Origin of the sequence: Pedobacter ginsengisoli, assembly GCF_030244015.1 — a bacterium.
GTDB classification, from domain to species: Bacteria; Bacteroidota; Bacteroidia; order Sphingobacteriales; family Sphingobacteriaceae; genus Pedobacter; species Pedobacter ginsengisoli.
The window spans coordinates 403,700-461,370 of sequence record NZ_JASSYX010000004.1 but is presented as its reverse complement, the minus strand read 5'-3'; the positions used below and the strand labels follow the sequence as shown (position 1 = coordinate 461,370).

48 protein-coding genes (2 of these 48 running past the window's edge) are annotated in these 57,671 nt (G+C 39.4%); 45 read left to right on the top strand and 3 right to left on the bottom strand.

Features of this window, described 5'->3' with window-relative positions; all coding sequences use genetic code 11:
* The 9 genes from QEP08_RS19265 to QEP08_RS19225 form a co-directional block, all read left to right on the top strand.
* Window positions 1-71 carry the 3' end of a hypothetical protein gene (locus QEP08_RS19265; protein ID WP_285060313.1) on the top strand. Its footprint begins 1,039 nt before the window's first position, so only the last 71 of its 1,110 coding nucleotides appear in the window; its start codon lies beyond the left edge, outside the window; it ends in the stop codon at window positions 69-71.
* A complete protein-coding gene (locus tag QEP08_RS19260; protein ID WP_285060312.1) occupies window positions 61-864 on the top strand; it encodes a glycosyltransferase family 2 protein in 804 nt (267 codons plus the stop codon). The genes QEP08_RS19265 and QEP08_RS19260 overlap by 11 nt, the downstream gene beginning before the upstream one ends.
* Before the next feature lie 4 nt (window positions 865-868).
* Window positions 869-1,459, top strand: a complete 591-nt coding sequence (locus QEP08_RS19255) for an LbetaH domain-containing protein (protein ID WP_285060311.1) — start codon at window positions 869-871, stop codon at window positions 1,457-1,459.
* 32 nt (window positions 1,460-1,491) lie between these two features.
* Window positions 1,492-2,310 (top strand): glycosyltransferase family 2 protein, encoded by an 819-nt coding sequence (locus tag QEP08_RS19250; protein WP_285060310.1) that lies wholly within the window; start codon window positions 1,492-1,494, stop codon window positions 2,308-2,310.
* 13 nt (window positions 2,311-2,323) lie between these two features.
* A complete protein-coding gene (locus QEP08_RS19245; RefSeq protein ID WP_285060309.1) occupies window positions 2,324-4,012 on the top strand; it encodes a DUF4091 domain-containing protein in 1,689 nt (562 codons plus the stop codon).
* 3 nt (window positions 4,013-4,015) lie between these two features.
* Window positions 4,016-4,906, top strand: coding sequence for a glycosyltransferase family 2 protein (locus QEP08_RS19240; RefSeq protein ID WP_285060308.1), 891 nt, complete (start codon window positions 4,016-4,018; stop codon window positions 4,904-4,906).
* A gap of 88 nt (window positions 4,907-4,994) precedes the next feature.
* Complete coding sequence (locus tag QEP08_RS19235; protein WP_285060307.1) at window positions 4,995-6,131, top strand: MraY family glycosyltransferase; 1,137 nt, start codon at window positions 4,995-4,997, stop codon at window positions 6,129-6,131.
* A 62-nt stretch (window positions 6,132-6,193) separates the two neighbouring features.
* Complete coding sequence (locus tag QEP08_RS19230; RefSeq protein WP_285060306.1) at window positions 6,194-7,762, top strand: hypothetical protein; 1,569 nt, start codon at window positions 6,194-6,196, stop codon at window positions 7,760-7,762.
* A 44-nt stretch (window positions 7,763-7,806) separates the two neighbouring features.
* On the top strand, window positions 7,807-9,477 hold the full coding sequence (locus QEP08_RS19225) for a capsule assembly Wzi family protein (protein WP_285060305.1): 1,671 nt from the start codon (window positions 7,807-7,809) through the stop codon (window positions 9,475-9,477).
* A gap of 7 nt (window positions 9,478-9,484) precedes the next feature.
* Here the strand turns inward: QEP08_RS19225 and QEP08_RS19220 are convergent, their stop codons facing one another.
* The gene (locus tag QEP08_RS19220; RefSeq protein WP_285060304.1) at window positions 9,485-10,213 is read right to left on the bottom strand and encodes a tyrosine-protein phosphatase; all 729 of its coding nucleotides are present in this window, start codon (window positions 10,211-10,213) and stop codon (window positions 9,485-9,487) included.
* Between the two features lie 201 nt (window positions 10,214-10,414).
* Between QEP08_RS19220 and QEP08_RS19215 the strand changes: the two genes are divergently transcribed.
* The 29 genes from QEP08_RS19215 to QEP08_RS19075 all read left to right on the top strand — a co-directional run bounded on the left by QEP08_RS19215 (window position 10,415) and on the right by QEP08_RS19075 (window position 44,918).
* Window positions 10,415-11,191, top strand: a complete 777-nt coding sequence (locus QEP08_RS19215) for a polysaccharide biosynthesis/export family protein (RefSeq protein ID WP_285060303.1) — start codon at window positions 10,415-10,417, stop codon at window positions 11,189-11,191.
* A 14-nt stretch (window positions 11,192-11,205) separates the two neighbouring features.
* Window positions 11,206-13,605: a GumC family protein gene (locus QEP08_RS19210; protein WP_285060302.1), complete on the top strand. Its 2,400-nt coding sequence runs from the start codon at window positions 11,206-11,208 to the stop codon at window positions 13,603-13,605.
* A gap of 10 nt (window positions 13,606-13,615) precedes the next feature.
* Window positions 13,616-14,593: an SDR family oxidoreductase gene (locus QEP08_RS19205; RefSeq protein WP_285060300.1), complete on the top strand. Its 978-nt coding sequence runs from the start codon at window positions 13,616-13,618 to the stop codon at window positions 14,591-14,593.
* A gap of 16 nt (window positions 14,594-14,609) precedes the next feature.
* Window positions 14,610-15,902 (top strand): nucleotide sugar dehydrogenase, encoded by a 1,293-nt coding sequence (locus QEP08_RS19200; protein ID WP_285060299.1) that lies wholly within the window; start codon window positions 14,610-14,612, stop codon window positions 15,900-15,902.
* Between the two features lie 183 nt (window positions 15,903-16,085).
* Complete coding sequence (locus QEP08_RS19195) at window positions 16,086-17,570, top strand: oligosaccharide flippase family protein (protein ID WP_285060297.1); 1,485 nt, start codon at window positions 16,086-16,088, stop codon at window positions 17,568-17,570.
* Window positions 17,560-18,087, top strand: a complete 528-nt coding sequence (locus QEP08_RS19190) for an acyltransferase (RefSeq protein WP_285060296.1) — start codon at window positions 17,560-17,562, stop codon at window positions 18,085-18,087. The genes QEP08_RS19195 and QEP08_RS19190 overlap by 11 nt, the downstream gene beginning before the upstream one ends.
* On the top strand, window positions 18,084-19,175 hold the full coding sequence (wecB, locus tag QEP08_RS19185) for a non-hydrolyzing UDP-N-acetylglucosamine 2-epimerase (RefSeq protein WP_285060295.1): 1,092 nt from the start codon (window positions 18,084-18,086) through the stop codon (window positions 19,173-19,175). The genes QEP08_RS19190 and wecB overlap by 4 nt, the downstream gene beginning before the upstream one ends.
* Entirely contained in the window at window positions 19,168-20,271 is a 1,104-nt protein-coding gene (locus QEP08_RS19180) for a glycosyltransferase (protein WP_285060294.1), read from the top strand. Before wecB ends, QEP08_RS19180 begins: the two co-directional genes overlap by 8 nt.
* Window positions 20,272-20,273: 2 nt before the next feature.
* The gene (locus QEP08_RS19175) at window positions 20,274-21,533 is read left to right on the top strand and encodes an EpsG family protein (protein WP_285060293.1); all 1,260 of its coding nucleotides are present in this window, start codon (window positions 20,274-20,276) and stop codon (window positions 21,531-21,533) included.
* Window positions 21,534-21,567: 34 nt separating this feature from the next.
* On the top strand, window positions 21,568-22,686 hold the full coding sequence (locus QEP08_RS19170) for a glycosyltransferase family 4 protein (protein WP_285060292.1): 1,119 nt from the start codon (window positions 21,568-21,570) through the stop codon (window positions 22,684-22,686).
* Between the two features lie 11 nt (window positions 22,687-22,697).
* Window positions 22,698-23,243, top strand: a complete 546-nt coding sequence (locus tag QEP08_RS19165) for an acyltransferase (RefSeq protein ID WP_285060291.1) — start codon at window positions 22,698-22,700, stop codon at window positions 23,241-23,243.
* Window positions 23,240-24,352: a glycosyltransferase gene (locus tag QEP08_RS19160; protein WP_285060290.1), complete on the top strand. Its 1,113-nt coding sequence runs from the start codon at window positions 23,240-23,242 to the stop codon at window positions 24,350-24,352. The genes QEP08_RS19165 and QEP08_RS19160 overlap by 4 nt, the downstream gene beginning before the upstream one ends.
* An 18-nt stretch (window positions 24,353-24,370) precedes the next feature.
* Entirely contained in the window at window positions 24,371-25,543 is a 1,173-nt protein-coding gene (locus QEP08_RS19155) for a right-handed parallel beta-helix repeat-containing protein (protein WP_285060289.1), read from the top strand.
* Window positions 25,544-25,558: 15 nt separating this feature from the next.
* On the top strand, window positions 25,559-26,725 hold the full coding sequence (locus QEP08_RS19150) for a glycosyltransferase family 4 protein (RefSeq protein ID WP_285060288.1): 1,167 nt from the start codon (window positions 25,559-25,561) through the stop codon (window positions 26,723-26,725).
* Window positions 26,715-27,317, top strand: a complete 603-nt coding sequence (locus QEP08_RS19145; RefSeq protein ID WP_285060287.1) for a sugar transferase — start codon at window positions 26,715-26,717, stop codon at window positions 27,315-27,317. Before QEP08_RS19150 ends, QEP08_RS19145 begins: the two co-directional genes overlap by 11 nt.
* A 4-nt stretch (window positions 27,318-27,321) precedes the next feature.
* Window positions 27,322-27,972: an acetyltransferase gene (locus QEP08_RS19140; protein ID WP_285060286.1), complete on the top strand. Its 651-nt coding sequence runs from the start codon at window positions 27,322-27,324 to the stop codon at window positions 27,970-27,972.
* An 18-nt stretch (window positions 27,973-27,990) separates the two neighbouring features.
* A complete protein-coding gene (locus QEP08_RS19135; RefSeq protein ID WP_285060285.1) occupies window positions 27,991-28,221 on the top strand; it encodes an acyl carrier protein in 231 nt (76 codons plus the stop codon).
* Between the two features lies 1 nt (window position 28,222).
* Complete coding sequence (locus tag QEP08_RS19130; RefSeq protein ID WP_285060284.1) at window positions 28,223-28,960, top strand: SDR family NAD(P)-dependent oxidoreductase; 738 nt, start codon at window positions 28,223-28,225, stop codon at window positions 28,958-28,960.
* Window positions 28,961-28,969: 9 nt separating this feature from the next.
* Window positions 28,970-29,971, top strand: a complete 1,002-nt coding sequence (locus QEP08_RS19125; protein ID WP_285060283.1) for a ketoacyl-ACP synthase III — start codon at window positions 28,970-28,972, stop codon at window positions 29,969-29,971.
* Window positions 29,972-31,099, top strand: a complete 1,128-nt coding sequence (locus QEP08_RS19120; RefSeq protein WP_285060282.1) for a DegT/DnrJ/EryC1/StrS family aminotransferase — start codon at window positions 29,972-29,974, stop codon at window positions 31,097-31,099.
* A gap of 117 nt (window positions 31,100-31,216) precedes the next feature.
* Window positions 31,217-33,154, top strand: a complete 1,938-nt coding sequence (locus QEP08_RS19115) for a polysaccharide biosynthesis protein (protein WP_285060281.1) — start codon at window positions 31,217-31,219, stop codon at window positions 33,152-33,154.
* A gap of 158 nt (window positions 33,155-33,312) precedes the next feature.
* Window positions 33,313-35,151 (top strand): glutamine--fructose-6-phosphate transaminase (isomerizing), encoded by a 1,839-nt coding sequence (glmS, locus tag QEP08_RS19110; protein WP_285060279.1) that lies wholly within the window; start codon window positions 33,313-33,315, stop codon window positions 35,149-35,151.
* Between the two features lie 90 nt (window positions 35,152-35,241).
* Window positions 35,242-36,234 carry an acyltransferase family protein gene (locus QEP08_RS19105; protein WP_285060278.1) on the top strand — a complete coding sequence of 331 codons (993 nt, stop codon included), beginning with the start codon at window positions 35,242-35,244 and terminating at the stop codon, window positions 36,232-36,234.
* Between the two features lie 115 nt (window positions 36,235-36,349).
* Window positions 36,350-37,762 (top strand): nucleotide sugar dehydrogenase, encoded by a 1,413-nt coding sequence (locus QEP08_RS19100; protein WP_285060277.1) that lies wholly within the window; start codon window positions 36,350-36,352, stop codon window positions 37,760-37,762.
* Between the two features lie 843 nt (window positions 37,763-38,605).
* Entirely contained in the window at window positions 38,606-38,953 is a 348-nt protein-coding gene (locus tag QEP08_RS19095; RefSeq protein ID WP_285060276.1) for a hypothetical protein, read from the top strand.
* Between the two features lie 260 nt (window positions 38,954-39,213).
* Window positions 39,214-40,065: a dTDP-4-dehydrorhamnose reductase gene (gene rfbD / locus QEP08_RS19090; RefSeq protein WP_285060275.1), complete on the top strand. Its 852-nt coding sequence runs from the start codon at window positions 39,214-39,216 to the stop codon at window positions 40,063-40,065.
* A 224-nt stretch (window positions 40,066-40,289) separates the two neighbouring features.
* Entirely contained in the window at window positions 40,290-40,979 is a 690-nt protein-coding gene (locus QEP08_RS19085) for a DUF4397 domain-containing protein (protein WP_285060274.1), read from the top strand.
* A 194-nt stretch (window positions 40,980-41,173) separates the two neighbouring features.
* Entirely contained in the window at window positions 41,174-43,123 is a 1,950-nt protein-coding gene (locus QEP08_RS19080; protein ID WP_285060273.1) for an Ig-like domain-containing protein, read from the top strand.
* A 337-nt stretch (window positions 43,124-43,460) separates the two neighbouring features.
* Complete coding sequence (locus QEP08_RS19075; RefSeq protein ID WP_285060272.1) at window positions 43,461-44,918, top strand: GntR family transcriptional regulator; 1,458 nt, start codon at window positions 43,461-43,463, stop codon at window positions 44,916-44,918.
* A gap of 40 nt (window positions 44,919-44,958) precedes the next feature.
* Here QEP08_RS19075 and QEP08_RS19070 read toward each other — a convergent pair whose 3' ends face one another.
* Entirely contained in the window at window positions 44,959-45,144 is a 186-nt protein-coding gene (locus QEP08_RS19070; protein WP_285060271.1) for a hypothetical protein, read from the bottom strand.
* Window positions 45,145-45,593: 449 nt separating this feature from the next.
* Here QEP08_RS19070 and QEP08_RS19065 point away from each other — a divergent pair, with 449 nt between their 5' ends.
* The 7 genes from QEP08_RS19065 (at window position 45,594) to QEP08_RS19035 (ending at window position 56,958) form a co-directional block, all read left to right on the top strand.
* Entirely contained in the window at window positions 45,594-46,238 is a 645-nt protein-coding gene (locus QEP08_RS19065; RefSeq protein WP_285060270.1) for a DUF6266 family protein, read from the top strand.
* Entirely contained in the window at window positions 46,235-47,437 is a 1,203-nt protein-coding gene (locus QEP08_RS19060) for a hypothetical protein (RefSeq protein WP_285060269.1), read from the top strand. The genes QEP08_RS19065 and QEP08_RS19060 overlap by 4 nt, the downstream gene beginning before the upstream one ends.
* 362 nt (window positions 47,438-47,799) lie before the next feature.
* Entirely contained in the window at window positions 47,800-48,774 is a 975-nt protein-coding gene (locus QEP08_RS19055) for a hypothetical protein (RefSeq protein WP_285060268.1), read from the top strand.
* Window position 48,775: 1 nt separating this feature from the next.
* Window positions 48,776-49,486: a hypothetical protein gene (locus QEP08_RS19050; RefSeq protein ID WP_285060267.1), complete on the top strand. Its 711-nt coding sequence runs from the start codon at window positions 48,776-48,778 to the stop codon at window positions 49,484-49,486.
* 10 nt (window positions 49,487-49,496) lie between these two features.
* Window positions 49,497-53,042, top strand: coding sequence for a hypothetical protein (locus tag QEP08_RS19045; RefSeq protein WP_285060266.1), 3,546 nt, complete (start codon window positions 49,497-49,499; stop codon window positions 53,040-53,042).
* 33 nt (window positions 53,043-53,075) lie between these two features.
* Window positions 53,076-56,624 carry a DUF6443 domain-containing protein gene (locus tag QEP08_RS19040; RefSeq protein ID WP_285060265.1) on the top strand — a complete coding sequence of 1,183 codons (3,549 nt, stop codon included), beginning with the start codon at window positions 53,076-53,078 and terminating at the stop codon, window positions 56,622-56,624.
* Window positions 56,614-56,958, top strand: a complete 345-nt coding sequence (locus QEP08_RS19035) for an immunity protein Imm33 domain-containing protein (protein ID WP_285060263.1) — start codon at window positions 56,614-56,616, stop codon at window positions 56,956-56,958. The genes QEP08_RS19040 and QEP08_RS19035 overlap by 11 nt, the downstream gene beginning before the upstream one ends.
* Before the next feature lie 386 nt (window positions 56,959-57,344).
* On the opposite strand, the gene QEP08_RS19030 is transcribed toward QEP08_RS19035, so the two are convergent.
* Window positions 57,345-57,671, bottom strand: the final stretch of a protein-coding gene (locus QEP08_RS19030) for a LytR/AlgR family response regulator transcription factor (protein ID WP_285060262.1). Its footprint extends 396 nt past the window's final position; the window shows 327 of its 723 coding nt (coding positions 397-723); its start codon lies off the right edge, out of view; its stop codon occupies window positions 57,345-57,347.

Sequence of the window (57,671 nt, the reverse complement as noted above, 5' to 3'; positions counted from 1 at the left end):
ACAACTTTACCATAGACTATGTCAAAGAAAAACTACATGAACAATTAATCCCATTTATTCATGCAAAATAACAGACCATTAGTAAGCGTGGTTATTCCGATGTACAATTCGGAAAAAACGATCCAAAATACATTGAGATCGGTATCCATTCAAACTTATACCCATCTGGAAGTAATTGTAGTCGATGATGGATCTACCGACGGTTCTGCGGGACTAGTTGAGCAATTTGCCGGGCAAAATCCGCAAATGAACATTCAGCTGATCAGGAAAGCAAATGGTGGGGTTTCTACTGCAAGAAATGCGGGGATGAAACAAAGCAAAGGCGACTATATCGCTTTGCTGGACTCGGATGATGAATGGCTGCCAAAAAAGCTTGAGATCCAGATTGAAATATTTAAAAATAACCCGCATATAGATTTTTTGGGCTCAACAAGAAACGGGGAGCATTTCAGCCGGTTTTTGTTCAAAAAGTTCTCCTATTTAACACATATATCGTCCAGATTGCTGTTATATAAAACATTTTTAATAACACCTACTACATTATTTAAGCGAACAATCCTGGATACTGTAGGGTATTTTGACGAGACCCAAAAATATGCAGAAGAGGGCAATTACTGGATCAGGGTCTGTAAAGACAATCATTGTGTCCTGCAAAATGAAAGTCTGGTCATCACAGGCGGGGGTAAGCCAGATTTCGGATTTTCAGGCTTGTCGTCAAATCTGAAACAAATGGAACTGGGGGAATTGAAAAACCTACGGGACGGCTTAAACTTAAAAATTATAGGCAGAATAGAATATGTTTTTCTAGTTTTGTATTCATTGGTCAAATATGTTCGCAGGATCCTTATAGTTAAATTGCGTTAGTAGTATGTTAAAGAAGTACGGAGTTTTTGGGGCGCTAAGGTTAATGTTTTCAGTTATTTATACCAGGATTTTCTTCCCCGGCGCCAGGCTGATCCGTCTTCCGTTTGACATCAGAAACCGACGTTTCATATCCATCGGGAAAGGCTTCACTAGCGGATTTGGCTGCAGAATAGAATCGTTTCCCGAAAACACGGACCGGAAAATTAATGTCCTGATCGGCGAAAATGTACAAATAAACGATTATGTACATATCGCGGCCGTTGATTACATAGAAATCGGTGACAATGTGTTAATCGCCAGTAAGGTATTCATATCCGATAACAATCACGGCAGCTATACACTATCAGACAGCGATCATCCATCGACCATTCCCGCAAGTAGAAAAGCGTCATTTGAACCGGTTTATATCAAAAAAAACGTTTGGATCGGTGAATCTGTCTGCATATTGCCGGGAGTCACAATAGGAGAGGGCTCGATTATTGGAGCGTTATCGGTTGTCACCAAAGACATTCCTCCCAATTCAATTGCCGTGGGTTCGCCTGCGCGGGTAGTGAAGCAATTTGATTTTAAAACAAACCGCTGGGTGAAAGTATAATTATCATTTAAGAACCTTTATAAAAATAAATAATGCTTCCTATATTGTCTATTTCAGTAGTTCTCTATCACAACGATCCGCAGGAATTAAAGGAGCTGGTAGCGAATATCTTAAATAGTTCCATTCGTATCAAACTGTACCTTGTTGACAATTCGTCAACTGATCAGCTGAACATGAAACACCAGGGCGGCGATGTAGAGTATATACATAATGGAAAGAACATAGGTTATGGCGCCGGTCACAACATCGCCATCAGGCTTTCCCTGGAATCAGGTTTTAAATATCATTTGGTAATGAATCCTGATATCAGTTTCGGGCCGCTTACGCTGGAAAAGATCTATGCTTTCATGGAAGAACATCCTGAAGTTGGCCAGCTGATGCCCAGGATCCTGTATGTCGACGGCACGATCCAACCGCTATGCAAGTTACTTCCCACACCTTTTGATCTTATTGGAAGGCGGTTCTTTAAAAATGCAGAATGGGCAAAAAGAAGAAATCAAAAATATGAATTAGAGGGCTTCAATTACGATAAAATCATCAATACACCTAGCTTATCCGGTTGTTTTATGTTTTTAAGAAACGATGTCCTGAAAAAATCCGGGCTATTTGATCAGAGATATTTCATGTATCTTGAGGATTATGACCTGACCCGCAGAATACACCAGCATTCGGAAACAATTTTTTATCCTGGGGCAGAGGTATTGCACGGCTACAAAAAAGAATCGTATGTCAATAAGACCTTGTTAAAATACCATATTGCATCAGCCATTAAATATTTTAATAAATGGGGGTGGATCTTGGATACAGAAAGAACGCATTTGAACCGGCGCACCTCAAAACAAATCCAATAATGAGACCTGTCTTATGAAAACCCAAATAACTTGTCTCTTTTTTATCGCATTGACTTTATCAACTACGATGGTGAACGCTCAGTCAATTGTCTCCGTTGACCCGTTAGTCAAAGTTTTAAGATACCAAAAGAATCTACCTGAAAGCACTCCGATAGCACATGTTGCATTAGGTGAATATGCCACTTTCCAGTATGTATTCACTTCGCCGGTTAATCTTAAAAGTTTAAAAGTCTCTTATGTCCCGGCTGTCAGTGGCCAGGCCAAACTTGCCAAATGTAATATAGGATACCCTGGCTATGTCAAACTTGACCACCTTGCAGGTAGAGCGCCTGCCCCAGACCGGATCCGCGCTGACGACAAGTATTATCCCGATCCAATTTTTGACGTTGCTCCCCAGCATATTGCCGCAAATAGAAATCAGCCTATTTGGATCAGCATTCCTGTAGATCTTGCACAAACCCCGGGCATCTATAAAGGGAAATTGATCTTTTCATGGATGAGCAGAGGCAGGCTCCTAAAAACCGAGCGGCCACTTAGTGTTAAAGTGTACCCGGTTAAAATTAAAAATACGAGACTGCTCAATTCCAACTGGCTTTTCTATGAAAACAGAATGAGCCCTCCTTTTGCCAAGCTGAAATATATGAATCGCGGCCAGGAAGTAATTCCTTATAGCCCTAAATATTGGGAGCTTATGGAGGTTGTCGCCAAAAATATGCAGGAATACCGGCAGAACGTTTTTTACATCTCTCCATTGCGGGAGATCATCTACGGGTTCAGCAATGGAAGATTTACATTTGATTTCAGCAATTTTGACAAACTGGTCTCTATATTCAAGCGCTATGGTGTGGCCCAATATATTGAAGGCGGACATATAGGAGGAAGGGACGGGGCATGGGATGCGCCCTTTGTCATCAACCATATGGAAAAGGATGCAAATGGCATATTTCAGATGAAAAACATCGCCATCAATGACCCGCGTGCCAGAACATTTCACGCTCAGTTTTTTCCCGCACTGGTCAGACATTTGAAAGCAAAAGGTTGGTACGACACTTATTTTCAACACCTGATTGATGAACCTACAGACGCCGATGCAGCTTCGTATCGAGCTGTAAGCGCATTGGTCAAGACTTACGCGCCCGACTTAAAAATTATAGACGCCCTGAGTACCACAAACATCGCAGGCTCAATTGACGTCTGGGTGCCTCAATTGGAATTTCTGGCCGGTCATGAGTCTTTCTTCAAGCAACGCGCAAGCAAAGGCGACATGGTCTGGTTGTACACTTGCTGGCTTCCTCAGGGCAATTTTGCCAACCGATTTATCGAACTTCCGGCGCTCAAAAACAGGCTTTTGCCCTGGATTTCCTACAAATACGGCATCAAAGGTAACCTGAACTGGGGCTACAACTATTGGGTAGATTCCCCGACAGAAAAGGCGGACAGAGTTGATGGCAACAGTATATTTCCCGGTGGCGACTCCTGGCTGGTTTACCCAAAATACAATGGCCTGTATGCCTCAATCAGACAGGACCTGATGAGAGCGGGTATGTATGACCATGAATTGTTGAGCATGCTTGGAGAAAGAAGCCCGTCTAAGGCCGCTGCGCTGGTCAGTAAGGTCATTTATAGCTTTGACCGGTACAATATGGACATCACCAGTTTCAGGTCTGTCCGCAGACAGATCCTTGAAGAATTGACAAAATAAGAAATGGACGTTTCCTTTATCATCGTAAACTACAATACAACAACCCTTACCAGGCAATGCATAGATTCCATTAAGCAATGCACGAGGAAGCAAACCTATGAAGTCATTGTTATCGATAACGCGTCCCGGGATCGGTCAATAACAAGTCTGAATGATGATTATCCGGAAGTTGAACTTATCTTAAATTCTGACAATGTAGGTTTTGGCAGGGCAAATAATCTTGGTATCGACAGAGCCAAAGGCAAATACGTTTTCCTCATCAATTCTGACACTTATTTGCTCAACGACGCGGTCGCTATTTTTTGGGATTATATGGAAAGGCCGGATCACGCAGGTGTAGGATGCTGCGGTGGCGCGTTATTCTATCCTGATGGTAAAAATCAGATGTGCTTCGGAAATTTCCCCTCAATGCTCGAGGCCATTTCCCTGCTCGGATTTTATGTATTCTTTAAAGATTACTTCAATAAGCACATTTGCAGTGGAGTCGTAAATTATTCCCCTGAAAATAAGACAGTCGACTATATTACAGGTGCGGACATGTTCATCAGGAAGTCCGCACTGGAGAAAACAGGCAACTTCGATCCGGAATTCTTTATGTATTTTGAAGAAACAGAATTGTCATTCAGACTGAAAAAGGCAGGATATAAATCTGTACTGATTCCAGGCGCCCAAATTGTACATCTCGAAGGAGCCTCACAAGAGAAAGGGTCATATTTTAATTTTAAAAAGATCAGCATGTACGAATACAGCCGGAATCTATTTTTTAAAAAATGCCATGGTAAATTTTATGCAATAACCGTAAAAGGCATATCGGTACTCAGAAACCTTATTTTATTTGTGTTAAAAGGTAAATCGGGATACCTCAAAAAGGCAAAAATTATTGCTTTTACGTAAAGACTCAAGTCCATATTACGTATTTTTGGCTCAATATTTGAAATACCCGCCAGAATCAACCATTGTACATATTGAAAAAAAGCTCTACATGTTATTAAGTTTAATCTTCCTTACCAGTTTATTGATGGCCGCTTTTTCTATACCATCGATTATTAATTTGGCATTTAAGAAACGTTTGTTTGACAACCCCAGTGAAATCAGAAAGGTCCATAAACGTATTGTGCCCAATTTCGGGGGCATTGCCATTTTTACAAGTTTCCTGTTTTCATGTTCTCTCTTTATTAAATCTGACCTCGTTCCCCAATCAAATGTTTTGATGGCTGGCGGACTTATTTTATTTATGACCGGTCTTAAAGACGACATCATCGGCTTAGGGCCTTTAGTTAAACTGGTGGCTCAAATCATTAGCGGAACCATCATTGCCGTGGTCGCAGACATCAGGATAGATGATCTGCATGGGTTTTTAGGCGTTGGAGCATTAGACTACTACAGCAGTGTTATACTCACCACAGCATTCATCGTCAGCATTGTCAATGCCTTTAATCTTATAGATGGCATCGATGGCCTGGCTGCATCTTTGGGTGTCACGCTGTCCCTGATCTATACCTACCTGTTCTGGAACGCAGGGGAAATTGGCTGGTCTTACCTTTCTATCGCTTTAACAGGGTCTTTAATAGGCTTTATGTTTTATAACGTGACGCCAGCAAGAATATTTATGGGAGACTGCGGATCCCTGTTGCTTGGCTTTATTGCCGTAGTGCTCAGCATCAAGTTTATCGATATCTCGTCCCATCATCATGTCGTTTTTGGGAGCGTAAAAATTGAATCGTCAATGGGACTCACCTTGTCCATCCTCATCATCCCTATATTTGATACCATCAGGGTATTTACCTTGCGCATCCTGAGAAATACTTCACCATTTAAGGCAGACAACAACCATCTTCATCACCGGCTGCTATTTCTTGGCCTGAGCCACATGCAATCGACACTGGTGCTGGTTGTTACGAATGTACTATTTATAGTCATGGCTTTATCGCTTCAAAATTTAGACAATACCCAGCTTATCAGCGTCCTGGTACTGACAGTCCTTGCGTTGAACGGTGGATTGTCTCTTTACATAGAGTCGTTCAAGAGATCATTGCTGGCCAAAGCACACGCACCTGAAAAGCCTGTTATGGTCAAAAGCTTTGGTGAGGAAATATTGGAGAAAATCACAGAAAACTAACGTTAATTAAATGCGCCCTCGGGATCTTAATGAGATGTACAAAATTTAGGTTAGTATTTTGTTTGCTATTTACTACAGCACTTCAAAGTGTTTATGGACAAGCCGAGTTGTTGCCGCTGGGGCATGATTTGAACAATAAACTGGGAAAAAAGATTTATTTTAGTGATTCTTCAAGAATTCATACCGGGCTGCGGTCTTATTTTATTGCTGACATTTCAGATCAGACTAAAGATTCCCTGCTCAAATCTCTATATACAACCAGGGACTGGCAAAGCAAAAATTGGGTATACAGAAAGTTGTTTTCAGAACATCTTATCGAAGTAAACAAGCCTGATTACAGCTTTTATGCGGATTTCTTGCCGGACATGCAGATTGGAACCCAGAACGGTAAAAGTTTGTATCTGAATACAAGAGGCATTGAGATCGGAGGCAAAATAGGAAAACGGTTCGCTTTCAGCAGTTATCTTTTTGAAAACCAGGGCAAGTTCGCAAACTATTACACAGACTACATCAATAGCTTAGGAGTAGTTCCCGGTCAGGGATTAGCCCGGAGGTTTGGAAAAGGCGGGTTTGACTACGGATATTCAGGCGGAACAATTTCTTATACCCCCTCCAAATATGTGAACTTTCAGCTCGGCTACGATAAAAACTTTATAGGCGACGGGTACAGATCATTGCTTTTGTCCGATAATTCTTTTAATTACCCTTTTGCCAAGGTCACGGCTACGCTGGGCAAGGTCCGTTACATGGCCATGTTTGCGCAATTTATCGACCTGCATGAGCATATTGATCTTGACCAGCTTAAAGATGATGTTCCATTCCCTAAAAAGTATGGAATTTTCCATTACCTGCACTGGAATGCTACAAAGCGGCTGAGTGTTGGATTGTTTGAAAACATCATGTGGCAGCCACGGGGATTTGAGTTCAGCTATTTAAACCCGGTTGTATTTGTGAGGCCTGTGGAAAATGCCAACGGGTCGCCGGATAAGGCCCTGCTTGGTCTTACAGCCAGTTATAAAATTGCAGATAGCTACGTAGCCTACGGCCAGTTGATGATCAATGAATTTCGCGCCAAAGATATCTTCTCCGGAAAAGGACATTGGGCAAATAAACAGGGGGGACAGTTGGGTATCAAAGCATTTGACCTGTTCCATGTAGACAATCTGTATGCCCAGGTAGAGATGAACAGAGTAAGGCCTTATTCTTATTCGGCTGTAAGCCATTTTAAGAATTATGGACATTACAACCAACCTCTTGCCCATCCTTTCGGAGCAAACTTTCAGGAATGGATTGGAATTGCCAGTTATCGTATAGATCGTTTCGACCTTCGTTTTGAACTCAATTATGCAAAATACGGGCTTGATGTTAATGGCTTGAACTACGGCAAGGACATTTATAAAAACTATGATACCAGGGTTGCTGATGAAGGCATTTTTATAGGAAACGGATTAAAGACCAGCCTCCTTTATTCCGAAACTACCTTCGCTTATATTCTAAATCCTAAAAATAATTTAAGAATAGAGCTTGGGCATGCATTTCGAAAAGAGACAAATGACCTGAGTAACAATAAACAGCAGATATTTAACATAGGAGTAAGGTCCTCATTTAGAAACCTATATAAAGACTTCTAAAATTCACTATATTAGTACTGATAAGAAAACCTCAAGATTTAAAGATGAAGAATAAAATATTATTAACCGGAATGTTGATCGTTTTTGCTTTTTCCGGTTCCCTGGTGGCGCAGACACTGCCTGTTGGCTCTTTAGATAACATTGAGGATGCTTATCGCCGTCAGCAATTGTTGGGCGAGGATGCTTCAAATGCTTCTTTCACAATCAGACCATTGTTTCTTACAGACAAGAACGAGGTATACCTATCACCGGACGGTGCGGGTCTTAAAACGATGGATTTAAACAAATTGCTGTGGAGTAAAGGCAAGTCTGCATTATATGCTTTGCCAATCGAGTGGCAACACCAGATTAATACTCACCATCCGTATGGTATGAATGACGGGGCAATGATCCCGGCTAAAGGATATCAGACGATGTTTTCTGCAGGTCTCTTTGCCAAAATAGGCTTCTTGAGCATACAGTTAAAGCCGGAGTATGTCTATGCACAAAATTCTAAATTTAGTGAGATCACTGAGGCGGGGAATGAAATTGCTCAAAACTATTATAGATTTTATAATGGTATTGATATGCCTGATAGATTTGGAGATAGAGCATACTCAAAACTAAAATGGGGGCAAAGCAGTATCCGCTTAAATTTCGGCCCTGTTTCGGCAGGACTTTCGAATGAAAACCTGTGGTGGGGACCAGGTATTCGCAGCTCACTGTTGATGAGCAACAATGCCCCTGGATTCAAACACATAACAATCAATACGACTGAACCTGTAAGTACCCCTGTAGGCGCATTTGAAGCCCAGATCATTGGCGGTAAATTGGAAGCCTCAGGAGTTCCTCTTCCCGAAGGGCCAAATTATAAAGCCAAGCCAGATGACTGGCGGTATCTATCAGGAATTGCCCTGAGTTATCAGCCCAAATGGGTACCTGGTCTTTATCTTGGTTTAAATAGATCTTTTATGATGTACCATGACCAGCTAAATGGAAAAATCGGTAATTATTTGCCACTGTTTAGTGCAATCGAAAAGTCGAATATTGAAGCTGATGAAAGTGGTGAAGAAAAAATTACCCGTGATCAGCTCATTGCTATTTCTGCCCGGTGGGTTATGCCAGAGTCAAAGGCAGAAATCTACTTTCAATACGGACGCGAGGATCATGCTTATAATTTACGCGATTTTGTTTCAGAGTCCGAACATACAAGAGCTTACATATTTGGCTTCAGAAAGCTGGTTGAACTCATAAGAGAGGATGAATACATTCAATTTGGAGTTGAGCTTACTCAATTGGAATCTTCAGGCACAAAGTCCGTAAGACCTGCTGGATATTGGTATCATCATTCTGGTGTCAGAGATGGATATACAAATATTGGACAGGTCTTGGGTGCAGGCATTGGTCCGGGCAGCAATTTGCAATCGCTTGATGTAAGCTGGGTGAAAGGACTGAAGAAGATTGGACTTCAAATGGAGCGACTTTCTCATAACAACGATTTGATGTATAATCTCAAGGCACTGGATATACGCAGGCATTGGACTGACTTAGGTCTGACTGGTAAATTTAGCTGGGATTATAAAAACTTTATTTTCAATTCAGCCTTGGCATACATACATTCATTCAACTATCAGTACATCCTCAATAATGGACAAACACCTGATTTCTGGAAATTTGAACATACGGACGTGAACAATGTCCATTTCAAATTAGGGGTGATGTACAGGTTTAATTAAATGATAGCTATATAAAACTCTGATTTTTTAGTAGCCCACTATCAACAAGCCGGGAAAAAGATTTGGTTTCAGGGACACGTTTTAAGCCTTCAATGTGGCGTACATGGTGAATATCTGTGCCAATAAAATCGATCATATCTTTTTCAATCAGTTTTTCAGCTATAGATTTGATATGCTTTCCATAATGATCGGTTAAGGACAAAGCATTTACCTGCAGTTCTACACCCATTTCTTTCAGCCGTGTATAGTAATCGAAATGCTTGTGAAAAAAAAGATAACGTTCCGGATGAGCAAGTATGACCTGATAGCCCTTTATTCCAAGATCAAAGAAGACTTCTTCCAAATCATGAGGTCGTGAAATCTGACTAAATTCAATGAGTAGCCTATTTCCAGGAAGCGGCATTACCGTTCCTTCTGAAACCTGAATTGCAAATTGCTCATCCATATAGTATTCAGATGAAAGATCAAGGGTGATGCCTTCTGGTAATTGTCCATCCAACAATCCATGTCCTTTTTTTAGACTTTCATGAGTATTGGGATGTATGTCCTGAAGTGTATGGGGAGTTGTATACAGTTTATAAAATCCAAGTTCTTTTAACCCTGAAATAATTTGTATGCTATCTGCTACATCTTTTGCGCCATCATCAACTCCAGGCACCAGGTGAGAATGCATGTCTATACCAACACTGGTGAAATCTTTATATTTGGATTTATTGGAACGATTGAAAAACATCATTTATTCTAACTTAAATTATTAAAAACATAAAGATAGCTAAATATTAAAATAGCTGGCATCTTTTTTGTTTATGGCGCAGTGCAGGTGCAAATTATGCGTAATGAATATAATCAGTTGATTTAATTAACTTTAATCTAATCTCAATACGTCTTTAAATACTATCTTTGCAATGAATAAAAATAAAAACGCATCTACGAGCCTATGAGATACTTTTTTTACTTAATAACTACTTTAATTTTTTTTAGTAGCTGTGGTGTTAAATATAAATCTGTCCCTTACTTTACTGATTTGCCAGTTGACAGTTCGATAGTTCAACAGATAAAAAATTACAATGTTTTAAAGTTGCAGAAAAATGATATTCTAGCTTTAACAGTGAGCAGTCTAAATCCTGAAGCTTCGGCGATATTTAATTTTGGGAACGTAAGCTCTAGTCAAGGATCAGCTGGTAGTACTGCAAATCCTATAAATAGTGCAAACGGTTTCATGATTGACGAAAAAGGTGAGATACAGCTGCCACTAGTGGGGGCAATTCATGTAGATGGATTAACGATTGCTGAAGCCCGAGCGGAAATCACTGGCAAACTCGTCAACTTTCTCAAAGAGCCAGTGGTTAATGTAAGATTAGCTAATTTCAAAGTTTCTATATTGGGTGATGTAGCAAGACCGGGAGTTTACCCAGTGCAGAATGAGAAAATTTCTGTAACTGAGGCGTTGAGTCTCGCTGGAGATTTAACGATAACGGCCGTAAGAAACAATGTTCTGTTAATCCGGGAGACTCAGGGTAAAAGACAATTTATCAGAATAGATTTACAGAAAAGTGCGCTTTTCAATTCACCAAACTATTTTCTTCAAAACAATGATATATTGTATATACAGCCAGGAACTGCGAAATATGCGAGTGTAGACTCCAGCTATAGGAATGTGAGTATAGTCCTGTCCGCTCTTTCGGTTATAGCTTTAATTATTAGCCGTTTTTAATTGTAATGAATAGTATGAATAGTGGAACAAATCAAGGGAATTTTGAGAAAGAAGATGTTGAGGGGACGTCCTTTAATATTGCAGAGATATTTTCAAAGTATTTATATCATTGGCCTGTTTTTTTTGTTGGAATATTGCTCTCTCTCAGTCTTGCTTATGTCTATTTGAGATATACGAAGCCAGTTTATCAGGTTTCAAGCACATTGTTGATTAAGGACGAAAAAAAGGGAACTTCGCCTGATGATATGTTAAGTCAGCTTGAGCTTTTCGGTGGATCAAAAGTTGTCGAAAACGAAGTGGAGATTTTGAAATCGAAAAGCTTAATGACAGTAGTTGTCAAGCGTTTGAGTTTAGATGTGCTTATAAGTGCTGAAGCTAGAGTTGTGAGTAAAGAAATTTATGAGCAAAGACCTATCGATTTTCTAACAACACAGATGGATGATAAATCCATTGGTAAGGAATTTGCATTGAGTTTTCCAGACGCAAGCCATTATAAACTGGAAGAAATTGAGACAGGGAAGTCTGTAAGCGGGGAGTTAAATCAATTTCAAAGAAACGACTTTGGAACCTATCGGATAATCAAAACCCCTTTCTTCATTAATCAACAAAAGCGTACTTATTCGGTTAAATTTATAGATCCAAAAAGCGCAGTTAATGACTGTCTCTCAAAATTGGATATTGCGGTTGCAAATAAGCAGTCGACCGTTTTGAAGCTGACATTTCAAACTACAGTTCCAAAGCGAGGGGTAGATCTTTTAAATACACTTGTCAACGTGTACAATGAGGCCGGGCTTGCTGACAAAAACAGGACTACTCAAAGTACAATAGATTTTATTGAAGAGAGATTGGCCTTAATTTCAGGGGAATTAACGGATGTTGAAAAAGATGTCGAAGGTTTTAAAAGCAGCCAGGGACTAACAGACATAAGTAGTGAAGCTAGCCTTTACCTTGAAAATGTAAAGGCTACTGATGCAAAATTAAATGAGGCTAATTTACAATTGGGAGTTATTGAAGAGGTACAACGCTATATCAATTCTGAAGGAAATGATGAGAAGCTTCCAAGCACTATGGGTATCAATGATCCGGCATTGCTGGCCCAAATTAACCAATTGGCAGATTTACAGTTGAGAAAGGCTAATTTACTAGCCACAACTCAACCTAATAATCCCATTTTCGAATCTCTTGATAAACAAATAGAAATCACAAGAAATTCCTTGAAATCTACTGTTGGGAGTATGGCAGGGTCATTGCGGAATACTATTGAAGGACTCAAATCCTACAACACTCAGTATGAAGGATCCATAAAAAAAATTCCCGGGCAAGAGCGTAAATTTATCAGCATAAAAAGGCAGCAAAGCATAAAAGAAAGTTTATACCTGTATCTCCTGCAAAAGAAAGAGGAAGCTGCGCTCTCCTATGCATCATCAGTAGCAGATAGCAGGGTTGTAGATGAAGCATTTTCGAGCGGAGGCCCTATCAAACCGAGAAAGGCTCTAACTTATCTTTTTGCACTTGTTTTGGGAATAGTATTACCTGTAGGCTATGTATATGGTAAAGATTTAATCAATAATAAGGTAATAGCGTCTTCCGATATCAGTAAATTAACTTCAGCACCGATTCTGGGAGAATTGGTATACGAGCAGGGGAATGAAGCTATTGTTGTCCATGCGAACAGCCGGAAAGCAATCGCCGAGCAGTTTAGAGCCATTAGGACGAATCTCCAATTCGTCCATGGCAAGCGCACATCAGAATCCGGTTTTGTTACTTTATTTACCTCCAGTATGTCTGGTGAGGGTAAGAGTTTTGTAGCGAGTAATATTGCAACTGCCCTGGCGATTAGCGGGAAGAAAACTGTATTGGTGGAATTGGACTTACGGAAGCCAAAAGTAAGTAAGTATTTAAATTTGAATAATAAAACCGGTTTAAGCAACTATCTAATTGGCAAGGCAAACGTAGACGATATAATCCAGCCTTCAAATGTACATTCCAATTTATTGGTAATAGGATCTGGGCCAATTCCTCCCAATCCTTCTGAATTGTTAATCGGTAATGAAATTGAAAATCTGTTTGATTATTTGAGAAAGAATTTTGATGAAATAATCGTAGATACGCCACCTATTGGTTTAGTTACTGATGCTCAGATTTTAGCTAGACTAGGTGACGCTACTATTTATATCGTAAGACATGGAGTTACCTTTAAAAGACAGATTGCACAATTTGACCAATTATACCTGACTAATAAGTTTCCTAAGTTTAACCTGATATTGAATGGAATACAGATTACAGGTAGCTATGGCTATGGCTACGGTTATGGTTATGGTTATGGCTATGGTTATGGCTATTATTCGGATGACACGAAACAAAATAATAAGGGCTTTTGGTTTTACATAAAAGACTTCTTTAAAAGATTTTAACAAATTTCAAATGAGTTTATCTAAAATAATTTTAATTACTGGTGGGGCTGGGTTTATTGGTAGTAATCTTTGTGAATACTTCCTAAATAAGGGATATAAAGTTCGCGTTCTAGACAATTTTTCAACAGGTCATAGACATAACATTGAACCATTTTTGGATAATAGTAATTTCCAACTAATAGAAGGTGATATTCGTAGTTCCGAAGATTGTATTACAGCGACTCAAGGGTGTCATTATGTCCTTCACCAGGCTGCGCTGGGGTCTGTACCTCGTTCCATTAATGACCCTGCTACGACAAATGAGGTTAACGTTTCGGGATTTTTAAACATGCTGATCGCTGCTCGGGACTCTAAAATTGAACGGTTCGTTTATGCAGCCAGCTCTTCAACTTACGGCGATTCTACTAATCTCCCAAAGGTTGAAGACATTATTGGTAAACCACTTTCTCCATATGCAATTACAAAGTATGTAAATGAACTGTATGCAGATATTTTTAGTAAAACTTACGGGCTGGAAACAGTCGGATTGAGATATTTTAATGTCTTTGGGAGGAAACAAGATCCTAACGGCGCCTATGCAGCGGTTATTCCTAAATTTGTTCTTCAATATATGAGTTATGAAAGTCCTGTTATTAATGGCGCAGGAGATTTTTCCAGAGACTTTACTTATATCGATAATGTCATTCAAATGAACGAGCTTGCAATGACTACTAAGAATCCTGAAGCTATCAATACAGTCTATAACACGGCAGTTGGTGATCGCACTACATTAAACGAACTTGCTGCCTATTTGCGAGATTTCTTGTCTGGATATGATCACCAAATATCTAATGTCGAATTGAAGTACGGGCCGAATAGATCTGGAGATATCCCTCATTCTCTTGCAAGTATTGATAAGGCCCAGGCGCTTTTGGGATATAAACCAACCCATGCTATAAAAGAAGGCTTAAAGGAAGCTGTTAAGTGGTATTGGAATAATTTAAAGTAAAAACCTTAATCAATATATGTCACCTTTAGAAAATGTTAAAATTGCGGTTATTGGGCTTGGATATGTCGGACTGCCATTAGCACGCTTGTTTGCCACAAAATATCCCGTTGTGGGCTTTGATATCAATCAAAAAAGAATTGCAGAATTGATGTCTGGCACAGATGCTACACTTGAAGTCTCAGATCAAATTCTGCAATCCGTTTTAGTAGACAGTCCTTCCTCTGCGAATGGTCTGTTCTGTTCCGCTAATTTGGACGACATCAAGGCTTGTAACATTTATGTAATTACTGTTCCTACTCCTGTAGACAAAAATAACAGGCCTGATTTGACCCCACTATACAAATCCAGCGAAACCGTTGGTAGGGTGTTATCGAAAGGAGACATAGTTATATATGAATCAACGGTTTATCCTGGGGTTACCGAAGAGGAATGTATTCCGGTCCTTGAAAAAGTGTCCGGCTTGAAATTTAACGTTGATTTCTTTGCAGGATATTCCCCGGAAAGAATCAATCCTGGTGACAAAGAACACACAGTAGAGAAGATTTTGAAAGTGACTTCAGGTTCAACTTTAGAGATAGGTAAAAAAGTTGATCAGTTATACAAATCTGTTATTACTGCTGGTACTCACCTTGCTCCTTCGATAAAAGTAGCTGAGGCAGCGAAGGTTATAGAGAATTCACAAAGAGATATTAATATTGCCTTTGTTAACGAACTTGCCAAGATATTTAATAGATTACGTATAGACACCAGTGCAGTCTTAGAAGCAGCGGGAACCAAATGGAATTTCTTGCCGTTCAAACCGGGACTAGTGGGCGGGCATTGCATAGGTGTTGATCCATATTACTTAGCTCAGAAAGCGCAAGAGCATGGTTATCATCCGGAGATTATTTTGGCGGGGAGAAGATTAAATGATGGAATGGGTGAATATGTGGCCCATGAAGTTATAAAATTAATGATTAAAAAGGAAATCCCAGTTAAAGGATCGAAAATCTTGGTTTTGGGGATTACATTCAAAGAGAACTGCCCTGATGTTCGTAACACAAAAGTCATTGATGTACTAAATACTCTTGCCGAATATGAGACAGATATAACAATTTACGATCCTTGGGCAAACCCAGCGGAGGTTGAACATGAGTACGGATGGCAGTCCGTTAGGGATCTTAAAAATTGTAATGATTATGATGCAATTGTATTGACAGTATCACACAATGAGTTTAGATCCTTGGATTTAAATGCACTATGCAAAGGGAATAAAGTTATTTATGACGTAAAAGGGATTCTAACAGAAGGTGTAGACGGTAAACTTTAATAATAATTTCTATAGCAGTTGTGATGGTTGTCATGGCTGCTATAGTGAATAATATTGGCATGTAATTGTTTTTCTGTTTTAATATAATGCTGATTATGACTAATGCCGCAATGATACATACCTACATATTTTTACAGTCCAAAACATTTGTTCAAATATAGATCTTTAACATTTTTGATGTAAATGGAAAACGATAAAACCAACAACACAATGCAAGCGTTTTGGGTTGCTTTGGGAAGTTTAAGTTCATTTGCTTTAGCTATTGTCAGCTCGGCGATTTTATCTAGGTATTTCAATAAAGTAGAATACGGGACGTACAAGCAAATACTTTATGTCTATGGTACCTTACTTGTAGTATTTACTGCTGGAATGCCGAAAGTCTTTGCATATTTCTTGCCAAGATATAACCTTGAACAAGGTAAAGCAATTGTATGGAAAATTAGTAGATTTCTCTTTTTGTCGGGAGCAGGATTTTCAATTTTTTTATTTTCATTTTCCGGAATAATTGCAGGCATCTTAAAGAATAAAGAACTTGAATACGGATTGAAAGTTTTTTCGCCAATCCCTATGTTGCTTCTTCCTTCATTGGGTATAGAGGGCATTTTTTCAACATATAAGAAATCTCTATATATTGCGATTTACAACACCTTATCGCGGTTATTGATGCTTGTTTTTATTGTTGTACCTGTAATAATATTTAAGGGGACTTATATTTCTGCGATTTATGGTTGGCTAGCCGTCTCTATTATAACTTTTATAATAGCGTATTTTTTTAAAGGCATTCCATTTAAAGGCCTCAAGACTGTTCCTACAACGCTTAGATATAAGGAAATTTTCTCGTATTCCCTTCCTATTGCTGTAGCTAGCCTATGGGGTATAGCTATAAAATCTGCTGACCAATTTTTTGTAAGCCGTTTTTTCGGAGCAGAGGTTTTCGCTGAATTTTCGAATGGTTTTATAGAGATTCCATTTGTGGGTATGATAACTGGCGCGACTTCTACGGTTTTGATGCCTATTTTTTCGAAGATGATACATGATAATTCGAATGCAAGCGAAGTTGTTGCAGTTTGGAAAAATGCGCTAACTAAATCTGCGTATATTATATACCCAATTGTCATCTTTTGTATTTTTAATGGGGTTAATATTGTAAGAATTCTTTATTCTGAGAACTACGTAGGTTCGACCATTTACTTTCAAATAAACATGGTGCTAAACTTCTTTAATATAATAATATTCGGTCCCTTACTTTTTGCTTTGGGTGATACTCGCTTTTATTCACGTCTTCACATCTGGACAGCGGTTTTGGTGTGGGTGTTAGAATACGCAGTAGTGTTGATATTTAATTCACCAGTTGCAGTCGCAATAGTCTCAGTGTCATTGGCGATTTTAAAAGTTTTTATTGCTCTGAAATATATTTCAGCTAAGATTAATGTAAGATTGATTGATTTATTCCCTGTAAAGAAGGGTGGGCTAATCATCATTCATTCTAGTTTGTGTATGGTCGTTGTCCTTTTAATTGCTAGAATGTTTCCTGGCGCACTGATGCAGATCATGGTATCTTTGATTTTATATGCTTTGTTTGTTGTATTTAGCGCGAAGTTCTTCGCCTTAGATTACCTGAAGTTTTTAAATCCAATTCTAAAAAGAATTTCTAAAAATGTTAAGTAAATTTAAATATATTAACTGGAAGAAAAATCATCCATCAAATATTGTTGAGTATTTACTATCCCCATGTGGTTGGGGTTTACGAATAATCAATTTCATAGTACAAAAAATATTTCGAATTAACCGAAAGGTCCCATTTATGGTACACTTTACATCTATTGCAAATGGAAAAATATCTATTGGTCGTAATGTAGCTAGATATTTTGCAAATTCCAGCGGTTGCTATTTCCAAGGAATCAATGGTATAGTAATTGGCGACAACACTATTTTTGCTCCTGGAGTAAAGGTTATTTCTGCAAATCATAGCAAACAAGATTATCACGAACATGATAAGGTGGGACCTTTAATTATTGGTCAGAATTGTTGGCTCGGAGCAAATTCTGTTCTTTTACCTGGGGTAGAGATAGGAAATAATGTAATTGTGGCAGCTGGAAGTGTTGTGACCAAATCATTTGGATCAGATCTCGTCATTGGAGGAGTACCTGCCAAAATTATCAAAGCAAATCAAATGACGTTATGAGAATTACAATAATTGCCGGTGCCCGGCCAAATTTTATAAAGATTGCACCGATAGTTCATGCATTACAACTATCGCAAAAGGTCAATGTAAATATTTCATTTAGGCTGATTCACACAGGACAACACTTTGACAAAAAAATGTCGGGAGATTTTTTTGAGCAGCTCGGAATTCCCGTGCCCCATTCTAACTTAGAAGCGGGTGGGGGAACTCAAGCTGAGCAGACTGCGGCAATTATGATTCGATTTGAAGCAGAGTTAACCTTGCATCCTTCTGATCTTGTACTGGTCGTTGGTGATGTAACGTCAACTATGGCGTGTGCAATTACCGCACAAAAGATGGGAATTAAAGTCGCGCATGTTGAAGCCGGCATACGGTCTGGTGACTGGACAATGCCGGAAGAAATTAATAGGTTGGTTACTGACAGCATCACCAATTATTTCTTTACTACCTCGGAAGTAGCAGGGGATAATTTGCGAAGATCTGGTGTCGAAGATGAGCGCATTTTCTTTGTTGGAAATACGATGATAGACACTCTCTTGAAAAATAGACAGAGATTTGTCGCACCCGAAATTTGGGATAGAATCAATTTGATAACTGGTGAATATTTAGTTTTGACTTTGCATAGGCCTGCAAACGTGGATCAGGAAGCACAATTGAAAGAGCTGCTTGAGGAAATCATAGTTAATAGCCGACAGATCCCAATTATATTCCCTGTACACCCCAGAACAGCAAAAAATTTAGCTAACTTGGGTATTAATGCACCAAATTTGCATTTCATTGAACCATTAAGTTATCTGGAATTTAATTTTTTGGTAGAAAGAGCAAAATTAGTTGTTACTGACTCAGGAGGTATTACTGAGGAGACAACAGTTATGGGAATACCTTGTATTACACTTAGAAATAATACAGAGCGTCCTGAAACAATTTCAATCGGAACAAACGAACTCATTGGCACTGATCCTGCCAACATCAAGCCCTATTTTGATAAATTATTTAACGGTAAATGGAAAAAAGGGAGTATTCCTCCATTATGGGATGGTAAAACTGCTGAGCGAATAGTTGACCAAATTGTAAAAATATATGAGTAAGAAAATATTACTTATAACAAAGTCTTTTTATCCTGTAAATGGTCCACGTTCTACGCGTGCAACAGAGTTGGTGAAAGAGTTAGCGAGGTCCGGCCATTCGGTTACCGTACTCACGCCTAGAAATGATAAGGTTCACAATTCTTTCGAAGCACAGTATAATGTTGAAATTTTGGACTTAGGACGAACGTTTTTTACTAAACCTCCAGAAGGAACAATACCCTTTTGGAAAAAGCTTATTCTTAAAATTTCTGTCGAATCTGGGTTGTCAGATCAATATGCTTTTCCAGATATCTTTTTTATGAATATTACGGAAAAAATTTTAAAAAAGCATAACGATTATGATCTGATAATATCTATCGCGAAACCGCATCCTATTCACTGGGGAGTTGCTAAGGCGATTAGAAATAATCCAAAGCTAACCAAGAAGTGGATAGCCGATTGTGGGGATCCTTTTATGGGTAACCCCTTTCATAAACATGCAAAGTTTTTGGAAAAATTTGAAAGGCTTTTTTGTCAATATGCTGATTTCATCACAATTCCAATTAAGGATGCGATTGACTCGTATTATCCTGAATTTCGACATAAAATTAAAGTTATTCCCCAAGGTTTTGACTTCGATAAGGATAGGTCAGATCAGCTAACTTATATAAAAAATGAAATCCCTACTTTCGCCTACGCTGGGGCTTTTTACAAGGACAAACGAGATCCAAGGAAATTATTTGAATATTTGGTAAATCTTGATACACCATTTAAATTTGTCATATATTCGTCCAACTTCGATCTGGTTAACCCTTTTTTGAAAAGGGCAGAAGGGCGGTTTATACTGAAAAAGTATATTCCGCGCGAAGATTTGCTTATCGAATTAAGGAAGATGGATTTTTTAATAAATATTAACAATGTTTCGGTAGTTCAATCTCCAAGTAAGTTAATTGACTACTATTTGACAGACAGACCAGTGCTCTCGTTAAGTAATAATTCTGTAGATGAGATTGCTCTGGATGAGTTTTTCAGTGGAGATTATTCAAAAAAGTACAGCTTCACTAACATGGAGGATTATAATATAAAAAATGTTGTTAAGAATCTCTTAGCCCTCTAATTTTGGCGAACCCTATCCATATAAAGAAAAATAAATTTGTGCTGTTCGCAGCGCTTTTGTATTTCTTTTCTCCGTTAGTAGCTTATGTGACCGCTTTGTTTAATTATGAAAAGAGTTGGGCCAAAAATGTTGTTTGGGGTTTTGCGGCTTTCTTGGGATATACATTACAGATAAATCTTGATTCCATGGGAGATATGGTGGTTTATCGGAATAAGTTTCTAGAATTTTATAATGCTGATTTTTCGTTGGCTGACTTATACTTAAATTTCTTTTCTAACAGTGGCCATATCGAATTTGTAGAAAATGTCATTTCCGTTACCGTATCACAATATACCAACGACTATCATTTTTTGTTTATGGCTTATGGCTTATTCTTTGGGTATTTTTTCTCTAGAAATATTGATTATTTATATCGACATGTTAAAATTACTCAGCGGAAGGGCAGCATGTGGCTTATTATCGGCTTGACATTTGTAATTCCCTTGTGGAATATAAACGGGTTTGACTTTTGGACAGCTTCACAGTTGTTTTTGTTTGGGGTATTGCCCCTTATTTATGAGAAGAGTTATAAGAGATTTTTATTTATAGTTCTTGCCCCTTTTACCCATTTTTCGTTTTATCTTATTATTGGACTCTCGATGATATTTTTGATTGTCAGGAGTTTTAAATCTGGAATTATCTACGTCTATATCGGAAGTTTTTTTTTATTTGGGGTCAGTGCAAGTCAGTTTAGTGATATCGCGAGTCAATATTTGCCAGAGATAATTTTTAGAAGGGCTGAGATTTATCTGAACGCAGATTTGGAAAATCAGTCAGGTGGTACTATAGTAGGAATGGTCACTTTTGTATACACAGTAGCTATTAACCTGGTTTTTTTTACGACTTATAAGAAAAACAAAGAATTTATCGAGCAGGATCATAATTTAAACAGATTCTTTCTTTACACCTTTTACATTATAGGGGTGTTTAATATACTAAGTGTAATTCCGAGTGTAGGAAGATTCGTCATGGTTGGGCAATGGATGCTGTTAAGCGCCCTGTTTTTGCTAATGAATAAGAGGGAATTTGGGAATTATAAACTATTGGGAAGAAATATAAGCAAAGTGAGTTTCATTTTTATATTGTTCTGGACTATTTCTGTAATGCGTTATCTTTTTCCAATCTTAGGAATCGGTTCGATTTTAAGTGGTCCATTTTGGGTCGATAATTTTGTTGATCAAGATTATGTTGTTGGGAACATTTTAAAGTTTTTTAGCAATTAGATTTTTTTATTTAGTTTTTTATTCGTAAAGTAGGATGAAAATATTATTTGTTGTTCCACGCTATCACACCAATATGGTGGGTTGGATTCAAGCACTTAGAGATAATGGTTCTCAAGTGAATGTTCATGCTATTATACAAGGGAGTACAGAAAATCATAAAGAATTGATTCCCCAAATATTTCCTTTATCTAAGTTGTCTGAATTTATAATTGACCTTTTAGGTGAGGGGGGTGTTAATAAGTTTAGGGGTTTCCCTAATCCAGTAAAATACTATAGAGAATTGAAAAGACTAAAGCCTGATATTCTAATTGTTAGAGATATTAAGCGTTGGTTTTCGTTGGTTGCTGCGATATGTGCACGATTGCTGGGGATAAAGATTGTTATTTATTCTCAAATAACTTTGAATTCTCACTATTCTGTGAAGAGAAGATTTATGTTTAATTTCATCCTTAGTATATTTGATGCAATTTGGATAACGCCGATTTTAGGAGACAAAAACCGGAAGGTTAACTTGCCTCAGAGACTATTTTACATACCTTTCGCAATAAATACAAATAAGCCCTGTAATAAAGAAATAAGCAGGCCTATCAAGATCATGACGATAGGGAAGTTTGTTAAACGGAAAAGACATTTGTTGTTATTACAAGCACTGTCTGAATTGAGAGAAGAAGGATACGATTTTGAGCTTATAATTGTTGGCGAAAATAGCACACCAATTCATACTGAGCAATTGTTTAAAATTGAAGAATATCTACTAGTAAGTAATATAAGTAAGCAAGTGACAATTAATACAAACATACCGCACGAAGAAATAGGTAATTTTTACGAGGGCACGGATATCTTCGTACTACCTGCAAGTAACGAGCCCGCTGGCATAGTAGTGTTAGAGGCGATTTCATACGGTTTACCGGTTATTTGTTCGGATACCTGTGGGACCCGATGGTATTTAGATCACCTTGAAAATGCATATATATTCAGAGATAATCAACTAAGTGATCTAAAGGAGGGATTGAGATGGTATTTCAATGTCAAAGATAAATTAAGTTTACGCGAACTATGCAAGGAAAATGCTCAGGCTACTATTTCAGGTGATAATTATATTAAGTTACTAAATAAAGCTCTAAACAGCCATTTTGGTATCAATTTAAATTGAAAATAATCGCAATGTTAAGACGTTTAATTTTTAAACTAGTTGGAATGTTAGTTTTGCACACTAAAGGTAGACGGGGTTTTGCCATATTTGTGGGAGTTACTTTAGGTAGCAATAACAGGATCTATACAACTGATTGGGGGAGCGAGCCTTTTTTGATAACAATCGGGAATTTTGTAACTATTGCAAATGGAGTAAAATTCATCACTCATGATGGTGCTGCCGGATTAATGAAGGATCAGAAAGGAAGAAGATATTATTTCAACCGAATTACAATTGGCAATAATGTTTTCTTAGGACTAGACAGTATAATTATGCCAGGAGTTAAAATTGAGAATAATGTTATTGTTGCAGCCGGATCAGTTGTGACAAAGTCTATACCCGAAGGAAGCATTGTTGCTGGCGTCCCAGCTAAAATCATCGGGTCTTTCGATGAATTAAAAGAGAAAATGCTGATGCAATACATATCAGAAGCAGATATGGATTTTTCAATTGATTTTAAGTCCCGTATAACCAAGGTTACCTCGACTGATTACAAGCCATTTTTAGAGAAACTATGAACATTTTAATAGCTTTGCCAAATGACTCTCTTGGAGGAGCGGAACAATATTTAAAAATGGTGGCACACCATTATTTAAAACTTGGCGTCAACGTATTCGTCCTTTTTTTAAAAAGGAAGAATGATTTAGGATGGGAGGACCTAGAGGCATATTCTAATGTAACCTTATTTTACACACAGAGTAAAACAGAAAGGGCTGGTTTGATAGATTTTTTTAAAAATTTGTCATCATTGAGAAGATATAAATTCGATTTCATTTTTACTTCACATGTTCACCTGACTGGACTCTTAGGATTCTTTGTTAGAATAAGGCTGCTTCATAAAAAATACTTCGTAGGTAGAGAATCAACTTCCATTTTTCACAGATTCATTGGTGCAAAATTGCTGCTTTTTAAAATTCAATATGCTATTGGCTACTCATCTTTGGACTTACTGATTTGCCAGACAGACTTCATGAAAAAGCAATTAGTAGAATCGTTGCCCTATCTTGAAAAGAACATCAAGATTGTAACCATGCCTAATCCGATCGATTTAGAAAACCTTAAACAGGTAGGTGATCAGGATATTATAGATCAGATAAAGAATCGGTTTGGTGACTACATCATAACTGCAGGGCGTTTAATCCAGGAGAAGGGATTTGATTTGCTGATTTCCTCATTTGTGAATATAAAAAAAGAGAATGAGGATTTAAAATTGGTCATTTTAGGAGAGGGCGTTCAGCGCGAAATGTTAATGTCTCTTATAAAGAGCTATAATTTAGAAAATGATGTTTTACTGCCTGGGTTTACTAAGAACGTATATCCTTATTTTAAGCAGGCAAGACTATGTGTAGTTTCTTCGAGAATCGAAGGCTTTCCAAACGTTTTGTTGCAAATGATGTCACAGAACAACACAATTGTATCAACCCTATGCGCAGGTGGGATTGATAAGCTCGAAGGAGTAATTACAGCTAAAGCAAATGATTATAATAGCTTAGAAGAGGCAATAAAAACAGCACTTAAAGCTAATACAACGGAAAATAGGCTTATATTTGATCGTCAACTGGAAGCAAGATCAATAGATAAGTTTATTGAAGAAATCGAATTTAACTGCTTAAAGGTTTATCATTGATCTAATGAATATCGCCCTATGAAGTATAATAATAAGAACATATCTAGATTTTTTTTTAAGTCGCAATATTGTATTTTGCTTATTTTTTTATCAGTAATTAATTCCTATGGACAGGATAACTTTACTTACCGTGATGCATCAGGATTACGAACCACTGAATCACCAACCATAGCTCCTGTAAGCCTGCCCGCCACAAGTTATGACATAACTCAAGCCCTTCCAGCTAACTTTGTGAGAGATGGTTCCGTGGACTACACTACTTATATTCAAAAAGCTATTGATACACACAATAGTGTTATATTTCCGAATTTTCCAGTCCTTATTAATACCAATGGCCTTTCCTTAAAAAGCAATTCAGTATTAATATTTAAAGACAAAACTAAGATTCTGTTTAAGCCGAGTAATCTGCAATCCTATGCTATTTTAAAAATTTATGATATTCAGAATGTGAAGATTTTTTCACCTGTGATAGTCGGCGATCGTTTAGCTCATAATGGAACCTTGGGAGAATGGGGTATGGGTATAAAAATAGTAGGGTCTAAAAATATAGAAATTCATAATGCTAAGATTACAAAATGTTGGGGTGATGGAATCTATATCTCAAACTCTCCTAAAACCGTAACAAATAACATAGTACTTCAGCGCCCGACATTGGATTTCAATAGAAGAAATGGGATCACAATTACAGGAGGCCAAAATGTTAAAATAATTGACGCATTAGTCTCCAATACTTCTGGGGTTCCGCCAATGTGTGGAATAGACATTGAACCTAATAATAATAAAGCAATCCTTGATAATATTAGTATTTTAAACTATTTATCTTTTAATAATCAAATATCAGGACTTCAGATAGGATTGAGTAACCTACCTGGACCTGAAAGTAAATCTTTAAATATTAACGTGCAAAGAATAGTAACTAGGTTTTCGCCTTATGGTATAATTCTTGGAGGATTTCGTGAGAAGTACGCAGGGGCGAAAGTCATAAGTGGACAAATCATACTAAATGATGTTAAAATTCATGACGGTACGCTTCCAATTAAGATCGGAAGGAATTATCATAACGGTCCTGCCATTAAAATTTCCAAAGCATCTTTCTTTCGAACAAATGGTGGAAAGGAACTTTTACATACAAAGGAGATGGAAAATTTTAAATGGAGAATTCAACAGAGATCAAATACATCGATTGACTAGAAATTATCCATCTGCATGAAATCAAAATTAGTACGTATAACCACCATACCAATATCTCTGGAAAAACTTTTAGAGAATCAGTTGCGATTCATGGATCAATATTTTGAAGTTATAGCTGTTTCATCTGATCGAAAGGGACTTGAGAAAGTAGGATCTAAAGAAGGGGTTCGGACATTCTGTGTAGAATTGACAAGAAAGATTACACCGTTGGCTGATCTCAGAGCACTGGTTCAACTCTATCGCTTCCTAAAGAAGGAAAAGCCACTGATTGTTCATACCCATACACCAAAAGCAGGGACAATTGGAATGATTGCAGCTAAATTAGCCGGGATAAAACATAGGTTTCATACAGTGGCTGGCTTACCTCTTCTGGAGGCTAGAGGAGTAAAAAGATTACTTTTGGATCTCGTAGAAAAAATAACATATGCATGTGCTTCAGCAGTCTACCCTAACTCTCTTGGATTAAAAAAAATTATTATTGAAAAAAAACTATCCTCTGAAAAAATTTTAAAAGTCATTGGTGACGGCAGCAGTAACGGGATAGATACTGAGTTGTTTAAAAGGTGTCCAGATCTCGATGAAAAAGCCAAAGCGCTAAAAGACTCATTAGGATTAAGTGATATTGATTTTGTTTTTATTTTTATTGGGAGATTGGTAAGGGATAAGGGAATTGAAGAACTTGTGCGAGCTTTTGCCAAGCTGAGTAACACTAACCCAAATGCTAAACTTTTGTTAGTGGGTTCTGAGGAAAGAGACTTGGACCCGCTTTCTCAAGAATGTCTTAACGAGATCTCATCAAATAAAAGCATTTTAACCGTTGGCTATCAATCTGATGTTAGGCCCTACTTATCGCTAAGTAAAGCGCTTGTTTTTCCGTCCTATAGAGAAGGGTTTCCAAACGTTCCAATGCAAGCAGGATGCTTTGATTTGCCTTCAATAGTAACTGATATTAATGGATGCAATGAAATCGTAATTAATAACATTAACGGAATAGTAATTCAAGTTAAAAACTCTGATGCAATATACGCAGCAATGGAGAAATTATTGCTGAATGAAAATTTTTATCAATTAATGGCTTCTAAAGCCAGGAATATGATCGTTGATAGATACGAACAAACAAGGCTATGGTCGCTTCTTCTTAAAGAGTATGATGAACAACTAAAATCTTGCTATGTTTTATAAAACTGCAGGGAAAAGACTTTTTGATTTACTTATAAGTGTTATTGCATTCGTTTTGCTATGCGCAATATTTATACTGGTAACTGTGTTTTTGTACTTTGCAAATCAAGGTAAACCGTTTTTTGTTCAAACTAGGCCTGGAAAAAAGGGAAAGCTTTTCAGCATTTTGAAGTTTAAAACGATGAATGATAAATGTGATGATCATGGGGTGTTACTTCCAGATGCTCTAAGATTAACGCCGATTGGTGCATTTGTGCGCAAAACTTCCTTAGATGAAATTCCGCAACTATTAAATGTCATAAAAGGGGAAATGAGTTTAATTGGTCCAAGGCCATTATTGCCGGAATATTTATCACTCTATTCTAAAGAACAGGCGAGGAGACATGAAGTAAAACCTGGAATAACTGGCTGGGCACAGGTAAATGGTAGAAACGCAATCAGCTGGGATCAAAAATTTAAACTGGATGTCTACTATGTTGATAATGTAAGTTTTTGGTTAGATTTGAAAATCGTTTTTTTAACCCTAAAAAAAGTGATTATCAAAGAAGGGATTTCAGCAGATGGTCAAGCTACAATGTCTAAATTTGAAGGATAGATATATGAAAGAAATAGCAATAATCGGGGCAGGTGGGTTTGGAAGAGAGGTTAAAATGTTGATTGATCAAATCAATAAACTTGATTTACAGTATAATTTTATTGGGTATTTTGATGACGGTATAGAAAAATCAACCCTAGTAAACGGCTACCCGGTTTTAGGACCGGTATCTGATATAAATGATGTGCAAGAGGAGTTATGTGTTGTGTCTGCTATTGGATTACCTTCACTTAAAAGGAAATTACTAGACAGAATAACAAATCCCTTGATTACTTATCCTAAATTAATCCATCCCAGCGTTATTATGGGGGAAGATGATTTAAGTATTGGAGAAGGAACAATTATAACTGCTGGCTGTATGATCACAGTAAATATTACTATAGGGAGGCATGTGGTTTTTAACTTAGGATGCACAGTTGGACATGATACTACTATAGGGGACTATAGTTCTTTTATGCCCTCTGTTAATGTCTCAGGAGAGGTTACAATTGGTAATGAGGTGTATGTAGGAACCGGAGCTAAAATTATTAATCAGCTGTCAATTGGTGAAAAGACCATTGTCGGTGCTGGAGCGGTTGTTTACAAATCATTGCCGGCCAATTGTACTGCTATTGGTGTGCCGGCAAAGGCTGTGAAGTTTCATGATGACATTTAATAAAATAATATAAAAAATATGGAAGACAACAAATTTCTTGAAAATTTTGCATTTCAATTCGATGAAACAGATCCAGGATCGATCTTGTTAGATACGCATTTTAAAAAACTTGACGAATGGAGTTCGTTGATCGCATTGTCAGTTATGGCCATGGCCGATGAGCAATATCGGGTTAAGATAACAGCTGATGATATAAAAAATTCCACCACAGTGAATGATATTCTCTTGTTGATCAAAGAGCGTTCATAACATGTTTGGTATTGCGGGAAAAAAGATTCTGATAACCGGTGCTTCATCTGGCATTGGAAGACAAATCGCAATTGATGTTGCAAAAAATGGCGGAATAGTTTCATTACTTGGAAGAGACAAGGGTCGTTTGGCTGAAGTTGCAAATGAACTGGAGGGTGTCGGACATAATTACTTTTCCCTTGATTTGACCAACAGTCAACAATTGGGTCAATTCATAGAACAAAGCGGAAACTTTGATGGTGTCGTGTTTAATGCTGGTATTATTGACTATACTCCGGTGAAATTTATAACAGAGGAAAAAATAGATGCAATCTTCGATATTAATTACAAATCAGTTGTTTTACTATCTCAAAGATTAATAAAGAATAAACGAGTAAACAAATCAGGTTCTCTTGTCTTTATTTCTTCTATTTCCTCTAAGCTTGGTGTTCCGGGTACTGCTATTTATGCGTCATCAAAAGCGGCATTGAGCTCCTATACTAAAATTATAGCATCGGAACTTTCTGCCCAAAAAATAAGAGCAAATTGCATTTCTCCTGGAATTGTTATAACACCGATGACTCAGCAGGCTTCAAATGCTGGCTCCGATGAAGGGTTTAAGAACGCGGAGAAGCTATATCCACTTGGTTATGGAACGCCGGAAGATGTATCTGGTTTGTGCTTTTATTTATTAAGTGATGTAAGTCGATGGATGACAGGCTCCGACTTGGTCTTAGATGGCGGGCATACTTTAATTTAAAATATCATTATGACAGCGAAGATTAAAGCTATTTCTTATTATTTACCAGAACAGGTATTAAATAACGATGAAATCAATTCTATCTTTCCAGAGTGGTCTGTAGATAAGATTTCAGATAAGACTGGTATCTACAGCAGACATATAGCTGCAGAAGACGAGTTTGCTTCGGATATGGCGGTAAAAGCCGCTAACAAGTTATTTTTGGAGCATGATATTGACCGCTCGTCAATTGACTTCATCCTACTTTGCACTCAGAGTCCAGATTATTTTTTACCCACTACAGCATGTATAGTTCAAAATAAAATCGGGGTTCCAATATCAGCTGGGGCTTTAGATTTCAATTTAGGGTGTTCGGGCTATATTTATGGTTTAGCGTTAGCAAAAGGGCTGGTTGCGGCGGGTATCGCAAAAAATGTTTTACTGATTACCTCTGAGACCTATAGCAAGTTTATTCATCCAAAAGATAAGAGCAATAGAACAATTTTTGGAGATGCTGCATCTGCCACGGTGATTAGCAGCTCCGAGGGGTTTGCTGAAATCCTTGATTTCGATTTAGGTACCGATGGGAATGGTGAAGACAATTTAAAAGTAAAACGTGGAGGGATTAAATTTTCGAAAAATAATGAAGAGGATAAATCAGACGATTATGGCAATATCATAAACGAGAATAATCTATACATGAATGGCGGGGAAATATTTAATTTTACATCGAGTGCAGTTCCGGGACTAATAAACAATGTATTGAGCAAAAATAATAGATCAAAAGATGAAATTAATCTATTTATTTTTCATCAGGCAAACAAATACATGTTGAATCATTTGAGGAAAAAGCTATACATTCCTGAAGATAAGTTTTTTTACTTTTTAAAAGATTGCGGCAATACGGTTTCCTCGACTATTCCTATCGCTTTATCCGAGGCTAAAAAGCAAAATAGGTTAGAAGGAGAGGTGCTATTAGCCGGATTTGGTGTAGGATATTCCTGGGGAGGATGTTTAATAAAAATTCTATAGATGAGAAATAAAATATGGCTATCATCTCCACATATGGGAGGTGCAGAACAAAAATATGTAAATGAAGCATTTGAAACTAACTGGATAGCCCCTCTTGGGCCACATGTTGACGGCTTTGAAAATGACCTGGCAAAATACACCAATTCCAGATTTGCGGCAGCTTTAAGTTCCGGCACCGCTGCCATCCACCTGTCATTGATTATGCTTGGAGTAAAGCCTGGCGATGAAATAATCTGCCAGTCGATGACTTTTTCTGCCAGCGCAAATCCTATCGCCTATATGGGTGCAACCCCGGTGTTTGTCGATAGCGAGAAAACTACCTGGAATATGTGTCCTGAAAGTTTGAAAGAGGCGATAAAAGATAGAATTTTAAAGGGTAAAAAGCCAAAAGCAATTATTCCTGTCCATCTTTATGGAATGCCAGCTCAAATGGATAAAATCATGGAGATTGCCAATGAGTATGAGATACCTGTTATTGAAGACGCTGCTGAAGCGCTTGGCTCGAAAATAGGCAACCGGGCAGCCGGTACTTTTGGATTAATGGGTGTGCTTTCGTTTAACGGTAATAAGATCATCACCACATCTGGTGGTGGCGCGCTAATTTCAGAAGACGAAGATTATATTAAGAAATCAAGGTTTCTGGCAACCCAGGCCAGAGACGCTGCTCCTCACTATCAACACTCAGAAGTAGGTTACAATTACCGCATGAGCAACGTTTGCGCTGCTATTGGAAGAGGTCAAATGGAAGTACTGGATGCGCATATTCAATTAAGAAGGAATAACTTCGAAACTTACAAACAGTTTTTTAGCAATGTTGAGGGAATTAGTGTGTTAGAAGAGCCCAATGGCAGCTTTTCAAACCGCTGGCTGAGCACCATATTGGTAGATTCAGCAAAAACGAATGGTGTTACTCGTGAAGATATTCGATTGGCACTTGAAAAAGACAATGTAGAAAGCAGGCCTTTATGGAAGCCAATGCATTTGCAACCGGTATTTGAAGGAGTGCCCTACTATGGATCAGGTGTTTCAGAAGAGTTATTTGACAATGGCTTATGCTTGCCATCAGGATCAAATCTAACAAGAGAAGATTTAGAACGGGTTTTAAATGGGATAAAATCATTGTTATAACCTAGTTCGAAAGTGACAGAAATCAGAAGTTTTTGAGTGAACTTTTTATATGTCCACAAATATTGTATAAATGGTGTAATTATTGTTTAAGTTTGTTATGGAAATTTTACTAGATAGATGTTCTCTAAACTTGAAATAGTACCAAGGTGGATTATTTTCACTATTGACATATGTCTTAGTGTCGTAGCTATTGTTGTAGCCAAGGTGTTGAAACACAATTTTATCATTGAAGATATCAATACTCTGGCACTTTATAAGTCAATTGTTCTGATTGTTGTTGCAAATACCTTAGTTTTCTTCAATATCAAAACTTTTGCTGGTATTGTCAGATACACAAGTGCACAAGATTCTTTCAGAATTCTTTTTGCAGTAGTATTAAGTTCGTTAATTGTCTTCTTTTCAAATGCCCTACTGATCGTGTTTAAATTCACACCAGTGGTGAGCAATGTAACGATCATTACTTATTCTCTATGCAGTTTTCTGTTCTTGATTACGTATCGGATCATTGTGAAGTACTTTTTTATGTACATCAAAAATGCCAACCTCGATAAGATCCGGATTATCATCTATGGTGCTGGAGAAGCAGGTGTAGCAACAAAAAGGACTTTTGATCATGACAATAAGTTTAATAAAACCATCATCGCTTATGTTGATGACGATCCGCGCAAGTTTGGAAAGACCATTGATGGCGTAAAGATTCTGGATGCTGCACTGCTTGAGAATCTTATTGTGAAACATGAAGTTGATGAAATTATTTTTGCATCCTACACCATTCCTGCTGAGCGGAAGGAACAGGTTGTAGACGTTTGTTTGGAAAATGATGTGAAAGTTTTGAACATCCCACCTCCGGATGTTTGGGCGAGAGGTGACGTAAGCACTGCGCAAATTCAAAATTTAAATATTGAGGATTTACTTAATCGTAAATCAATCGAAATTGATATTGAAGGCATTCAAAAACAGCTTCAGGATAAGCGTATATTGATTACTGGAGCCGCTGGTTCCATCGGCAGCGAAATCGTAAGGCAACTCATGAAGTTTCAGACCGGCCTGATCATCATGTGTGATCAGAGTGAAACAGGCTTACATGACTTATATCTGGAGCTGGAAGAGAAGTTTCAAACTACTAATTTTCATGCATTCATTGGCGATGTAAAAGACGAGAAGCGAATGAATTTCCTATTTGAAATGTTTAAGCCGCACTACGTTTATCATGCTGCCGCTTATAAACATGTCCCGATGATGGAAGACAATCCAGCGGAGGCAATTAAAACAAATGTATTAGGTACAAAAACGATCGCTGATCTGTCGGTGAAACATGGTGTGCAAAAATTTGTAATGGTTTCTACTGACAAGGCAGTGAACCCGACAAACATAATGGGTGCTTCCAAACGTATCGCGGAGATTTACGTGCAGTCGTTAAACAATTCTTTAACTAACCCTAATGTGATTTTCTCGAATGGACTGAGTTATCTAAACCATGGTGATGTGAAACCGATTACAAAGTTCATTACTACTCGCTTTGGAAATGTATTGGGATCCAACGGATCAGTAATTCCCCGTTTCAAACAGCAGATAGAAAAAGGCGGGCCGGTTACAGTTACTCATCCGGAGATCACACGCTATTTCATGACCATACCTGAGGCGTGCCGTTTGGTATTGGAAGCAGGTTGCATGGGCAAAGGCGGCGAGATTTTCGTATTTGACATGGGTAAGTCTGTGAAAATCGTGGAATTGGCTAAGAAAATGATTCGACTTGCAGGTTTGGTGCCCAATGAAGATGTCAAAATCAACTATACTGGCTTAAGACCAGGTGAGAAGCTATTTGAGGAGCTGTTAAATGATAACGAAAATACTATGCCTACTCATCATGAAAAGATCATGATTGGACAGGTACGTGAATATGTCTTTAATGAAATCGAAACTCAGATTTATCAGTTACTGGATCATGCAGTCGTCAACGACAACCGTAAAGTCGTGATCCAAATGAAAAACATAGTTCCTGAGTTCAAAAGTAAGAACTCTAAATTTGAGGAATTCGACAACATATCATCGTAGATTCATTCAAGTTCTTACTAATGATGCCTTACGCGGCCTTCACCTGCGTTAATTCGCAGTTAAAATTTTCCTCTTCTGGCATTAAACTTGCTCTAACCTGCGCCTATTATAATATAAAATAGCGTTTCTTTAAATTAAACAAGCAAACATCAAAAAACATGTGCGGAATTGTAGGTTATATTGGTCATAATGAAGCATGGCCATTAATTATCAAAGGTTTAAAGCGGTTGGAGTACCGTGGTTATGACAGTGCCGGTATCGCATTGATCAACAATGATGGCCTTAACATCTATAAAAAAGCAGGTAAAGTACTTGAACTTGAAAATTTTGCCGAAGGTAAGAACTTATCAGGTACTATTGGCATAGGCCACACCCGTTGGGCTACTCACGGAGCTCCTTCAGACAGAAACTCACATCCGCATACTTCCAGCAGCGGTGATCTGACCATCATCCACAATGGGATCATAGAAAACTACGCTACCCTTAAAGAAGTACTTCAAGGTAAAGGGCACGAGTTTAACAGCGACACGGATACTGAAGTGTTGATCCACCTGATCGAAGAGATCTATAAAGTAGAAGATGTTGACCTGCTTGAAGCAGTAAGACTAGCCTTGCATGAAGTGAATGGAGCTTATGCGATCGTTGTTATGGATGAAGCTCAGCCCGGACAACTTATAGCTGCAAGAAAAGGCAGCCCGATGGTGATCGGTGTTGGAGAAGGTGAATACTTTATTGCATCCGATGCTACTCCAATAGTAGAATACACAAAAAATGTAATCTACCTGAATGACAATGAAATCGCTTTAGTAAAACGTGATCAATTGCTGATCAAGCGTTTGGACAATGTAGTTCAGACACCATATATTCAGGAACTCGAACTGAAACTCGAAATGCTGGAAAAAGGTGGTTACGACCACTTCATGTTGAAGGAGATTTATGAACAACCCCGTTCTGTCAGAGATTGCCTGAGAGGAAGAATTTATCCTAATGAAGGCAGAGTTCAGTTGGGCGGTATTATCGAGTTTGTAGACAAGCTTAAGAACATTGACCGCATCATTATAGTCGCCTGTGGAACTTCATGGCATGCAGGCTTAGTAGGAGAATACCTGATCGAAGAATATGCAAGAATTCCTGTTGAAGTAGAATATGCTTCTGAATTCAGATACAGAAATCCGATCATTACAGATAAGGACGTTGTTATTGCGATTTCTCAGTCAGGTGAGACTGCCGATACAATGGCGGCTATAGAAATGGCGAAAGAAAAAGGAGCGACCATATTTGGCGTATGTAACGTAGTCGGCGCATCTATTCCAAGATTAACTCATGCAGGCGCATATACGCATGCAGGCCCCGAGATTGGTGTCGCGTCAACCAAAGCATTCACTGCCCAGGTTACAGTGCTGACTTTGATCGCTTTCCAATTGGCACAGCAAAAAGGGATGCTGACAAGTTCACAGCTTACTGCGCTCCTAACTGAACTTGACAGTATTCCTCAAAAAATAGAAGAGGCTTTAAAATCGGAACAACTCATTAAAGAGATCTCTGCGAAGTTTAAAGACTCCAGAAACTGTTTATTCCTGGGTAGGGGTAGTGGTTTCCCTGTGGCTCTTGAAGGCGCATTAAAACTAAAAGAAATTTCTTATATACATGCTGAAGGCTATCCTGCTGCAGAAATGAAGCATGGTCCGATTGCACTAATTGATGAAGAAATGCCGGTAGTGGTGATCGCAACCAAAAATTCTTCTTATGAAAAGGTGATCAGCAATATCCAGGAAGTAAAAGCCAGGAAAGGTATCGTTTTAGCGATCGTTACTGAAGGTGATACAGAGGTGAGGAAAATGGTGGATTATTGCATTGAGATTCCTGATGCCAATGAAGCTTTCCTGCCTTTACTGGCTACTATTCCATTGCAGCTGCTTTCTTATCACATCGCGGTGATGAGAGGCTGTAATGTTGATCAACCAAGAAACCTTGCAAAATCGGTGACGGTTGAATAGCATTCGATAAGCCATTTAATATTAATTAGTATAGGACGTGAGTCCTATTTTTTTGCATAACTTGCGTGGCAAGTATATGATAGTAAAAGTATGAATCCTGAAAAAAATCAGCAAGTTGTAAAAACTGTAACCCAAAAGAACAATGTAGATCATTTGCCATATCTAGATGGATGGAGAGGTTGTGCAATTTTGGCTTTGCTTATTGGACATTTTGCACGTGTACCTGGTTTAAATTTGGGCAGAGCAGGGGTTGAGTTATTTTTTGTTCTCAGCGGTAGATTAATGGCGGAGATTCTGTTTGTTCGGGAATTTCCATTAGGGCAATTTTTTAAAAGGCGATTTGCTAGGATCTGGCCCGCTTTATTGATTTTTACTTTAATTATTACGATAGTGACAGCTCAAGTTACCTGGCTTGATGCTTTAAAAGCTTTAACATTCACCATCAATTATTTTTCTGGAAATCGGTTTATTCATCATGTTTGGTCTTTATGCGTTGAGGAACACTCTTACATTGTTCTCGCTTTGGTAGCATGGATTGTTCGACATTGGAAATTCAATGCATTTAATATTTGTTTGGGTTTGGCTTTGGCGTGTATCGTTAACGGAATACTGCAGACATTTTTGCTTGATAAATATTCATATTATGTTGTTTATTGGCGTACCGACGTACGAGCGGGGTCTATTTTCCTCGCAGTGTCAGCATACCTTTATTTTAGAGATAAGGCAATACCCGGCTGGTTTCCAATTGTTTGTGGATTGGTGGGTATGATGTTTCAAGTGAACTTTCTTCCTGACTTTATAAAATATAGTATTGGTTCAGCATTGCTTGCCGCCAGTGTTGCCACACTAGGCAAAGCTAAAGAATGGTTAATTTTAATACTTAGTAATCGTATTTTGACAATCGCCGGGACTTTTTCTTATTCTATATACCTATGGCAACAACCATTTTTTAAGTTAGGTGGGTTACGATTATTGCCGCTTGCTTTGATATGTGCTGTTCTGAGCTTTTATCTAATCGAGAAGCCAGCGCGGCGATTTATTGTGAACTTTAAGTGGTTTGGTGCCGGTAATCCTAGGACATAATCCACTATGCTTATCGCATTCACAATGGTCTACATTTCGGACATCCGTTAATTGAGAATTGATATAGGCATCATCCAAGCACGTTGCCATTTTATTTACCTTAAAAATTTTATGAATGCAAATTACTAATATTTGTTGTATTGGAGCCGGCTACGTTGGCGGTCCAACTATGGCTGTTATCGCGAAGCAATGCCCACATATAAAAGTGACGGTAGTAGATTTGAATTCTGCAAGAATTGCTGCCTGGAATGATCCAGATACCAGTAAGATACCGGTATATGAGCCTGGTCTTGATAATATTGTCGCGGAAGCAAGGGGGAGAAATCTTTTTTTTTCTACTGATGTCGATACTGCCATTGAAGAAGCACAAATGATATTTATATCGGTAAATACACCAACTAAAACATATGGTGCCGGAAAAGGAATGGGTGCAGATCTAAAATGGATTGAATTATGTGCTAGACAAATTGCCAGAGTGTCGAAGTCAGATAAAATCATTGTGGAAAAGTCAACACTGCCTGTAAGGACGGCTGAAGCTTTGAAAGATATCCTTATGTTCACCGGAAATGGCGTAGCATTTCAGGTGCTTTCTAATCCAGAATTCCTTGCTGAGGGAACGGCAGTTGAAGATTTGATGAAGCCCGATAGAGTGCTGATCGGTGGAGATTCAAGCGCCGAAGGAAAGGCTGCAATAGAAGCGCTGGTGGGAATTTACAACAATTGGATCCCGCGTGAACGGATACTTACCACGAATGTATGGTCTTCTGAGCTTTCAAAGCTGGTCGCAAATGCTTTTTTGGCGCAGCGTATTTCCTCGATAAATGCAATATCAGAACTTTGCGAAAAAACTGAAGCAGATATAAGCGAAGTTTCTAAAGCAATAGGTACAGATAGTCGCATTGGCCCTAAATTTCTTAAAGCGTCTGTTGGATTTGGTGGTTCCTGTTTTCAAAAAGATATTTTAAACCTGGTTTATATATCCCGAACTTTCGGGCTCACCGAGGTTGCAAACTATTGGGAGCAAGTGATTATAATGAATGATCATCAGAAAAGGAGGTTCGCATTTAATTTAGTACGAAATCTTTACAATACAGTATCCGGAAAAAAAATAGCATTCCTGGGCTGGGCGTTTAAAAAAGACACCAACGACACACGGGAATCTGCTGCAATATATGTTGCCGATTATTTATTAAATGAACAAGCTGAGATTAGAGTTTATGATCCGAAAGTGACGGTTAGACAGATTTATGCCGATTTGGATTATCTGGAGTCAAGACCCGTAGAGGAGAACCAAGCGGGGGTTGCTGTCTTGAACGATCCCTATGAAGCTTGTAAAGATGCTCATGCGATAGCGATACTTACCGAATGGGATGAATTTAAAGATTACGATTGGAAACGAATCTATGATAATATGCTTAAGCCGGCCAAAATTTTTGATGGACGGAATTTGCTGGATAGAGAAAAGCTTGCTGACATCGGATTCGTGGTTCAAGCTATAGGTACTCAATCAATAGTACGGAAACGCTAGAGCAATAGCTAATGGTCTTATTGTAGTGAATAATCAACTTATTGGAAAAAGATAAGTATCAGTTCGGTATGCGTTTGGAAATACATGGCTAAGTCTGTAACTATAGAATAGTTAAAATAAATCTATTTACGGAAAAAGGCGCTGTATTTCAGTGCCCTTTCTTTTTTATGTCGTGTATCTAAATTGTTGCATGACTATATAGGACCATGATATATCTGAAAATCAGACACATTAGTTAAAAAAATATTTACAAGTAAGCAAATTTATTTGAGTCATTGGGAATTCATATTGTAGTTTAAAAAGAATTAACGGACTTTTGAAGACTCTCATCCTAATGATGTCACATGAATATTGAAGAAAACCTTATTTTCCTGTTGATTTTTGTGTTGGTCATTGTGTTTTATATGCTATAATATTTCATCTCTACCATCAACTAGACAGCTACCTGGCTTGTGTCTGAAACACCTGTCCAAACTCTAGTTTCTTCATGCAATAAGTTCAGGAAACGCTCTGCTATGTTCTTTGTATATTTAATAAACCAAATATATAATACTACCCATGAGAATACGGTTTCTATACCTTTTACTGGCACTCGCCGTTTTTAGTTGCACAAAAAGGAAGACAATACCCAATCCCTGAGGAACCTGAAATCGTTGTAAAGGATTGGTAGCCTTACTAACTCAAAAATTGGAAGCCACTGTAAACAACTATAAAATAGGCGCAGATATTATGACGAAGATTCTGAACGAAGTGAACATCACCACCCTTCCTTTCTGAACAATAAAGGGTTTATCCGGGATTTCAAGCAAGTAATACCACCATTACGTTAACGTTTACCAGAGTTTGGATAAATTCTCGGGTGGCAGGGCCATCCCCGCAGAGTGGGTGAAACCTTTTGGTACACAACATGCATTGCTTTGCACAAAAGACGTTCTGGATGCTCCCTTTGCTGTCATCAATGCAGACGATTTTTACGGTCTGGATGCTTTTCAAAAAGCGTATGGTTTCCTGACTACACAAGTTGAGGACGGAAAATACGCATGCATCGGCTATGAACTGCGCAATACGCTGAGCGATAACGGCTCTGTGACCCGTGGGGAGATCAATGTAAACGCAAAAGAGGAAATCACCGGGATCACCGAAAGGAAGGATCTACAAAAAGGATGGCAAAGCAATAACCACAGTTGGTAAGGAAAATGGTGGATTATTGTATTGAGATTCCTGATGCCAATGAAGCTTTCCTTCCGTTATTGGCGACTATACCGCTGCAGTTGTTATCTTATCACATAGCGGTAATGAGAGGATGTAATGTAGATCAGCCTAGAAATCTTGCAAAATCGGTTACAGTAGAATAGTTTATCGATTTTAAAATAATAAGGTAAAGGCATCCATATCCCGATGCCTTTACCTTATTAGGCATGTTAAAAAATAAGTATCTTAGCATGTTACATATGAAGACACTTATACTTGGAGCCTCAGGCCAGCTTGGACAATGCCTGAAAAAAGTTGCCGGACAGAAAAACATCGATAGCCTGTCCTTTCCTGATGAAAGTAAAGCCAATATATTGGATAAGGATCTGCTAAAGACCCTCTTTGAAGCAGAAAAACCTGAATTTGTAATCAACTGCGCGGCTTACACCGCAGTAGACAAGGCAGAGGACGATGTTGATTTATGCCGTAAGGTCAACAAAGAAGGCGCCTTAAATATAGCCGAACTTTGCAAAGCATATGATACTACGCTGATTCATGTTTCTACCGATTTTGTATTTGAAGGAAACGGTCATGATCTTTTAAAAGAAGACGATGAGGCCAAACCAGTAAATATTTATGGAGTGACAAAACTGGAAGGAGAACAGGATGTCATCAACACCCTTTCTAAATATTTTATCCTACGCACCAGCTGGCTATATTCAGAATATGGCAATAACTTCGTGAAAGCGATGTTAAAGTTTGGCGCGGAACGGGACGAGCTCAACATCATCGCAGATCAGGTAGGTACGCCAACCTATGCAATTGATCTTGCGGAGACTATCCTGCACATCATAACATCAGGTCAAGCTAATTACGGGGTGTATCATTACAGCAATGAAGGAGTAACCTCCTGGTACGATTTTGCCATGGGAATCTTCGACATCAGCAAAACCCGGGTTAAAGTCAATCCTATCCCCACATCGCAGTATCCAACAAGAGCTATCCGACCGAAGTTTTCAGTAATGGACAAAACAAAGATCAAATCAACATTTGGAATTGAAATCCCTTATTGGAGGGATAGCCTTGTAAGATGTATAAATGCCTTGAAATGAGGATCTGACTTGAATTGTACTCAATTTCATACACTTTTAAACCGCCCCCTAATCAATCCCTGTCATTTTAATTGCATTTGGCAATCTGCTTACTTACAGATGGTTGCGTCAAATGTTGTTTAAACAACAAATTTTTTTTGACCACTTAGGTTTAGTTTTTGCCCGTTATATACCAAACAGCCCCTACCTGGCTGAGGGAATATTAACTACAAAACTTAAACACTATGAAAAACAAATTTTTAACAAATCTGTCTGCGGCCGTCATTCTAATGGCTGTAGTAACAGCGTTCTCATCATGCAAAAAAGATGATGATATCGATGAGAGTGGTTCGGCCAATGTGAAGGTCGTAAATGCATCAAGTAGTTCTTCTGCGCAGGGATTCTACCTGGCCAGCAAAACGGTTGTGCAAGGCGGCTTAACTTTTGGAAATGCGTCAAGTGGATACATTGCCGTCAACTCTGGCAATAACCTGCAACTGCAATTCAGAAATTCCGGTTCAGAATCGGCATACGCCAGCGGCGAATACGATCTTGACAAAGGAGGTTATTATACCATCTTCCTGGCAGGAGATGGACAGTCGGCACGCGTACAAGTGTATGCTGATGACATGAACCCTCCTTCAAGCAGCAAGGCTAAAGTAAGGTTCATCCACCTGAGCGACGCTGCACCGGCAAACATTGACATTAGAAGCAACGCCCAGACAAATCTGGCTGCTAATCTGGCAAGAAATACGACCAGCAGCTACATAGAAGTCGATCCGGGTGTCCTTTCATTGCAGGTATATGCCGCCGGACAGTCTACCAGTCTCGGAGATTTTGACCTGACCGCATTTGCCTCAGGTAAGATCTACACTGTGTATGTAACCGGATCTACAGCAGAAACCATCTCTGTACATCAGGTTAGCCACAATTAAAGCTAAAGTAGCCTGAGGAAAAAAGGAGTGTTTCAAAAGAGCACTCCTTTTTACGGTAATATGCCATTCATTTAAAGAAAATTCACCTACGGCCTGTCTCTGCACCAGCATAAGTACGATATACCAAATTATACCCATAAAGTAGTATTGCCGAACCCGTATCTTTGGATTAGCTTAGGCGGAAATATCCAGGCATGAATCTAATTAAAAAAATCCTAGTCCCGGTCACTTTCGCTGTAGCAACGCTCTTCTTTGCCTGCGAAAAAGACAAACAAAACAAAGAAGAAGAAGCGCCTCAGGAAGATAATTCCGCAGCAAAACACAATAACGAAATTCTGCCGGGTGCTGGAAATTTCTTTATCTCAAAATCATTCTTAGCAAATCAGTCTACGCAATTAATTGCGAAATTGGCATATAATGGTGATTCAGTATTCTATTTCGGAAGTACAAATGCAGAAGCGAAAATAACCCGGCTACATACCATGATGGTATCGAAAGGAGCGGGGAAATATTTTGTAACAGAATATGGCGACGACAATGCCTCTACAATATCCTATCACATACGAAATGGCGTAAAAGACCAATTGGTTGCAAAAACTACTTTATTTAGTGCAACCATGAAAGAGATTTCATTGTTGAATTATGATTGGGTGAATGGTACCAGCGAGCTGGTTGCTGCGGTCACCTATAGGGATAACATCCCTGTAAAGACATCTGCGGTAAAAAATTCAGGCAGCGCAAAAACAAGTGCCGCAGCAATCAGTTCGGCAAACACCTGGACGAAAGACTGTGGTACACCAGCGCCTGAGAATGAGAGTGATCAGGATAAGTTTCTCTATAACTCTCTGCTGCACATACAATGCAATGGCACTCATCCCATCAACGAGCCCTGGCTTGTACTGGACGGGAAGATTAAAGATTTGCCAAAAACAGATGACATAGTAGCCAAATTTACCGATCTTAAAAATAGCGGCGAGTCGTTTACTTCCATATTTTCCAAAATGAAATCAGCCATCAATCAGCTCATGCCGACCATGGGTACCTTTGATCAAATGGTCTGGTTACAAAAGTTATTGAAAAAATTTGAGGCTGACAATCAAGTTAAGGGGCTGCTGAAGCTTTCAGAAGCAAATTCCGATCTGGAGTATCAGGAAGGGGTGGACAAATATGTAAAGGTTGTCCTCAACCTTACAGATCCAAACACCGGCTTGCCTCACAAATTATATAGTGGGCTGACTACGGTCACACTTAAGAAAGGAAATACTATAGTTTATGATGAAATTGAGTATACCAGCAAAGTAGACGGCAATGCGACCTTCCTGATCAATATTGCTGACATTCCGGACCTGGAATCGACGACGAAGTTGACAGGGGAATACGGCTTTAAAAACCAGCCTGGAAAAAACACATTTGAAGTCAGCTTAAAATGGATAGTTCCTGTCATTTCCATTTATTCAGGACAGAACCAGAATGGGGAGTATGGCAAGAAAATCAACAATCCATTGGTCATAAAAATAGTCGACGGAGAGGGAAATCCTGTAAATAAATGGCCGGTGAGTTGGTCTGTTAAAAGTGGCAATGGCTTCATCACCTCGGATACTGAAACGAACGCAGCGGGACTGGCAGAAGCGAGCTGGACGCTGGGTGGATCGGGTGAACAGGAAATTGAGGCGACAGCGAAAAGTAAAGATGGCTCGGCTATTCCCAATTCGACAGTAAGTTTCAAAGCGGTTATGCCTTGTTCCCAGTCACTTGCTCCGGTTATCAATGGCATTTCATTCAAGTGTAATGCTGAGGGCAATTACGGAATTTATGTTTCATTTACTTCAGCAGGTTCCGATTTGATGGTGGGTGGTGGCTCCGGGACTTGTGATCTCAAACAGAACTGTTATCCTGCGCGTTTATTAATCAGGGATTCGTTTGGAGAAAGTCTGGATTTTAGTGTGGCAGCAAATTCCTACTATGTCAAACTTTTTTCAGGAACATTAAGAGAGGGTGTTCTGGAATTTACAATGAGTTACACCGGTAAGTGTATTCCTGGTAAAAGTGCCAGGGAAGCCTTCGATTATTATTACTCGCGCTTTTCGTGGAGGGTTCAACTGATGAATCACTGTAATAAACGCTCACCAGAGGTGCCTTTCTGATCAGGTAGCTCCGGCTATGAAAACTCAGGAACAATTTGTTTGGTTTATCTATGAGCCAGTAAGCGATTGTAAGCGGAATGCAAAACGGGGCTGATTTCCTTCAGCCCCGTTTACCAGATCAACAGGTGATCTTCTCATACAGATTAAATAAATACAGCTCCTCCAGCGAGCGCCGTCCGAAAAAGCTGCATATCAAATCTCTGTACTTCAATCCAATATTTGGTACAGCACTTTAATATTTATTAGGTAGCACAGTTTAAAAGTTAAATTAGTTACACGATTAAAAATTAATTTAGTCGTGCTAACTTGTATTAATAATTAAACGCTTAATTTCTCAGTGAAAAATTTCGACCTATCCGTGTGGAAGATGCAGGAGCCACGAGACAAAAATCCAGGGTACCAGTTTCAGGAGTTTTTTGTTCATAACATCATTTCACTTGGCCTCGGTCAGGAGGAAAAACTACCATCGCAACGCGTGCTTGCAAGACTTAACGGGGTAAGTCTGAAAACCATACAACGTGTTTATTCAACACTGACAGTGACCGGATGGATTAAGACCGTTCCCGGCTCAGGAACATTTGTCGCCAGGGAATCAGAATGGCAGAAGCAAAACCTGCCCAGCAAGGGATTTGCAACACAATTGCCGCTTTCTTTACCGGAACTGCCCAATGCCAGATCTGCAGAACTGGCAGTCCCGCAAAACTTTATAACTATTGGAATAGACACACTTAGCCCGGCTTTCTGCCCACTGACCTCCCTGGTTAGAAGCATGAAGTATTACCAGAATAAATATAAAACGGCCACACAAATCCAACATGTAACAGACCTTCTGGGGCTTGAGTTCAGGGAAGCCATTAGAAACTATTTTCAGGACATGTACGCCTTCCGGCTCAATCCCGGAACGCTCGATTTCTCATTTGACAGGGCAGCTACCCTCAAACGCATTCTGGCCCTGCTGTTGGTGGAAGGTGATGAAATGATCAATACCGCTCCACAGGATCCGGCGCTTGCTCAGGTAATTGAGGAACTGGGAATATGCCAGCAGGATCTGAACAGTTCTGATCCGGATTTTATGGCCAGATTGGAAGCCATGTTAAAAACCAGTTCCATCAGGGTGTTGTATATACGGCCGCAATGCAGCTACCCCGAGGGCAGCAACCTTTCGGCAGAAGATTGTACCAGGGTGTTGGAACTGGCAAAAACATATCATTTCTATATTATCGAAGAAGATGAATACCACGAATTCTGGTATGAAGAGCAGCCTTTTAAACCCCTTGCCCGTTACGACCACGAGGGGCATGTCATCTATATGGCTGTACTGAGTCAATTGTCTGTTTACATGCGCAATACGATGGTCGTGTGTGCCTGCAAAGAATTTATAGACCTTCTCCGGTCTGGGCCAAAGAAAAGCTATATTTTTAGGGACCTGATCGAGGAAAAAGCAATAGTAGAAATGCTGAAATCCGGAGAGATCTGGCGTCATGCGAAAATTGCGAGAGGGGTAAAGACAGAGGAACAGGTCAGACTAATTTTTACATTAACCGGCATCCTCGGCAATTTTTCTGAAATCCGCCCCTCTTCAAGCGGCCTTTCTCTATGGCTCGTTTTTCCGGAAAGCGTAAACCTGATGGAAGAAATGCAGTTCCTTGGAGGTCATAACATCGGTGTACCATTCGATCCAGGGGCTAAGGTTCCCGATGCTCCATGTCATTACATGCGGCTGGGATTCGGGACTTTTAATGAAGATGAAGTGATTGGTCCGGCCAGGCTGCTAAGAGGCAGGTTTGAAACATAAACGAAGGTTAGGTGCTTGCCTAACCTTCATTTATGACCTTTTACTTCAATACGATCAAATCTTCATCTATGCCCAGGTACCAGGCCAGTTCCCTGAAGGAAACACATTGATGCTTTTCTTTTTTGAGCACAAAACGGATGTTTTGCATCAGGTATTGTGCTTTTCTGATCGAGATCCCCAAAAAGTCCATGAGGTCTTTGGTGCAGGTACATACTCTTTTATTCATGTTTGCGTTTTTTAGACCGCAACAGATCGGATGGCGCGCAGCACAGCGGTCAACTAACCGCTATGGAAACCTAACTCTGCAGTTTGGTTTATAAAATTGTTGATAAACCTAATTTATTAAAACAGCGAAACATATCAATGCATAAAACGCCGGATTGTGCAAAAAACGACACGATGTTGAAAAAACGCAGATCCGGCAAGGGCAGGTTTGACAGGCAACTAGTTTTGATCCCAATAATCAGAAACAAATCATCAAAATGACAAATGGACATGAACAGGAAGATAAGGAGGGGCCAGCTACGGCTAATAACAAATACCTGTCAAGTAGGTGTTGCCTAGGTCTCAGGTAGGTGTCTGTAAGGTCTGTATACCTATAAGAGACCTGTCTGATAGCTATAGCGGTGCAACCGGTAACTAATAAAAATTAATAACAACCTAAAGAATAAAAGAATGGCAAGAATAAACAAAGGAATTTTTGGCCCGGTTTCCGGGAGACTTGGGCCAGTTGTAGGATCTACATGGAAAGGCATTCCATATTTGAGGGAAGTGTCGCGGAAACGTAAGAAGAAAAGGCCCCGCACTCCCGGGCAGCTGGCGAACGAGGCCAAATTTAAATACGTGAACGACTGGCTGGTTCCTTTCCATCCGTTCCTTTCCATTGGTTTTCAAAATCTGGCGGTTCAAAAGACGGCGATTGCCGCGGCATTGTCGGCCAATTATAGGACTGCATTTATAGGAACTTTTCCTGATATAGATATTGTCTATGAAAACCTGATCATCAGTGCTGGGCCGCTGACGCCACTTGGAAATCCACATGCGGCGTTTTCTTCAGCGGATACCGTGGAGCTGACCTGGACACAAAATTATCATCCGGGAGTGGTGTACAACGACCAGGTCATGCTGGTGCTCTATTCAGAACAACTTAAGTATGCCGATGGCTTTGTCGGGGGCGTAAACCGTGCGGCACAACAGTATAGTTTTAAGATCAATGCCAAACTGCCTGGGCAGGTGCTGCACGCCTATATCAGTGTCACCTCCCTGGACAGGAAACAAATTGCAAACAGTATTTACCTGGGAAAAATAAACCCGTTATGAGAACACATACCACTTTAACCCTGAGGACATTGATCCTGAATGACATGAATCCTGTCAAACACACCATGACTAAAAATGAGATCAGCATCTGGATGGAAACACTGCCGGTGATCTGCAAAGAAATGTTTGACCACATTGGTTTTTTTGTAAACAGTATTTTCCAGAAAGGCCTGGTCAAAAAACAGATTGAACAGATCCGTAAGGAGTGTATTCATTTACTTGATGCGGCCGATGTCTATAACGACCTGGCTGCTGATATGACCGGACTGCGTGATGCGGTGGTCAAATGCCTGGAGGATGTATTTGAGCAGGTGCATTTTTGGTGTACCAGGTATAAAGTTGATGATGTCAACATGCCACTGAGGCATTTGAGAAAGGAGCAGGTCAATGTGGATCTGCAGGCAAAGTCGCTGAGTTCGGTCATGAAAGCGAAAGGGCTGGACAGCAAGCTGCAGACTGTGATCCTGGAGTGTATGTCAGGCCTGCTGAAGGCAAAGCGCTGCAACTATACCAGGATGGCTTATGTGAGGGGCTTGCAGACTTTGTTGTTGAAGGTCTGCACCGATGCTTCAAAGGACTGCGTAAACAGGGATGTCATTTCCCGTTTGTTTGACTGGGATTACAATACTGCCGGGTTTGCAAATTATTATCAGGCAAGGATCACTGCCGAACTTGCGGAAATTTATGAGGTAGATGCACAGTTCCGGTTGCTTTATGAATACGAACGGCGATTTGAAATGCTGTCTTTTAAGAAATCTACACGTTGTTATGACCTGGAAAGGGTGCGGATCAGGCAGGTCATGTATACTTTTATCCGCGCAGAACTCAATTGTTTGGAGAAAAAGGAGCAATTGAAACGACCAGCGGCACCGGCTGCTCCTCCGGTACAGTATGGTGCTTCATCAACAGGAAAAACCGGTACTTTGGCCTACAAGGTCCGGACTAAATTGAGTGTAGACTGCCTCGCTTATTTGTTCAGGCTGATGGTGGAAGCCGATCTGATCGAGGCAGGTGTAAAAACTGAACTGATGCGTTTCATCGCCGCAAACTTTGAAACCCCGGGAATGAACGCCGGCGGTCTTTCGGCTGCCAGCATCGGGACCAAATATAAACAGGTGGTGCAAAGTACGGCGACTAAAGTGCGGGCAGCATTGAAAAGAATGCTTAAACAACTGGATGGGGATTTTGGGTTTGGGTAATTCTATTTGTTGTAATGCTGTTTGAATCATAAATGAGAGCGATATCTACGCTGATTTAATTACGCTCCTATTATTTGCATAAGCGAAGACTTATCTAAACCGGTACCCTAGAAATTTCTGGCGGAAAAGCATTTGAAAATGAGGGTTAGGTTGGATGGAAGCAAAAGCTGGAATCCGGGTGTAAAAATAGCACACTCGTGGCTGCTGCTGATCCTTATTTTTTCTGTTTTTATAAGCAGATTTTTAAGTGAAAACATGTGCTAAGATCATCTAAGCCTGATGTTTATAGTTTTTTCAAAAAAAATCCTGGAGTACAGAATGGCTGTACTCCAGGATTCTAAATTGGTGTCAAAATAAATGTTATGAAACGAAATTGTGTCCTCCTCGGATTTTTGCTGCTTTCTAATTTTGCTTTTGGACAAACAAATTCTTTTCCTTCAACCGGAAGTGCAACCATTTATGGGAATGTCAATCTTGTAAATAGAGGCAATGGATTTTATATAGATCATACTGCTTTGTCTGAAACTCTGTCGGGAGCATCCACAATCTTGGGGAATAACATTAAAACCGGAACAACAAACAATACGGTCAAAAGATTTTTGAGCGCTACCGATCCCGGGGCTTTTGTCGGTTTAAATTGGTCTACTGGGATCACTTTTCATACGGGAATTAACAGCGCACTCAATACAGAGATCAGTGCGTGGGATAATGAGGTCATGCGCCTGACTCATGCAGGGAATGTAGGAATTGGTAATAATGCTCCAGCTGCAAAGTTAGAAATAACAGGCGGGCCGGTTTGGACTACTAATGGATGGTTGAAATCGGTCAAACTGCAAAGTGGGGCAGCAATGCAGCTTTCAGCTGCTAATGCAAAATTTGGTTTTGGCGCTACTGATAATGACGGCTTGTTTTTCTTCACCACTCCTGCGGACGATGTAAGCCGGTCTGCCAGTTATATCATGTCTATGCGAGCTAATGGTAACGTCGGCATAGGAGTTCTAAATGCCACTGAGAAACTTTCAGTAAAAGGCAAAATCCGGGCTCAGGAAGTTAAAATAGAAATGAATGGTTGGCCAGATTTTGTATTTGGAAAGGACTATTTATTGCCGACACTTCAGGAAACAGAAAAGCACATTAAAGAGAAAGGGCGCTTGCCGGGTATTCCTTCTGCTGCGGAAGTGGAGAAGAACGGGATTGAGCTTGGGGATATGAACAAGAAACTGCTGCAGAAGATCGAGGAGCTGACGCTGTATTTGATTGAGATGAAGAAAGAGAATAATCTTAAAACCTCAATACTTCAAACGGAAATAAATGATTTAAAATTAAAACTCAAATGATATGAAACGTTACCTGGTTACTTGTTTAGTTCTTTTTTATGCCTGTAGTAGCATTGCGCAGACGAATACTTTTCCAACTACAGGAAAAGTTGGGGTTGGAACCACCAGCCCAGCATCATTGCTGCATTTAAACGGAACATCTACTACAAATGCATCTGGAGATGTGATTCTGATATTACAGGCTGCTCATTCATCATCGACTATAGGAAGTGGAGGAATCGTCAAATTTACCAATAATGTAGCATCAGCGAATGTGGCTTCTATCAGGACTTACACGGAGGGTGCTTCTAATGTTTCTCTCAGATTTCAGACCGGATATGGAACGGGGGCGTTAACTGATCGAATGACTATCAGTAATTCTGGCAATGTGGGAATTGGTACAACTACACCTGCTGAGAAGCTTTCTGTTAAAGGGAAAATTCGGGCGCAGGAAGTAAAAGTAGAAATGGCTAATTGGGCGGATTTTGTATTTGCTAAAGACTTTAAGCTGCCAACCCTAAAGGAAACAGAAAAGCATATCCAAGAGAAAGGGCACTTGCCGGGTATTCCTTCTGCTGCCGAAGTGGAGAAGAATGGGATTGAGCTTGGGGATATGAACAAGAAACTGCTACAGAAGATCGAGGAGCTGACGCTGTATTTGATAGAGCAGGAGAAAAAAATCCAAACACTAAATAATCAGGTTGAAAACCTTCAGGAAAACCAAAAACGTTAATCCGGTTAACATGAATATAAAATTCTATCTCTCGTTCATTCTTATTGTTTTAGGGGTGAACCTGCAAAGCCAGGGGCAGGCTTCCTATAACAAAAGGGCTGGCGGTCCCGTTGGTGAAGGCCCAAAAATTGGAACTATAAGCAGGAGTTACAGTATCGATAATGTCGATCGAAGCACGGGAACTGTAAACATCAACATTCCATTATATGAGATCAAAGCTCATGATATCTCTATTCCAATCTCCATAAGCTATAGTACACTGGGGCTTAAAGTTGGACAGGAAGCTGGTGCACCTGGAATGGGCTGGGAGCTCAATACGGGGGGGAAGATGAATAAGCAAGTAAATGGTTTAGAAGATAATACAAGTACACCATCTTTAAATTCTACCAATCTAATGACTCTGGATCCGGATAACAATGGAACTCACAGGAGCTTGATGGCTTCGGCTATGGACGGACAAGCAGACTACGCTTATGATGTCTTTAGTTATTCGGTGCCGAGCGGTAGTGGCAAGTTTACTGAACAGGGACAAACGTTTCCTTATGATCCGACTTTCAAATATGAGAATAATTTCGGTACAAAGATCACGACCGGAAATGGACTTGTTCATCATTTTACCAGCGCCGACAAATTGATCGTAAGTAAACGCAAATTTTATAAGCTAAAAAACAGTAGTACTGGAGATTTAACGGAAATTCCGGGTGGTACCTGGGATTTGGAGAAGAAATCTTATTTCGCAGATTATAATTTGGATATGATCACATCACCTAGAACTAAAGACACTGTGAAGTATGTTTATGATATTTTTACAGCTTCATACTATAATATAGGAATTCCAGGAAAAACCAGAATTACTACCACGGAAACATTACCCTGTAACAGGGATTTAATGTACAATTCATTTGGTCAATGGGTAGATGTAAACGGGCAGAATTATTTTATTGGCGAGCCAACTATTTCACAAACTAAGGTAGAAGTTAATACACATGCAAGAATAAAGGAAATTATATATGCAACGGGTAAAGTTGAATTTAAATATAATTCCACAACTATCCTGAGCCGTGATGTCTTAACCGAAGTGAATATTTATCGGAAGGTGGATGGTGTTTACACACGTTTTAAGTATTACCAATTTAATTATGACGCTGATATGCAGTATGGACATTATCTGGATCATATTGATGTTTTTAATGCTGGAGGGTTAAATGCAGGAAAATACAAGTTCAAATATTTTGGTGAAAATGAAGCTCCGGGGGCTTTGGGTAAATTACCGGTGGTCCCTACTAGTGATAGCAAGGCAAAAGACAGATGGGGCTTCTACAATGGCCATACTGAAAATAAGACTTTAATTGAGCATCCCGATAGTTTAATCAATTTACGTGACATTCCGCATCTTATGATTAGCCGCAAACCTTACGGAGGTTCTACCCCATTAAGTTTTGAAGCCAATCGAATGGAAACCAAACAGTTTTACGATTCGCTGGCTAACCCAATGATGTCTGTAAATGTTTCATGGGCAAACCGGAGTACAGACTCAGTCAAAATGATGCTCGGGACATTATCCAGGATCAGCACTCCAAGCGGTGAAACCGCGGAATTCGAATATGAATTACATCGGTACCGGATTATGGGAACAAGAGCATCTGACCATGTGAATTACTTCAAAACCTACAGGGGGGGAGGCATTCGTATAAAATCTATTCTTCGTCGTGATGGAGAGGCTTTTCAAGGTCAGATGTTCTCGAAAAAAGTATTTACCTACGGTTCTGCTACGGTTTCTAATCCTCATACCAATACCGAATCCGGCTGGGGCATTGTGAATATACCGGGTGTGATTTTGAGTTCGAACACTAGGTATATTATGGATAACCATCCTGAAACATATAAAGAGGATTTGCAAATGCTATCACACCCTTTGAATGATTTGGTCATTCACAATGGAAGCTACGCCTATTATCCTTCTGTGTCTGAGAGTACTTACGATGGGCCTTTTTTGAAAAATCAAACTGTTTATTATTTCATGTTTGGTACGGCTGCTGGTCCCTGGAATTATCCAACTCCAAGTAGTCTAGAGACATTGGGCTTTCCAGAGCATTATATTAACATGGGTGTTAAAAAGGATGAAGGGTTAGGTAAAGCAGCAATGGTGGTAGAATACAATAACTCAAGGATCAATGGCGCAAGAGCCAGATCTACCATCTATCATTATTCGAATTTCAATGCACCGCCAACTGTACCTAAAGCGTATTCTCGTTTTACAGGATTAACCGGGACACGTGTAGGAAACTATACATCGTCATTTGGTGCTTGTAATATCGTAGAAGATCCTGATTATCCGGGACAGTTTAAATTTGCATGTCTGCAGATGGGTACCATACAAAACATGGACCCGATCGGGTATAAGGAGATGTCTCCGGAGTCACCATATAATTACTACCCGGGAAAATATTATTTAGAAGTGGTAGATCTTACCACATTATCGGATGTGTATAAGCTCACAAGAACTACTACCTCAACATGGAATACGATATACGTAGATTCTATAACAAATCTTACTCAAACGGCCTATGAAAATATAAATCATATGCAACCCACACTGATCACAAACTATAGCTCTCAGGGTGATACTACTGCTACAAGAATAAAGTACGCCTATGATTACCTGAATAGTTCCGTGACTGGGGCGACTCTGCTTAGAGGCGCAAATATCCAGACAGAACCACTGGAACAGCTATCTATGGTAAAGAAGAATGGTGTTTTCCAAATTTTGGGCGGTGTGATGAATACATTCAAAAGTGAAAACAATCTGATCGTAAACAATAGTATCTATGGATTTAATACTGGCGGAAAGCTTGTCCCGGTGAATGACAATACAGAAGTCGATCCCCGATACAAATTGGAAAGTACTTATGATGTATACGACACAATGGGTAATCCTATATTATATTCAAATCTTAGCGGTCCAAAGACTGCATTGGTCTGGGGATATGGCCGTCAGTATCCCATAGCTGAGATTGTTAATGTAGCCAATACAAATGATTTTGCTTTTACCAATTTCGAGGAAAATGATAAAAGTTATTGGGTGTATTCGGGGAGTCCGGTTGCTGACGGGACTTCTCCGTCCGGAGATCATGTTTATCAGCTGGCAAATGGATCAATTAGCAAACAGAATTATGTAGTGGGTAAGAAATATGTATTGGCTTACTGGTACAAAAGGGGGGCTGTCATCAACATAACCGGCGGAACGGTAGGGCCTGAAATTATAAAGAACACCAAGGCTGACTGGGTTTTCGCGGAGCGAACCATTACCGTCTCGTCTTCTCCGACAATTTCCGGTACAGGTACCATTGATGAACTGCGTTTTTATCCCGCTGACGCGATGATGCGCAATTTTAATTACGTCCCTGGTCTGGGCATAACGAGTATGCTCGATGCGAAAGGTCAGTCGGCTTCTTATGAATACGATAATGAGCAGCGTGTGAAGGCCATAAAGGACCAAAATGGAAATATTGTCAAGGCGTACGACTATAATATTGGTATACGGTACAGACAATAAGAATAATACTAACTGATTTCAAATAAATATCAGATGAAAAAGCTTTTAATAATCCTTTTGGTGCTTGTGATTGGTTATCCGAAGATGGCTGAGGCACAAAAAGATGTGTTGTTGTATACTTATAACAATCAAAAGGAAACTGTCGCTACAAGCAGCATCACCCTAAAAAATGGTTTTACGGTGCTGCCGGGAACTACCTTTAGTGCTTATATCAGTAACCCAGCGGGAGCGGCTCAAAATGACTACTACGCGAATAAGAATATCAATTATGTGGTCACTCATCTTGTAAAACAGCCTGGGATCGTAAATCCTTCTGACACCACCAACTTAAATGTGCATGTGAATACAACGATTGATTATATAGATGGTGAGGGCAGAACCGCTTCTTCTATAGCGATAAGAGCCAGTCCTGCATTGAAGAGTATTATTCAGTACCGTGAGTATGACAATTTGGGAAGGGAGAAATTTAAATATTTGCCGTATGCAGGGTCCGCCCAATTCGGCACCTATTTGCCTAATTATTATACAGTACTTGATTATTACAATACTTCTCCGGATGTTACGCATACTGTCTATCCTTATTCGGAAACTAAGTTTGAGGAAAGCCCGCTAAACAGAGTAATAGAGCAGGGTGCTCCAGGAGCAGCTTGGCAGCTTGGCTATACGTGGGCGCCAGACAAGGGGCATGTGACAAGATGGACCTATGACACTCAGCATGCGCCGGAAGCATTGTACAAGGTTGTGATTAATAACACCACTGGTGTACGTACTTTGTTCCGGGGTGACTCTAACACTGCAGTGTACGCTCAGAATGCGCTAATGAGAACAGTAATTTTGGATGAAAATAACCCGTTAGCTGAACTTGCCGGTTCGGTACTGGAGTGTAAGGACCGTAATGATCGTTTGATCCTAAAGCGGCAATATAACAAGAATGGAGCGACAACGGAGGTGCTGGCAACTTATTACGTTTATGACGATTTTGGCAATCTGTGTTTTGTGTTGCCTCCGGCTGCACACCCGGACGCAAATGCGCCTATCACTCAGATCACTCTCGATAATTTGTGTTATCAGTATAAGTATGACGGAAGGCAAAGAATGACCGGAAAAAAACTTCCTGGAAAAGGTTGGGAATATATGGTTTATAACAAAATGGACCAGTTGATCTTAACCCAGGATGCTGTTCAGAGAAGCAAGAACCCTCAGGAATGGACAGCGACAAAATATGACGCCATTGGAAGAGGGGTGTTAACTGGCATTTATACCTATGGAACTACGCCAGGCGCGGATAATCAGGTGGTTGTTCAAGGGCTGGCTGATGGGGTGTCAGCGCAGTGGGAGAGCAGGATAACTACGGGTAATGGTTATAGCGGCAGTGCTTTTCCTATTACACTTTCGACAACGCTTTCGGTAAATTATTTTGATGACTATGATATTCCAGGGCTTCCGGCAGATGCGGCTTATAACCAGGGCGCAAGCTATACAAAGATGACGAGAGGCTTGGCAACGGCGAGTAAGGTAAATGTAATTGGAACAGCAAATTATCTGTGGAATGTAAGTTATTATGATGATGAGGGCCGGAATGTTAGAGGAGTGTCTCAGCACTATAAAGGAGGGCTACTGGCTAATAATAATTATGATGAAGTGAGCAACACATACAATTTTGCCGGAGAATTGACAGCCAGTGTCAGGAAGCATTATGTGGGTGGTGCGGAAAGCCTGTATGTAAAGAATGAATATAAGTATGATCCTCAGGGCAGAAAGACAGATACCTACCAGACAACTGGCAGTACAAGCGCGACGGTGGCTAATGCTCCTGTGCTCCTTTCCAGGAATGAATATAATGAGATCGGGCAGTTAAAGAGAAAAAGGCTGCATAGTGCAGACGGCGGCGCCAGCTTTAAGCAGGATGTCACTTATGCTTATAATGAACGTGGCTGGTTAACTTCTCAAAGTGCCCCTTTGTTTAGCGAGACACTTAAGTACAACGAAGCCGTTAGCGGTGTGACACCTCAGTACAACGGAAATATCAGCAGACAGGAATGGACCGGCAGCAAATATTACAATTACACATATGACAATCTGAACCGGCTTACCTCTGCGATTGCCAGTACAGGGAATAATGAAGCTATTGGTTATGATCTGATGGGCAATATTACCCGTTTGCAGCGAAAACTGAACAGTTCATTGATTGATCAGATGAAGTATACCTATGTGGATGGGAACAAACTTAGCTCTGTATTGGATACAAATGCAAATGTTGCTGATAGCAGGTTCCAGCTTGCAGGTACGACTGGTTATGTTTACGACATAAATGGAAATATGACTTCGAGAAATAATACGGTAAATACAGGAAACAATTTGACTGGTATAACCTATAATTTTCTAAATCTTCCGAAGACAATGACTTTTACAGCAAATTCAGTCAATTACACAATTACTTATACCTATACTGCTACAGGTAATAAACTGAGGAAAGTTGTTGGTTCAAGTATCAATAATGATTATATTGGTGGTATTCATTATGAAGGTGGTGTCTTTGCTTTTGCTCAGACAGAAGTCGGCAGGGTGGTTAAGAATGGTTCAGGAACAGATCCTGTTTATTCTTATGAATACACGCTTGCTGATCACCTTGGTAATGGAAGAGTGTACTTTGATATTTATAGCGGAGCAGCGAGAAAGATTCAGGAAACTGACTATTATGCTTTTGGCTTAGGGGTTAATGTCGGATCGGTTGTAGGTACTGAAAACAAATACCAGTATAATGGTAAAGAGAAGCAGGACCAGGAGAAGATGTTCGATTACGGTGCAAGGTTCTATGACCCGGTGATTGGAAGGTGGAATGTGATTGATCCGCTTGCGGAGAAAGGTAGAAGATGGTCACCTTATGTATATGGCTTCAATAATCCAATAAGATTTACAGATCCTGATGGAATGTGGCCAGACCCAGGGGATGTAGGGATATTTCTAGGCGGTGTGGCACAGAGCATACAACGCGGTTTAGATGGATTCAGCCAACTTATGCGTGAAGATCCTTCTGAAACAGTAGCCAATTTGGCTACTGGATTGAAAGACGGAAGTATAAAAGATGGGTTGATAAAGTCAGCGGTTAATACTGTAGTGGGGTTTGCTACGGGAAGTAAAACTGACAAACTCCAAATAGCTGGAAATGTAACTGGCGACATAGCGCAATTGGCTTTGGCCGCTGGCGATATTGGAAAAGCTGGTGAGGTTACGCAAATGGCTAGAGTTGGTGATGAAGCTGTACAACTAGCAAAAGCAGTAGATAATGTAAATGATGTTAAAATAACCAAAGCTTATAGCCGACCTAATAATGCAACAACTGCTGAACAAAGAGCATCTGTACAAAATAAACCTTGTGTGACTTGCGGTATAAAAGATGGAAGAAGAATAGCTGATCATAAGGTTCCTCTATCGATGGAATTTTATCGGACTGGGAAAATTGATTTAGAAAGAATGAGATCTGTTAATTCAGTACAGCCGCAGTGTGCAACATGCTCTGCAAGGCAAGGAGCAGAAATGAGTAAGTATTCCAAACAACAAAAAGTAGCACATGGACTTTAATAAAGAACAATTATTAATATGTCAAAGATTTAATTCTCCCTTTGTCGAGGCAGGAAGACATCTAAAAGTAGGGATATCAAAAAATGTGCTAGAGGGTGCATGGCCCTTGAACGGAATGCGTCACCCGTTAGAAGGAGACACCACTGGATGGTATATTTGGTCTGGAGAAGATTTTTCTCAAGCTCCGGATTTTTTTGTTCCGATGCATGTTGAGCATTTAGAACAAATATGCCCCTCTGTCTTGAAATATTTAGGCTTAGCTCCTGGTTGGCGATTTTTAATAGCGGAGGATTATGAAGATGTTTGGGAGGATCTTACTCTTTTAGATATTTAATAGACATTTAAAGTGCCGTAAATAGACATATGAAATCATTCTATTTTGACAATAACATTAAAATAATGATACCTAATGGCTGGGAAGAAGAAAAAGGAGATAGTTTAGTGTCATTATATGATCCTGTTGAAGGCGTATGAGCTGCACTTATAATAGATTCTTATATCGAGATCATGGGTGGGACGGTTGTTTCCGGAGGGTTCGGGTCTAGTTTAGATCTTTTTGAGATTTATAATAGTACACCAAAACATATAGTGCTTAAAAAACCAACAGGACTAGATCCATTATTTTTTTCAAAATATGATATTAAGGATGGAAGTATTATGATAAATAGTAAGAAATTCTTTAAGATATCTTCAAAGATCATTAAATAGAAATAACCTATTTTACTTACGATTCAAACTCACCCCATCAATAAATTCCTGCAGATTCTTCCGGTAATTAATTCCTATGGGGATTTTAACCGTTACTCCTTTCATGTAAATATTGTGGTTAGTTATCTTCTGGAGGTGATTTTTTGAGACTATAAATGAACGGTGCACTTTGATGAAATTTGGTAGATTAAGGACATTGAATTCGAATTTGCTCAATGAAAGGTAGGTGATGTGGAAGCTTGCAGTAGTGTATATCTTCAAATAGTTTTTATCACTTTCTACTGCAACCACATCATTGTAAGTGTTAATGACCCAATTGCGTTCATCATGAACATCTTT

Excerpts from the sequence above, each read along its gene's own strand:
- QEP08_RS19215 (WP_285060303.1), top strand. The coding sequence starts at position 10,415 with ATGAGATACTTTTTTTACTTAATAACTACTTTAATTTTTTTTAGTAGC.
- QEP08_RS19190 (WP_285060296.1), top strand. The coding sequence starts at position 17,560 with ATGTTAAGTAAATTTAAATATATTAACTGGAAGAAAAATCATCCATCA.
- wecB (WP_285060295.1), top strand. The coding sequence starts at position 18,084 with ATGAGAATTACAATAATTGCCGGTGCCCGGCCAAATTTTATAAAGATT.
- QEP08_RS19160 (WP_285060290.1), top strand. The coding sequence starts at position 23,240 with ATGAACATTTTAATAGCTTTGCCAAATGACTCTCTTGGAGGAGCGGAA.
- QEP08_RS19065 (WP_285060270.1), top strand. The coding sequence starts at position 45,594 with ATGGCAAGAATAAACAAAGGAATTTTTGGCCCGGTTTCCGGGAGACTT.
- QEP08_RS19115 (WP_285060281.1), top strand. The coding sequence starts at position 31,217 with ATGTTCTCTAAACTTGAAATAGTACCAAGGTGGATTATTTTCACTATT.
- QEP08_RS19105 (WP_285060278.1), top strand. The coding sequence starts at position 35,242 with ATGAATCCTGAAAAAAATCAGCAAGTTGTAAAAACTGTAACCCAAAAG.
- QEP08_RS19235 (WP_285060307.1), top strand. The coding sequence starts at position 4,995 with ATGTTATTAAGTTTAATCTTCCTTACCAGTTTATTGATGGCCGCTTTT.
- QEP08_RS19085 (WP_285060274.1), top strand. The coding sequence starts at position 40,290 with ATGAAAAACAAATTTTTAACAAATCTGTCTGCGGCCGTCATTCTAATG.
- QEP08_RS19135 (WP_285060285.1), top strand. The coding sequence starts at position 27,991 with ATGGAAGACAACAAATTTCTTGAAAATTTTGCATTTCAATTCGATGAA.
- QEP08_RS19040 (WP_285060265.1), top strand. The coding sequence starts at position 53,076 with ATGAAAAAGCTTTTAATAATCCTTTTGGTGCTTGTGATTGGTTATCCG.
- QEP08_RS19035 (WP_285060263.1), top strand. The coding sequence starts at position 56,614 with ATGGACTTTAATAAAGAACAATTATTAATATGTCAAAGATTTAATTCT.
- QEP08_RS19165 (WP_285060291.1), top strand. The coding sequence starts at position 22,698 with ATGTTAAGACGTTTAATTTTTAAACTAGTTGGAATGTTAGTTTTGCAC.
- glmS (WP_285060279.1), top strand. The coding sequence starts at position 33,313 with ATGTGCGGAATTGTAGGTTATATTGGTCATAATGAAGCATGGCCATTA.
- QEP08_RS19080 (WP_285060273.1), top strand. The coding sequence starts at position 41,174 with ATGAATCTAATTAAAAAAATCCTAGTCCCGGTCACTTTCGCTGTAGCA.
- QEP08_RS19225 (WP_285060305.1), top strand. The coding sequence starts at position 7,807 with ATGAAGAATAAAATATTATTAACCGGAATGTTGATCGTTTTTGCTTTT.
- QEP08_RS19070 (WP_285060271.1), bottom strand. The coding sequence starts at position 45,144 with ATGAATAAAAGAGTATGTACCTGCACCAAAGACCTCATGGACTTTTTG.
- QEP08_RS19245 (WP_285060309.1), top strand. The coding sequence starts at position 2,324 with ATGAAAACCCAAATAACTTGTCTCTTTTTTATCGCATTGACTTTATCA.
- QEP08_RS19170 (WP_285060292.1), top strand. The coding sequence starts at position 21,568 with ATGAAAATATTATTTGTTGTTCCACGCTATCACACCAATATGGTGGGT.
- QEP08_RS19060 (WP_285060269.1), top strand. The coding sequence starts at position 46,235 with ATGAGAACACATACCACTTTAACCCTGAGGACATTGATCCTGAATGAC.
- QEP08_RS19210 (WP_285060302.1), top strand. The coding sequence starts at position 11,206 with ATGAATAGTGGAACAAATCAAGGGAATTTTGAGAAAGAAGATGTTGAG.
- QEP08_RS19205 (WP_285060300.1), top strand. The coding sequence starts at position 13,616 with ATGAGTTTATCTAAAATAATTTTAATTACTGGTGGGGCTGGGTTTATT.
- QEP08_RS19260 (WP_285060312.1), top strand. The coding sequence starts at position 61 with ATGCAAAATAACAGACCATTAGTAAGCGTGGTTATTCCGATGTACAAT.
- QEP08_RS19145 (WP_285060287.1), top strand. The coding sequence starts at position 26,715 with ATGTTTTATAAAACTGCAGGGAAAAGACTTTTTGATTTACTTATAAGT.
- QEP08_RS19155 (WP_285060289.1), top strand. The coding sequence starts at position 24,371 with ATGAAGTATAATAATAAGAACATATCTAGATTTTTTTTTAAGTCGCAA.
- QEP08_RS19255 (WP_285060311.1), top strand. The coding sequence starts at position 869 with ATGTTAAAGAAGTACGGAGTTTTTGGGGCGCTAAGGTTAATGTTTTCA.
- QEP08_RS19055 (WP_285060268.1), top strand. The coding sequence starts at position 47,800 with ATGAAACGAAATTGTGTCCTCCTCGGATTTTTGCTGCTTTCTAATTTT.
- QEP08_RS19150 (WP_285060288.1), top strand. The coding sequence starts at position 25,559 with ATGAAATCAAAATTAGTACGTATAACCACCATACCAATATCTCTGGAA.
- QEP08_RS19045 (WP_285060266.1), top strand. The coding sequence starts at position 49,497 with ATGAATATAAAATTCTATCTCTCGTTCATTCTTATTGTTTTAGGGGTG.
- QEP08_RS19125 (WP_285060283.1), top strand. The coding sequence starts at position 28,970 with ATGACAGCGAAGATTAAAGCTATTTCTTATTATTTACCAGAACAGGTA.
- QEP08_RS19050 (WP_285060267.1), top strand. The coding sequence starts at position 48,776 with ATGAAACGTTACCTGGTTACTTGTTTAGTTCTTTTTTATGCCTGTAGT.
- QEP08_RS19200 (WP_285060299.1), top strand. The coding sequence starts at position 14,610 with ATGTCACCTTTAGAAAATGTTAAAATTGCGGTTATTGGGCTTGGATAT.
- rfbD (WP_285060275.1), top strand. The coding sequence starts at position 39,214 with ATGAAGACACTTATACTTGGAGCCTCAGGCCAGCTTGGACAATGCCTG.
- QEP08_RS19130 (WP_285060284.1), top strand. The coding sequence starts at position 28,223 with ATGTTTGGTATTGCGGGAAAAAAGATTCTGATAACCGGTGCTTCATCT.
- QEP08_RS19250 (WP_285060310.1), top strand. The coding sequence starts at position 1,492 with ATGCTTCCTATATTGTCTATTTCAGTAGTTCTCTATCACAACGATCCG.
- QEP08_RS19120 (WP_285060282.1), top strand. The coding sequence starts at position 29,972 with ATGAGAAATAAAATATGGCTATCATCTCCACATATGGGAGGTGCAGAA.
- QEP08_RS19220 (WP_285060304.1), bottom strand. The coding sequence starts at position 10,213 with ATGATGTTTTTCAATCGTTCCAATAAATCCAAATATAAAGATTTCACC.
- QEP08_RS19140 (WP_285060286.1), top strand. The coding sequence starts at position 27,322 with ATGAAAGAAATAGCAATAATCGGGGCAGGTGGGTTTGGAAGAGAGGTT.
- QEP08_RS19240 (WP_285060308.1), top strand. The coding sequence starts at position 4,016 with ATGGACGTTTCCTTTATCATCGTAAACTACAATACAACAACCCTTACC.
- QEP08_RS19100 (WP_285060277.1), top strand. The coding sequence starts at position 36,350 with ATGCAAATTACTAATATTTGTTGTATTGGAGCCGGCTACGTTGGCGGT.
- QEP08_RS19180 (WP_285060294.1), top strand. The coding sequence starts at position 19,168 with ATGAGTAAGAAAATATTACTTATAACAAAGTCTTTTTATCCTGTAAAT.
- QEP08_RS19195 (WP_285060297.1), top strand. The coding sequence starts at position 16,086 with ATGGAAAACGATAAAACCAACAACACAATGCAAGCGTTTTGGGTTGCT.